Source organism: Ruegeria sp. BHSB064, assembly GCF_059613205.1.
This window is the reverse complement of the sequence record NZ_JBXWSB010000015.1, coordinates 1-54,671: the sequence shown is the minus strand read 5'-3', so window position 1 is coordinate 54,671 and position 54,671 is coordinate 1. Positions and strand designations below refer to the sequence as shown.

The 54,671-nt window shown below is 57.5% G+C and carries 59 protein-coding genes; 27 read left to right on the top strand and 32 right to left on the bottom strand.

Going from position 1 to position 54,671, the window contains the following annotated elements:
* Window positions 1-125 precede the first annotated feature (125 nt).
* Genes AC2FNU_RS05860 through AC2FNU_RS05845 form a run of 4 tightly spaced genes read left to right on the top strand, consistent with a single transcriptional unit; the run spans window position 126 to window position 4,697 of the window.
* Window positions 126-785, top strand: a complete 660-nt coding sequence (locus AC2FNU_RS05860) for an ABC transporter ATP-binding protein (RefSeq protein ID WP_480798265.1) — start codon at window positions 126-128, stop codon at window positions 783-785.
* The gene (locus AC2FNU_RS05855) at window positions 763-2,346 is read left to right on the top strand and encodes a KpsE/RkpR family capsule polysaccharide export protein (protein ID WP_496785958.1); all 1,584 of its coding nucleotides are present in this window, start codon (window positions 763-765) and stop codon (window positions 2,344-2,346) included. Before AC2FNU_RS05860 ends, AC2FNU_RS05855 begins: the two co-directional genes overlap by 23 nt.
* 5 nt (window positions 2,347-2,351) lie before the next feature.
* Entirely contained in the window at window positions 2,352-3,185 is an 834-nt protein-coding gene (gene kdsA / locus AC2FNU_RS05850; RefSeq protein WP_496785956.1) for a 3-deoxy-8-phosphooctulonate synthase, read from the top strand.
* Window positions 3,186-3,200: 15 nt separating this feature from the next.
* On the top strand, window positions 3,201-4,697 hold the full coding sequence (locus AC2FNU_RS05845) for a phosphomannomutase/phosphoglucomutase (RefSeq protein ID WP_496785951.1): 1,497 nt from the start codon (window positions 3,201-3,203) through the stop codon (window positions 4,695-4,697).
* Between the two features lie 41 nt (window positions 4,698-4,738).
* Here the strand turns inward: AC2FNU_RS05845 and AC2FNU_RS05840 are convergent, their stop codons facing one another.
* Window positions 4,739-6,694, bottom strand: a complete 1,956-nt coding sequence (locus AC2FNU_RS05840; protein ID WP_496785944.1) for an AsmA family protein — start codon at window positions 6,692-6,694, stop codon at window positions 4,739-4,741.
* A gap of 95 nt (window positions 6,695-6,789) precedes the next feature.
* On the opposite strand from AC2FNU_RS05840, the gene rimO reads away from it, so the two are divergent.
* Together rimO and AC2FNU_RS05830 are read left to right on the top strand one after the other, a co-directional pair.
* Window positions 6,790-8,178 carry a 30S ribosomal protein S12 methylthiotransferase RimO gene (gene rimO / locus AC2FNU_RS05835; protein WP_496785942.1) on the top strand — a complete coding sequence of 463 codons (1,389 nt, stop codon included), beginning with the start codon at window positions 6,790-6,792 and terminating at the stop codon, window positions 8,176-8,178.
* A 112-nt stretch (window positions 8,179-8,290) separates the two neighbouring features.
* Entirely contained in the window at window positions 8,291-8,650 is a 360-nt protein-coding gene (locus tag AC2FNU_RS05830) for a hypothetical protein (RefSeq protein ID WP_496785939.1), read from the top strand.
* Window positions 8,651-8,758: 108 nt separating this feature from the next.
* Here the strand turns inward: AC2FNU_RS05830 and AC2FNU_RS05825 are convergent, their stop codons facing one another.
* Window positions 8,759-8,947, bottom strand: coding sequence for a hypothetical protein (locus tag AC2FNU_RS05825; RefSeq protein ID WP_480479723.1), 189 nt, complete (start codon window positions 8,945-8,947; stop codon window positions 8,759-8,761).
* Window positions 8,948-9,176: 229 nt separating this feature from the next.
* On the opposite strand from AC2FNU_RS05825, the gene AC2FNU_RS05820 reads away from it, so the two are divergent.
* A complete protein-coding gene (locus tag AC2FNU_RS05820) occupies window positions 9,177-9,419 on the top strand; it encodes a CDGSH iron-sulfur domain-containing protein (RefSeq protein WP_496785935.1) in 243 nt (80 codons plus the stop codon).
* On the opposite strand, the gene AC2FNU_RS05815 is transcribed toward AC2FNU_RS05820, so the two are convergent.
* The 5 genes from AC2FNU_RS05815 to AC2FNU_RS05795 form a co-directional block, all read right to left on the bottom strand.
* The gene (locus AC2FNU_RS05815; protein WP_496785933.1) at window positions 9,420-9,680 is read right to left on the bottom strand and encodes a DUF6455 family protein; all 261 of its coding nucleotides are present in this window, start codon (window positions 9,678-9,680) and stop codon (window positions 9,420-9,422) included.
* Entirely contained in the window at window positions 9,680-9,949 is a 270-nt protein-coding gene (locus AC2FNU_RS05810; RefSeq protein WP_496785932.1) for a DUF6455 family protein, read from the bottom strand. The genes AC2FNU_RS05815 and AC2FNU_RS05810 overlap by 1 nt, the downstream gene beginning before the upstream one ends.
* A 14-nt stretch (window positions 9,950-9,963) precedes the next feature.
* Window positions 9,964-10,215: a DUF6455 family protein gene (locus AC2FNU_RS05805; protein ID WP_496785930.1), complete on the bottom strand. Its 252-nt coding sequence runs from the start codon at window positions 10,213-10,215 to the stop codon at window positions 9,964-9,966.
* Window positions 10,216-10,285: 70 nt separating this feature from the next.
* Window positions 10,286-10,654, bottom strand: coding sequence for a YigZ family protein (locus tag AC2FNU_RS05800; RefSeq protein ID WP_496785928.1), 369 nt, complete (start codon window positions 10,652-10,654; stop codon window positions 10,286-10,288).
* Window positions 10,651-11,358 carry a M48 family metalloprotease gene (locus AC2FNU_RS05795; RefSeq protein ID WP_496785926.1) on the bottom strand — a complete coding sequence of 236 codons (708 nt, stop codon included), beginning with the start codon at window positions 11,356-11,358 and terminating at the stop codon, window positions 10,651-10,653. The genes AC2FNU_RS05800 and AC2FNU_RS05795 overlap by 4 nt, the downstream gene beginning before the upstream one ends.
* Before the next feature lie 121 nt (window positions 11,359-11,479).
* Here AC2FNU_RS05795 and AC2FNU_RS05790 point away from each other — a divergent pair, with 121 nt between their 5' ends.
* A complete protein-coding gene (locus AC2FNU_RS05790) occupies window positions 11,480-11,728 on the top strand; it encodes a DUF8831 family protein (protein ID WP_496785924.1) in 249 nt (82 codons plus the stop codon).
* Here AC2FNU_RS05790 and AC2FNU_RS05785 read toward each other — a convergent pair.
* Window positions 11,716-11,991, bottom strand: coding sequence for a DUF167 domain-containing protein (locus AC2FNU_RS05785; RefSeq protein WP_496785922.1), 276 nt, complete (start codon window positions 11,989-11,991; stop codon window positions 11,716-11,718). The two genes, AC2FNU_RS05790 and AC2FNU_RS05785, sit on opposite strands and share 13 nt — an antisense overlap.
* A 135-nt stretch (window positions 11,992-12,126) precedes the next feature.
* Between AC2FNU_RS05785 and AC2FNU_RS05780 the strand changes: the two genes are divergently transcribed.
* The gene (locus tag AC2FNU_RS05780; protein WP_496785920.1) at window positions 12,127-12,705 is read left to right on the top strand and encodes a nitroreductase family protein; all 579 of its coding nucleotides are present in this window, start codon (window positions 12,127-12,129) and stop codon (window positions 12,703-12,705) included.
* Entirely contained in the window at window positions 12,702-13,400 is a 699-nt protein-coding gene (locus AC2FNU_RS05775; RefSeq protein WP_496785917.1) for an EI24 domain-containing protein, read from the top strand. Before AC2FNU_RS05780 ends, AC2FNU_RS05775 begins: the two co-directional genes overlap by 4 nt.
* 7 nt (window positions 13,401-13,407) lie before the next feature.
* Here the strand turns inward: AC2FNU_RS05775 and AC2FNU_RS05770 are convergent, their stop codons facing one another.
* Together AC2FNU_RS05770 and mce are read right to left on the bottom strand one after the other, a co-directional pair.
* Window positions 13,408-13,680 (bottom strand): DUF1467 family protein, encoded by a 273-nt coding sequence (locus AC2FNU_RS05770; protein WP_171091626.1) that lies wholly within the window; start codon window positions 13,678-13,680, stop codon window positions 13,408-13,410.
* Between the two features lie 24 nt (window positions 13,681-13,704).
* Complete coding sequence (mce, locus tag AC2FNU_RS05765) at window positions 13,705-14,109, bottom strand: methylmalonyl-CoA epimerase (protein WP_496785913.1); 405 nt, start codon at window positions 14,107-14,109, stop codon at window positions 13,705-13,707.
* Between the two features lie 136 nt (window positions 14,110-14,245).
* Between mce and AC2FNU_RS05760 the strand changes: the two genes are divergently transcribed.
* Window positions 14,246-14,965, top strand: a complete 720-nt coding sequence (locus AC2FNU_RS05760) for a response regulator (protein WP_496785910.1) — start codon at window positions 14,246-14,248, stop codon at window positions 14,963-14,965.
* A 180-nt stretch (window positions 14,966-15,145) separates the two neighbouring features.
* On the opposite strand, the gene aspS is transcribed toward AC2FNU_RS05760, so the two are convergent.
* From aspS to AC2FNU_RS05740, 4 genes are all read right to left on the bottom strand, one after another.
* Window positions 15,146-16,921, bottom strand: coding sequence for an aspartate--tRNA ligase (gene aspS / locus AC2FNU_RS05755; RefSeq protein ID WP_496785908.1), 1,776 nt, complete (start codon window positions 16,919-16,921; stop codon window positions 15,146-15,148).
* Window positions 16,922-17,000: 79 nt separating this feature from the next.
* Window positions 17,001-17,672 carry a CPBP family intramembrane glutamic endopeptidase gene (locus tag AC2FNU_RS05750; RefSeq protein WP_496785906.1) on the bottom strand — a complete coding sequence of 224 codons (672 nt, stop codon included), beginning with the start codon at window positions 17,670-17,672 and terminating at the stop codon, window positions 17,001-17,003.
* A complete protein-coding gene (locus AC2FNU_RS05745; RefSeq protein ID WP_496785902.1) occupies window positions 17,669-18,316 on the bottom strand; it encodes an aminotransferase class IV family protein in 648 nt (215 codons plus the stop codon). Before AC2FNU_RS05745 ends, AC2FNU_RS05750 begins: the two co-directional genes overlap by 4 nt.
* On the bottom strand, window positions 18,271-19,398 hold the full coding sequence (locus AC2FNU_RS05740; RefSeq protein WP_496785974.1) for an aminodeoxychorismate synthase component I: 1,128 nt from the start codon (window positions 19,396-19,398) through the stop codon (window positions 18,271-18,273). Before AC2FNU_RS05740 ends, AC2FNU_RS05745 begins: the two co-directional genes overlap by 46 nt.
* A 178-nt stretch (window positions 19,399-19,576) precedes the next feature.
* Between AC2FNU_RS05740 and carB the strand changes: the two genes are divergently transcribed.
* Entirely contained in the window at window positions 19,577-22,921 is a 3,345-nt protein-coding gene (gene carB / locus AC2FNU_RS05735) for a carbamoyl-phosphate synthase large subunit (RefSeq protein WP_496785899.1), read from the top strand.
* A 229-nt stretch (window positions 22,922-23,150) separates the two neighbouring features.
* Here the strand turns inward: carB and AC2FNU_RS05730 are convergent, their stop codons facing one another.
* From AC2FNU_RS05730 to AC2FNU_RS05720, 3 genes are read right to left on the bottom strand one after another with little or no spacing between them, the layout of a single operon-like run.
* A complete protein-coding gene (locus AC2FNU_RS05730) occupies window positions 23,151-26,192 on the bottom strand; it encodes an efflux RND transporter permease subunit (protein ID WP_496785894.1) in 3,042 nt (1,013 codons plus the stop codon).
* An 11-nt stretch (window positions 26,193-26,203) separates the two neighbouring features.
* Window positions 26,204-27,241 carry an efflux RND transporter periplasmic adaptor subunit gene (locus tag AC2FNU_RS05725; RefSeq protein WP_496785890.1) on the bottom strand — a complete coding sequence of 346 codons (1,038 nt, stop codon included), beginning with the start codon at window positions 27,239-27,241 and terminating at the stop codon, window positions 26,204-26,206.
* The gene (locus AC2FNU_RS05720; protein WP_496785888.1) at window positions 27,238-27,705 is read right to left on the bottom strand and encodes a MarR family winged helix-turn-helix transcriptional regulator; all 468 of its coding nucleotides are present in this window, start codon (window positions 27,703-27,705) and stop codon (window positions 27,238-27,240) included. Before AC2FNU_RS05720 ends, AC2FNU_RS05725 begins: the two co-directional genes overlap by 4 nt.
* A gap of 159 nt (window positions 27,706-27,864) precedes the next feature.
* Between AC2FNU_RS05720 and AC2FNU_RS05715 the strand changes: the two genes are divergently transcribed.
* Entirely contained in the window at window positions 27,865-28,989 is a 1,125-nt protein-coding gene (locus AC2FNU_RS05715; RefSeq protein WP_496785886.1) for a beta-ketoacyl-ACP synthase III, read from the top strand.
* 7 nt (window positions 28,990-28,996) lie between these two features.
* On the opposite strand, the gene AC2FNU_RS05710 is transcribed toward AC2FNU_RS05715, so the two are convergent.
* The gene (locus AC2FNU_RS05710; protein WP_496785883.1) at window positions 28,997-30,799 is read right to left on the bottom strand and encodes a hypothetical protein; all 1,803 of its coding nucleotides are present in this window, start codon (window positions 30,797-30,799) and stop codon (window positions 28,997-28,999) included.
* Window positions 30,800-30,977: 178 nt separating this feature from the next.
* Window positions 30,978-31,439, bottom strand: coding sequence for a hypothetical protein (locus AC2FNU_RS05705; protein ID WP_171091651.1), 462 nt, complete (start codon window positions 31,437-31,439; stop codon window positions 30,978-30,980).
* A 354-nt stretch (window positions 31,440-31,793) separates the two neighbouring features.
* Here AC2FNU_RS05705 and AC2FNU_RS05700 point away from each other — a divergent pair, with 354 nt between their 5' ends.
* Window positions 31,794-32,372, top strand: coding sequence for a thymidine kinase (locus AC2FNU_RS05700; protein WP_496785876.1), 579 nt, complete (start codon window positions 31,794-31,796; stop codon window positions 32,370-32,372).
* Here the strand turns inward: AC2FNU_RS05700 and AC2FNU_RS05695 are convergent.
* The 5 genes from AC2FNU_RS05695 to AC2FNU_RS05675 form a co-directional block, all read right to left on the bottom strand.
* Complete coding sequence (locus AC2FNU_RS05695) at window positions 32,369-33,319, bottom strand: 2-hydroxyacid dehydrogenase (RefSeq protein ID WP_496785872.1); 951 nt, start codon at window positions 33,317-33,319, stop codon at window positions 32,369-32,371. The genes AC2FNU_RS05700 and AC2FNU_RS05695 overlap by 4 nt on opposite strands.
* Window positions 33,319-33,657, bottom strand: a complete 339-nt coding sequence (locus AC2FNU_RS05690) for a tRNA-binding protein (protein WP_496785870.1) — start codon at window positions 33,655-33,657, stop codon at window positions 33,319-33,321. Before AC2FNU_RS05690 ends, AC2FNU_RS05695 begins: the two co-directional genes overlap by 1 nt.
* Window positions 33,650-34,465, bottom strand: coding sequence for a pyrroline-5-carboxylate reductase (gene proC / locus AC2FNU_RS05685; protein WP_496785865.1), 816 nt, complete (start codon window positions 34,463-34,465; stop codon window positions 33,650-33,652). Before proC ends, AC2FNU_RS05690 begins: the two co-directional genes overlap by 8 nt.
* A 39-nt stretch (window positions 34,466-34,504) precedes the next feature.
* Window positions 34,505-35,005, bottom strand: coding sequence for a type III secretion system chaperone family protein (locus AC2FNU_RS05680; protein WP_171091662.1), 501 nt, complete (start codon window positions 35,003-35,005; stop codon window positions 34,505-34,507).
* A gap of 321 nt (window positions 35,006-35,326) precedes the next feature.
* The gene (locus AC2FNU_RS05675) at window positions 35,327-35,575 is read right to left on the bottom strand and encodes an accessory factor UbiK family protein (RefSeq protein WP_050604795.1); all 249 of its coding nucleotides are present in this window, start codon (window positions 35,573-35,575) and stop codon (window positions 35,327-35,329) included.
* Between the two features lie 97 nt (window positions 35,576-35,672).
* Here AC2FNU_RS05675 and lgt point away from each other — a divergent pair, with 97 nt between their 5' ends.
* The 5 genes from lgt (at window position 35,673) to AC2FNU_RS05650 (ending at window position 39,895) form a co-directional block, all read left to right on the top strand.
* Window positions 35,673-36,560 carry a prolipoprotein diacylglyceryl transferase gene (gene lgt / locus AC2FNU_RS05670; RefSeq protein ID WP_496785857.1) on the top strand — a complete coding sequence of 296 codons (888 nt, stop codon included), beginning with the start codon at window positions 35,673-35,675 and terminating at the stop codon, window positions 36,558-36,560.
* Window positions 36,557-37,624, top strand: a complete 1,068-nt coding sequence (locus tag AC2FNU_RS05665; RefSeq protein ID WP_496785854.1) for a class I SAM-dependent methyltransferase — start codon at window positions 36,557-36,559, stop codon at window positions 37,622-37,624. The genes lgt and AC2FNU_RS05665 overlap by 4 nt, the downstream gene beginning before the upstream one ends.
* A complete protein-coding gene (pgeF, locus tag AC2FNU_RS05660) occupies window positions 37,621-38,379 on the top strand; it encodes a peptidoglycan editing factor PgeF (RefSeq protein WP_496785852.1) in 759 nt (252 codons plus the stop codon). Before AC2FNU_RS05665 ends, pgeF begins: the two co-directional genes overlap by 4 nt.
* Before the next feature lie 269 nt (window positions 38,380-38,648).
* The gene (locus AC2FNU_RS05655) at window positions 38,649-38,777 is read left to right on the top strand and encodes a hypothetical protein (protein ID WP_496785846.1); all 129 of its coding nucleotides are present in this window, start codon (window positions 38,649-38,651) and stop codon (window positions 38,775-38,777) included.
* A 335-nt stretch (window positions 38,778-39,112) separates the two neighbouring features.
* Window positions 39,113-39,895 (top strand): Hint domain-containing protein, encoded by a 783-nt coding sequence (locus tag AC2FNU_RS05650; RefSeq protein WP_496785841.1) that lies wholly within the window; start codon window positions 39,113-39,115, stop codon window positions 39,893-39,895.
* A 119-nt stretch (window positions 39,896-40,014) separates the two neighbouring features.
* Here AC2FNU_RS05650 and AC2FNU_RS05645 read toward each other — a convergent pair whose 3' ends face one another.
* Complete coding sequence (locus AC2FNU_RS05645; RefSeq protein ID WP_496785837.1) at window positions 40,015-40,515, bottom strand: Lrp/AsnC family transcriptional regulator; 501 nt, start codon at window positions 40,513-40,515, stop codon at window positions 40,015-40,017.
* Window positions 40,516-40,731: 216 nt separating this feature from the next.
* Here AC2FNU_RS05645 and trxB point away from each other — a divergent pair, with 216 nt between their 5' ends.
* From trxB to AC2FNU_RS05625, 4 genes are all read left to right on the top strand, one after another.
* Window positions 40,732-41,673, top strand: coding sequence for a thioredoxin-disulfide reductase (gene trxB / locus AC2FNU_RS05640; RefSeq protein WP_496785832.1), 942 nt, complete (start codon window positions 40,732-40,734; stop codon window positions 41,671-41,673).
* Between the two features lie 109 nt (window positions 41,674-41,782).
* Window positions 41,783-43,474, top strand: coding sequence for an adenylate/guanylate cyclase domain-containing protein (locus tag AC2FNU_RS05635; RefSeq protein ID WP_496785827.1), 1,692 nt, complete (start codon window positions 41,783-41,785; stop codon window positions 43,472-43,474).
* A 196-nt stretch (window positions 43,475-43,670) separates the two neighbouring features.
* Window positions 43,671-45,389 carry a bifunctional sulfate adenylyltransferase/adenylylsulfate kinase gene (locus AC2FNU_RS05630; protein ID WP_496785825.1) on the top strand — a complete coding sequence of 573 codons (1,719 nt, stop codon included), beginning with the start codon at window positions 43,671-43,673 and terminating at the stop codon, window positions 45,387-45,389.
* Between the two features lie 117 nt (window positions 45,390-45,506).
* Window positions 45,507-46,361 carry a hypothetical protein gene (locus tag AC2FNU_RS05625; RefSeq protein WP_496785822.1) on the top strand — a complete coding sequence of 285 codons (855 nt, stop codon included), beginning with the start codon at window positions 45,507-45,509 and terminating at the stop codon, window positions 46,359-46,361.
* A gap of 49 nt (window positions 46,362-46,410) precedes the next feature.
* Here AC2FNU_RS05625 and AC2FNU_RS05620 read toward each other — a convergent pair whose 3' ends face one another.
* The 3 genes from AC2FNU_RS05620 to AC2FNU_RS05610 form a co-directional block, all read right to left on the bottom strand.
* Window positions 46,411-47,298: a PhzF family phenazine biosynthesis protein gene (locus AC2FNU_RS05620; RefSeq protein WP_496785821.1), complete on the bottom strand. Its 888-nt coding sequence runs from the start codon at window positions 47,296-47,298 to the stop codon at window positions 46,411-46,413.
* A 104-nt stretch (window positions 47,299-47,402) separates the two neighbouring features.
* Window positions 47,403-47,627 carry a DUF1150 family protein gene (locus tag AC2FNU_RS05615; protein WP_496785820.1) on the bottom strand — a complete coding sequence of 75 codons (225 nt, stop codon included), beginning with the start codon at window positions 47,625-47,627 and terminating at the stop codon, window positions 47,403-47,405.
* Between the two features lie 5 nt (window positions 47,628-47,632).
* Window positions 47,633-48,046 (bottom strand): Hsp20 family protein, encoded by a 414-nt coding sequence (locus AC2FNU_RS05610; protein ID WP_058275530.1) that lies wholly within the window; start codon window positions 48,044-48,046, stop codon window positions 47,633-47,635.
* Between the two features lie 163 nt (window positions 48,047-48,209).
* On the opposite strand from AC2FNU_RS05610, the gene AC2FNU_RS05605 reads away from it, so the two are divergent.
* From AC2FNU_RS05605 to AC2FNU_RS05590, 4 genes are all read left to right on the top strand, one after another.
* On the top strand, window positions 48,210-48,434 hold the full coding sequence (locus tag AC2FNU_RS05605; RefSeq protein WP_050604880.1) for a YdcH family protein: 225 nt from the start codon (window positions 48,210-48,212) through the stop codon (window positions 48,432-48,434).
* A 76-nt stretch (window positions 48,435-48,510) separates the two neighbouring features.
* A complete protein-coding gene (gene purE / locus AC2FNU_RS05600; protein ID WP_496785819.1) occupies window positions 48,511-48,996 on the top strand; it encodes a 5-(carboxyamino)imidazole ribonucleotide mutase in 486 nt (161 codons plus the stop codon).
* Window positions 48,993-49,748: an NAD(P)-binding domain-containing protein gene (locus AC2FNU_RS05595; RefSeq protein WP_496785818.1), complete on the top strand. Its 756-nt coding sequence runs from the start codon at window positions 48,993-48,995 to the stop codon at window positions 49,746-49,748. The genes purE and AC2FNU_RS05595 overlap by 4 nt, the downstream gene beginning before the upstream one ends.
* Before the next feature lie 2 nt (window positions 49,749-49,750).
* The gene (locus AC2FNU_RS05590) at window positions 49,751-50,818 is read left to right on the top strand and encodes a 5-(carboxyamino)imidazole ribonucleotide synthase (RefSeq protein WP_496785817.1); all 1,068 of its coding nucleotides are present in this window, start codon (window positions 49,751-49,753) and stop codon (window positions 50,816-50,818) included.
* Between the two features lie 13 nt (window positions 50,819-50,831).
* Here the strand turns inward: AC2FNU_RS05590 and AC2FNU_RS05585 are convergent, their stop codons facing one another.
* From AC2FNU_RS05585 to groEL, 4 genes are all read right to left on the bottom strand, one after another.
* The gene (locus tag AC2FNU_RS05585) at window positions 50,832-51,995 is read right to left on the bottom strand and encodes an alpha-D-ribose 1-methylphosphonate 5-triphosphate diphosphatase (protein WP_496785816.1); all 1,164 of its coding nucleotides are present in this window, start codon (window positions 51,993-51,995) and stop codon (window positions 50,832-50,834) included.
* On the bottom strand, window positions 51,992-52,765 hold the full coding sequence (locus AC2FNU_RS05580) for an esterase/lipase family protein (protein WP_496785815.1): 774 nt from the start codon (window positions 52,763-52,765) through the stop codon (window positions 51,992-51,994). The genes AC2FNU_RS05585 and AC2FNU_RS05580 overlap by 4 nt, the downstream gene beginning before the upstream one ends.
* A 38-nt stretch (window positions 52,766-52,803) precedes the next feature.
* Complete coding sequence (locus AC2FNU_RS05575) at window positions 52,804-53,646, bottom strand: DMT family transporter (protein ID WP_496785814.1); 843 nt, start codon at window positions 53,644-53,646, stop codon at window positions 52,804-52,806.
* Between the two features lie 244 nt (window positions 53,647-53,890).
* Window positions 53,891-54,671, bottom strand: a 781-nt coding sequence (gene groEL, locus AC2FNU_RS05570) for a chaperonin GroEL (protein ID WP_496785813.1), incomplete at its 5' end; no start/stop codon positions are given.

Sequence of the window (54,671 nt, the reverse complement as noted above, 5' to 3'; positions counted from 1 at the left end):
CCGCAACGCATTGATCATTTGTTTCATAATTCGACATAATGTAGCCAACATGGAACGGTAAAAATAACCTTCTCCGGCCGCCTCAAAGAACGGCAACACAACGGAACACGAGCAGCAGGCCCCGAATGTTAGAGTTCGACAATGTCAGCAAGTCCTTCTGGACCGGAACCCGCCGCAAGGTGATTCTGGATCAGGTCTCGTTCCGGGTCGAGCTGGGCACGTCACTGGGGGTTCTGGCCCCGAACGGCACTGGAAAAACCACGCTAATCAATATGATGGCTGGTTTGGAAAAACCAGACGAGGGCGTGATCCGACGCGAATGCCGCGTCTCTTTCCCCATGGGGTTCACGGGTGGTGTGTCGGGAAAATTGTCAGCGCTTGAGAATGCGCGATACATCGCCAAAATCTATGGCATGGACCCGGATTATATCGAAGCCTATTGCAAGTGGCTGTGTGGTCTGGGTGAATACTTCGATCAACCGCTGGCGACCTATTCCTCGGGGATGCGTTCCCGGTTCACCTTCGCTTTGATGCTGGCGCTGGATTTCGACATGTATCTGATCGACGAAGGGATGCCCGCAACAACGGATGTCGAGTTCAATGAAAAAGCCGGCTCAATCCTGAAAGAAAGACTGCGCACCACAACTCTGGTCATCGTATCGCACAGCCCGTCCGTGTTAGAGAAATTTGCCCAACAAGCCGCCGTCCTCTTGGACGGGCAATTGTACATGTTTGAATCCTTGGAAGAGGCTAAGCAGTTATATGACTACGAATCCCAAGGTTAGAAAGTACAACTGGCGCCGCAACCAGCAGATCGACGGTTCCGCCCAAGCGCGCGCTGACGCAATTTCGCGCATTCGTAACGCAACGCAAGGCCAACCCGCTGCGGATGAGGCGCAGCCGGGAACGCAGTTGGACGATATCAAACGCGAAGGTTTGACGGGACGCCAGTTGCGTATCGCACGACGGTTGGCGCAGAAACATGGGCTGGCTGCGACCTCGGATTATGATGCGGTGCGTTTGTTGCGTCAAAAGGGCATCGACTCGTTCCAGCGCACCAATCTTCTGGATCTTGCTGCGGCCAGACCCTCGACCCAAAACGAAGAGAACAACACCAAGGACAAGGTCAGTATCAAGCTGCCGCAGGCTGTGGGTGCGAAACAACCCAATTTACCGGGACCCGAGCTGAGCCCCGCTGAACGACGCAACCTTGAGATTGGCGAAATCCAGAAAGACATTGCGCGCAGACGCAAACGCAAACTGTTTGCTTTGTTTGCGCGGCTGGCCGCGTTTGTTTTTCTGCCGACCTTTGTCGTGGGTTTCTATTTCTACCGCATCGCCACCCCGATGTATGCAAGCGATTCAGAGTTTTTGATCCTGCAGGCAGACGGTGGACCGGGCAGTGTTGGTGGTTTGCTGGCGGGAACCCAGTTTGCCACAACGCAGGACTCGATCTCCGTGCAGTCCTTTCTCGAATCGAAAGAGGCGCTGCTGTTGCTGGATCAGGATGCAGGGTTTTCGGATGTCTTCAAACAGGACTGGATCGACCCGGTTCAGAGGCTGGCCGCCGACGCGTCACTTGAGGACGCTTACAAACTGTTCAAACGCATGATCACCATCGGCTACGATCCAACCGAAGGTGTCATTCGGATGGAGGTCGCGGCCCCGGATCCACAGACCTCGACCGAATTCTCGGAACGTCTGATCTCGTACGCCGAAAACCGGGTGAACGCGCTTTCCGGTAAAAAACGCGAAGACCAGATGCGTGATGCGATTGAAAGCTTTGAGGCGGCGCAAGAGGCGCGCAAACAGGCGCAGGAAGAGCTGATTGAACTTCAGTTGCAGGGCGCTGTGCTGGATCCGGAAAACGTAATCGCAAGCCTGCGAAGTCGCATCAATGAAATCGAGATATTGGTTCAGGACAAAGAGCTTGAGCTTGCGGCTTTGCTGGACAACCTGCGCCCGAACAAAGCCAAAGTAGATGGCGTTCAGGCTGATATCGCCCGGCTGGAAAAGGTGTTGGAAGAGTTGAATGCCCAAATGCAGGACGCCTCTGCCGGCGAAAATTCGCTGGCCCGGCTAAGCGTGCGCATACAGATCGCCCAGGCTGATCTGGCGGCCCGTGACATGATGCTGCAAACAGCAATGCAGCAAATGGAAACGACCCGGTCCGAGGCCAATCGGCAGGTTCGGTATCTGACTGTTTCGGTGAACCCTATTCCCAGTCAGGAACCCAGCTATCCGCGCAAGTTTGAAAATACGATTTTGGCATTCCTGTTATTTGCTGGTATCTACCTGATGATCTCGCTTACTGCGTCGGTCCTTCGTGAACAGGTATCCTCATAAGACCCATGAAACATGTAAAAATCTCCGACCTGACGGTCGGCAACGACCTTCCGCTGACTGTCATCGCTGGCCCCTGCCAGCTGGAAACAGCAGACCATGCGCAAATGATTGCGGGCAAGATGAAAGAAGCCTGCGACGCAGCCGGTGCGCAATATGTGTTCAAGGCGTCTTATGACAAAGCGAACCGGACATCGCTGTCGGGCAAGCGTGGCATGGGAATCGATGCGGGCCTGCAGGTTCTGGATGACATTCGCAAAACGATGGGCATCCCGGTCCTGACCGATGTCCATACCGAGGCACAATGCGCCCTCGCAGCCGAAGCTGTGGATGTTCTGCAAATCCCTGCCTTTCTGTGCCGACAGACAGACATGCTGCTGGCCGCTGGCAATACCGGCAAGGCCGTCAACGTCAAGAAAGGTCAATTCCTGGCCCCTTGGGAGATGACGAATATCGTCGACAAGGTTGAAAGCACGGGAAACCAGAACATCCTGCTGACCGAACGTGGCACATCTTTTGGATACAACACTTTGGTCGCTGACATGCGCGGCCTGCCCCAAATGGCAAAAACCGGCTATCCGGTTGTTATGGATGCGACCCATTCAGTCCAACAACCCGGTGGCAAAGGTGGTTCGTCCGGCGGACAGCGCGAGTTCGCGCCCGTGATGGCCCGGGCGGCTGTTTCATTGGGAATTGGCGCAGTTTTTATTGAAACGCATCAAGAACCTGACACAGCGCCTTCTGACGGCCCGAACATGATCCCACTGGACCAAATGCCCCAACTTGTTGACACATTGATGCGTTTTGATGCGCTGGCCAAAGCGAATCCTATTCAGATTTAACGATTGAGACCTGTTATGACCAAACCCCTCCCCGAGGTGACCCCCAACACCTGGAGCTTTCTACGCGACGCGATGATCAAACCCACCGGGTTTCGCGAGTATGACGCGCGCTGGAAATACCCAGAAGAGATCAACCTGCCCGGCATGACCGCGCTTGGACTGGGTCTGGGCACCCAGATGCGCAGGCGCGGGATTGAGCCCATGATTGCCGTCGGCAACGACTATCGCGACTATTCGCTGGCAATCAAAAACGCGTTGATCCTTGGTCTGATGCAGGCCGGAATCCGCGTGAAAGATATTGGCCCCGCGCTAAGCCCGATGGCTTATTTCGCGCAGTTTCATCTGGATGTGCCCGCCGTTGCAATGGTCACGGCCAGCCACAATCCCAACGGTTGGACCGGCGTGAAAATGGGCTTTGAGCGCCCACTGACCCACGGCCCGGACGAGATGTCAGAGTTGCGTGACATCGTGCTGAACGGTGAAGGTCAACGGCACGACGGCGGATCATACGAATTCGTCGAAGGCGTGAAGGAAGCTTACATCGATGACCTCGTCGGTGATTTCAAAATGTCCCGCCCGTTGAAAGTGGTCTGTGCCACTGGCAACGGCACCGCTTCGGCCTTTGCGCCCGAGATTTTCGAGCGGATCGGGGTTGAAGTCGTGCCCAGCCACAACCGGCTGGATTATACCTTCCCCAACTACAATCCGAACCCCGAAGCGATGGAGATGTTGCATGACATGGCCGCTACGGTGAAATCCAGTGGCGCTGATCTGGCGCTTGGATTTGACGGGGACGGAGACCGCTGCGGCGTGGTCGATGACGAAGGCGAAGAGATTTTCGCCGACAAGGTGGGTGTGATCATGGCCCGCGATCTGGCCAAGCTGTATCCCGGATCAACTTTTGTCGCGGACGTAAAATCCACCGGCTTGTTTGCCAGCGATCCTGAATTGCAGGCGCTGGATGTCAAAGCGGATTACTGGAAGACCGGCCATAGCCACATGAAACGGCGCGTCAAGGAAATTGGCGCTTTGGCCGGGTTCGAAAAATCCGGACACTACTTCCTGGCCGAACCTGTCGGGCGCGGCTATGACTGCGGTATGCGCGTGGCGGTCGAGATCTGCAAACTGATGGACCGCAACCCGGACCAAAGCATGTCGGACCTGCGCAAGGCGCTGCCCAAAACCTGGTCCACACCCACAATGTCACCCTATGCCGCGGATACCGAGAAATACGATATCCTTCAGCGTTTGGTCGACAAGCTGGTCGCCAAAGGTGAGGCTGGCGAAACCTTTGCGGGCCGTCCGATCAAAGAGGTTGTCACCGTCAACGGCGCGCGTGTCATTCTGGACAACGGCAGTTGGGGGCTGGTTCGGGCTTCGTCCAACACCCCGAATTTGGTCGTCGTCTGCGAAAGCAGCGAAAGCGAGGCTGAGATGCGCGCGATCTTTGCCGATATCGACGCTGTGATCCGCACGGAGCCCGGTGTTGGCGACTACGACCAGACCATCTGACCGTAAAGGCTTGGGGCGTATCTTCGCCCCAAGCGCCGCGCTCAGTTGCCGCCGAACAGCTTGAGCAGACCTTTTTTTGCCTCGTCTTCCAGCTTTTTCTTCAGCGCGTCTTCGATTTGGTCGCTGTCAGTGATCGTCGTATCCAACTCGTTTCCGACCTTCTCAAAAACCTTTTGCTTGGCGTCGTCTTCCAGCTCCTTGACCTTCACGTCGGCCGCTGCCTCGATGACTTTGGTCAGATCCGGTTTGATTGACGGATTGCTCCACGGACCGACGATGCGCACCGGAACCGATATGCCCTCACCAGAGTTGGCCCGCAGCGCCACGGGTGTGAAAAGATAGTCAATATCGCGCGCGCCTAGCCCTACGGTTCCCGTGCCATCCGCACGGAAGTTTTCCAGCGACATGAGCAGATCATTGTTGGTCAGCACGCCCTGATCCATCGTGAAGCTGCCCGTCAGGCTGTTGAATACGGTCGTTCCACCCGATCCGGTCCCCCGACCCATCAGACGGTCCAGATCGAAACCGGAAATCACTCCTGACCCGACATCCAGATTTCCCTTGCCGCTGAGCGAGCGCATGATCTGATCCTCTGTCTGGCCAACGCCCAGAAACTCCAGACTGCCCGCAGCAGTGCCCGACAAACGTTCAACGTCAGCCAGCGTGGTCAACGCCTGTTTCAGATCGATCCCGCTGGCCGAGATTTTGCCGCCGACAGACAGGCCATTGCGATTGTTGGCGACCACCTGCCCGTTCAACTGACCTGCAAACAATGTGGCCGGATGCATTTCCAGCACCGCCCGAGAGCGATCCAGAGACAGGGTCAGATCACTTTTGCCAAATTCCATTCCCGGCACAGCGATTGAGTTCGCCGTCAGGCGGATTTTACCATTCGCCAGCGCCAGAGCAGAGGCATCAATTGGTTCTTGCGACCACCCGTCCACTGCAGAGGTACTTGGCTGAGAGGCACCGCTCGGTGCTGATGCCGTTTCAGAGATCCGCGAGAGATCCAGATCACCCGCATCCAACCTTGCTACGATGTGTGGTGGGTCCGAAATGGTGATATCCGCCTCGCCCAGGAAACGGTTGTCATCCAGTTGAGCGGTCATATCCCGCAACGAAATGCGCCCGTCCTGCGTATAGGTCATATGGGCGGCGATATTCGCCTTGCCGCCCAAACCCGGCGGGATATGCACACCGGCCTGACCAAAAGCCGCAAACATCTTTTCGCTGTCCCGAGCTTCGACCCTGGTGGTGCCGTCCATTTCACCGGCCAGATTGACCCGCCCGTCGAAACCTATCTCACCCCCCGGCGCAGTCAAAGCCAGTTCCAGCGCCGTGACGTCACCATTGGAAAAGGCAGGCAGGTCCGGGATTTTCAAGTCTACTTCAACGGCACCACCGGGCACGGCCATTGTGGCTTGCATGATCATGGGGGATGTGACCTCGGGCCAGCTTGCGGCCAATGTCACACCTGAAAAGTCCATCTGTGTGACACCGTTCTCGACGTAAATCAGCTGAGCGTTTGTCAGCTCCAGTTGGTCCAGCGTGACCTCACCCGTTGTTTCGGCAGGCACTGGGGTTCCAGACGTATCGGTAGCTGGGGCAGACGTCGGGGCACCAAACTCCCAGTTCGCCCGACCCTCTGATCGCTCCAGCCGCAATGTCGGGTTTTCAGCGAACACACGTTTGATTCGCAGATCTCCATTCCACAGCGCAGCAGCGTCCACTCCGACGGCAAGACTGTCTGCACTCAGCATTGGCTCGGACCCTGCCCAGCTTGCATTGCCGAACCGTACCGGGCCGGTTTCCATTCCCAGCACGGGCCAGAAGGACAGGCGCACATCACCGCTCAATGTCAGATCACGCCCGGTTTGCGCCTTTACCTGCTCGGCCAGGATCGCGCCCAGCTTGTCGCCCGGCATCAGCAAAAGCGCGCCGATAACCAGCCCAACCACAGCCACGACAACAAATAGGATGCGCATCAGCCACTTCATGATCTGCTCTCCGCCATTTGGCTTTTCTTTGCCATGATCATTCAAATCACACGTCACATTTGCAAGGGGAAGCGTTCCCCACTATATGCCGCGCCATGACAACAAACCCGCCAAACCTCCGCCCCGACCTGGCGCCCGCCGCCCGGATCACCGAGACGCCCCGTTCCAACCAGCCGACCATCGGCATGGTGTCGCTGGGTTGCCCCAAGGCGTTGGTCGATAGCGAACGCATCCTGACCCGGCTTCGCGCTGAAGGATACGGCATTTCGCCCGATTATGCCGGGGCCGATGCCGTCATTGTGAACACCTGCGGGTTTCTAGACAGCGCCAAGGCAGAATCGCTGGACGCAATCGGAGAGGCTTTGGTTGAAAACGGCAAGGTCATAGTAACCGGCTGCCTGGGTGCAGAACCGGATTACATCCGGGAACATCACCCGCGCATCATGGCCGTCACTGGACCGCATCAGTATGAACAGGTCTTGGATGCGGTACACGTCGCCGTCCCCCCCTCACCCGATCCGTTTGTCGATCTGCTGCCCGCCAGCAGCGTGCAATTGACCCCGCGGCACTACAGCTATCTGAAGATCTCGGAAGGCTGTAATCACAAATGCAAGTTCTGCATCATCCCGGATATGCGCGGGAAACTGGCCAGCCGACCGGCCCATGCGGTTCTGCGAGAGGCGGAAAAGCTGGTCGATAACGGCGTGCGCGAGTTACTGGTGATCTCGCAAGATACCTCGGCCTATGGGCTGGACCGGAAATATGATGTGAACCCGTGGAAAGACCGTGAGGTGCGCAGCCATATCACCGATCTGGCGCGGGAGTTAGGACAGTTGGAGGCGTGGGTGCGCCTGCACTATGTCTACCCCTACCCGCATGTGCGCGAGCTGATCCCACTGATGGCGGACGCCGGATGCAATGTGCTGCCCTATCTGGATATTCCCTTCCAGCACGCCCACCCCGACGTTTTGAAACGTATGGCCCGCCCGGCCGCTGCGGCCAAAACGCTGGACGAAATCCGGGCCTGGCGTGACATCTGCCCGGACATCACCCTGCGGTCGACCTTTATTGTCGGTTATCCGGGTGAGACCGAGGCCGAGTTCCAGACACTGCTGGACTGGATGGACGAAGCGCAACTGGATCGTGTCGGCTGCTTTCAGTACGAAAACGTGGATGGCGCGCGGTCGAACGACCTGCCCGATCACGTCCCGGCCGAGGTCAAGCAAGAGCGCTGGGATCGTTTCATGGAAAAAGCCCAAGCGATTTCCGAAGCCAAACTGGCGGCAAAGGTCGGCCAGACCTTGCTGGTCATCGTGGATGAGGTCGATGACGAAGCCGCCACCTGCCGCACCAAAGCGGACGCGCCCGAGATTGACGGCAACCTGTTCATCGATGACGGGTTCGAAGCTCTTAATCCAGGCGACATCGTTACAGTTGAGGTGGACGAAGCCGGAGAATACGATCTTTGGGGCAAGCTCGCATAACACTGTTTCGCCTGCCCATTTCACCACAAATGGGCAAAGCGTGAAGCGAGTTTATTGGTCGACCGCACAAAAAGACGCAATTTTAGACTGAAATCCATACGCGGAGGGTTTCATGTCTGGATACGTCAAACTTGGCCTGAACGGCGTGGTGTTTCTGATTGCCATGTTATGTCTTGTAGCGCCCTCTTCCGCGCAAACGGCGTCGGGCGGTCCAAACGGATTGATCTTGGTCAGCGATAAGCAGCTTGGCTTTCACAAGACTGGCCACATCAGGATCAAGCGATATTATCTTGCGCCAAAATCCAAGGCACAATCCAAACGGCCGCAGGTGCACCATAAAAAGCACCTCAATACATATCGCTTTCACCCTCCGAAACGGCGCGTGATCGGACATGTGCCTTACAGGCAGTTCAAACGGCACAAGTTCAATTCGTTCAGTTTCAAGCACAAATACGGTTTCAAGAAATACTGAACCGCTGAGCGGTGCGCACTGAGTACCAGAAAGAAAAAACCGCCTCAAAGGCGGCTGTCCATCGTGCAATGGTGCAGGCGGTCCGGTCGTGGACCGCCTGCAAAAAGCTTACTGAGTAACCGGGTTACAGACGGTCTGGCCTGCTTCGGTTGTCGCCAGTTCATAACCACCCGGGCAGCTGGGCGTGCCGGCTTTGTCATAGCTGGGCTGAACGAAAACAGGTGTTGGTTCTTCCTGCTGCGCGCAGGCAGTCAGAATAAGGGCAAATGCGCCAACGGCAGCGAGTTTCAGTTTCATGTCCGTCAATCCTCTATTACTTTTCTGATATTGCCCAACTTTTCGGGGCCGTATCCAGAATACGGGCTGAGCTTCGATCTGGCAACTGAATCGATCACGTCTTTGTGAGTCAAAGCGATTCCATGCCGGTTTTAGCTTTGGACAAGGGCATTTACAGCTTGGAAGCTACCTTTTTAGCCGCGCTGCTCTACACTGTTGTCACGACATCAGCCAAAGACGGAGAAGCCACATGTCAGACGCACCAAACATTGCCCAGAAATCACCGATTCCGGTCGAGGTTGTCGAAGGGAAAACCTATTTTTGGTGCTCATGTGGAAAATCTGCCAGACAGCCGTTTTGCGACGGGTCCCACAAAGGCAGCGCCTTTGAACCAATGAAATATACGGCAGATGCCAGTAAAAAGGTCTTTTTTTGCGCGTGCAAACACAGCGCGAAGCAACCTTTGTGCGATGGCAGCCACAATAACCTGTGATCAGGTTTTCAAACCATTCAAGGTCTCGGCATTTGCGCAGAAGTCCGGGGCCTTGTCGGCCAGCATCTGCTGTTCGGCCAGCCACAAGGCACATTGGCCGTCACAATTTGAAGCCCGACACCGCGTGACAAGTTCCGCATAGCCGTCTGGTGACAGACGACCACCCGCCATCGCCTCGGTCAATGAAATGCCCATGCATCGTGACACAGACCGCGTCAGCCAGAAGTGCTTTTCTATTTCGCCCAGCGGGATCTGTGCCATTACACGTTCTCCAACTGTTGCGCCTTAAGCGCCGCGAATCGCTCTCGATTGGGGCAGTTGCTTGGAGCCTCATCGATCTGGCCCCGCTGCTCAAGCCATTCCGGACAGTCGTGAGCCCAGGCACAACCCCGGCATTGTTGCACGATCTCGGCCCATTCTTCGTGATTCAGGTGACCCCTGCGGTATGCCCCGGCCAGATCGGTGCCGGTGGCTTGCCCCATCCGCAGCACAAGCCGCAAATGGGTCATGATGTTGCCTAGACGTGGCATGGCTGACCTTTAGGTTAAGGCATTAATCTATGGAGTAATTCCTGGTTTCGGCAATACTCAGGCGTCCGCTGTGCGGTTGCCGCCTGGCTCAACAGGGTTTGACAGTGTTGTGGGTTCGGGCAGTCAGTGCACCTTAGAACTGCCTCGGAAATCTGATCCACGGAAACCGATCCGCCAATGGCCGCTTCTTCAAGATCGATGTCCAGCATGCTGGCCATATCGTCCACCAAACCGGCGTGCAGTCGCAGGGTCTCTCGGGTGGGCATGGTGTTTTCCTTTCCCTATCGCGCTTTGGCAAAAGGGTAGCGAATTTGCACCTTCAAACATTGACACAGGTCAAGATTGGACGCCGATGTGATCCAGATAAGCGCGGGTCGCATCCTGAACACGGCGAAACCGATCACCGCCCAGTTTCTTGCCGCCATACCATCGGGTGACGATGATCACGTGGTTCTGCAATTCTGCCCGTTCAATCATGCGCAAGATCACCATACCCGCCCCGCTTTCGCCGTCATCCGCCTTAAGCGCACCGGTCGGCAGAGTCGCAGCCCACGTGTTGTGGGTCGCCTTTGCATAGCTTTTGTCCGATTTCAGATCATTCAAAACGCTGTCGATTTCGGCCCGCGAAGCAACCGTCGCCCCGGACACCGCATATTTCGAGCCGCGATCCGTCAGGATCACTCCAAGGCGCACAAGGCCGCTCACTGTGTCAGACCCAACTGTGCCGCAGTTTCAAGCACGATCTGAACGCGCTGCTCATTCGGGGGGTGCGTTCCCAAAAACTTGTCGCCGGGATCCGGGATTCGGTCAAAAAACTTCGCACCAACCAACGGGTCGTATCCGGCATTGTAGGTAATGATCGTACCCAACTGGTCTGCCTCCAGCTCGAAATCTTTCAGGTAAGCTTGAACACCTACCTTGGCCCCCAGCTTTTGCGCCTCTTCTATGGCGGCGGCATCACCGCCGCGCAACTGCTCTCGTCTCCCGAACTCTGCTGCGCTGGCGCTGGCGTTTTCGCTTTGCCGGGCAATGTGCCCCAACACGTGGTGGGCCGCTTCGTGGCCCATAACAAATGCAAGTTCATCTGCGTTTTGCGCAGACCGGATCATCGACCGCGAGAAAATGATCACCGGCTGCCCGTTTTCATCCAAAGTCTGATACGCGTTTGCCGGTGCCCGCGGGTTCAGATCAACCAGAATCCGAAACTCGCAATTCTGGCGTCTGGGTTGTTTGAGACATTGTTTTCGTGCTTCCGCCCCAACAGCCTGGCTAACCTGTTGAAAGGTTTGCACCGTCGGTTCGCCACCCGGCGCATCTTCCAGCCAATCCCCGGGCGATTGCACGCTGATGGTACCTTGTGCACAGGCCGACAACAGCAGGGACAGCATTAAAACAAAGCATCTGTGCATGATACATCCTTTGGGCCAATCGGACCGCCATTTCAACATAGTACGCCCCGTCAGCTGATGCCACTGCGCCTATGGCAAGGAACGGCTTGCATTGCGCCTCGACGACTTGCACTGTGGGCGCATGTTTTCGATTGAGCATGAATTCGACTCGACGGTCATTACACTTGTGGACGAAGGTGAAAAACCTTTGCAGGAAGATGTTGTGATCAATAATTTCGCCGAATGCGTCACGCTGGAGCAGATGGACCCACGCACTGAACAGGTTCAGAAGATCACGTTGTCACCGGAACAGGTACGGGATCTGGCCGCCGCGCTGGACCTGCCCGAGGGCGTCTATCAGATTCGCGAAACCGGACCTCAGGGGTCATAGAGAAACACCTTGTTCCGCGCAGTCTGCCCCTGTTTCAATGTCAACGTTGAGGGTGCCACACCAAGACATTTGGCGAGCAACGTCAAAACCGCCTGATTGGCCTTGCCGTTCTCGGGTGGGGCCGTCACGAACACTTTGATCTGATCTTCTTCAAAGATCACTCGATCCCGTGACGCCTTTGGTGTCACCTTCACGCTCAACACCACCCCGGCTGTTGCCAGCGCGCTGAGATCGGGCATGTCGCGAAGTTTGGCTTTGGCCATTGTCATCCCTTTTCCTTCAAAGTCTTGCATGACAAGCGTCGGAATGAAAATGATCCACGCAATGTATCGGCACACCCTTGAAACGGGCGAGTTGCCGACCAAGATACAGAGTCGTGATGTAAAGGAAGTTAACATATGTCCCTGAAAAGCCCCGCCGCTCTGGAGTTTTTGCAGTCGCGTCGGTCCCGGCCCGCCAAGACATTGATTGCACCGGCCCCGACACGGGACGAATTGATGCCTTTGCTCACCGCTGCTGCGCGCAGCCCCGATCATGGCAAATTAGAGCCTTGGCGCTTCATTGTGTTGGAAAAAGGCGCGATGCCGCGTTTGGCGGCTTTGACCGAAGCCTGTGGTCAAAAACTGGGAAAAAGCCCCGAGGACATCGCCAAAGCGCGCAGCCAATTTGATATGGGGCACTTGGCGGTAGCAGTAATCGAAGTGCAAAAACCGTCAGAAAAGATCCCCGCGATAGAGCAAACCTATTCCGCAGGTGCAGTCTGTCTTGCCCTGCTGAATGCTGCACTGGCGGCAGGTTGGGGCGCAAACTGGCTGTCAGGCTGGCAATCACATGACAGCGAGTTCTGCGCTAAAGCGTTTGGATTGGCAGACAACGAACGCCTGGCCGGTTTGATCCATATCGCGACCGAAGGATCGACCCCGCCCGAGCGGCCAAGGCCAGACGTGGCGTCGTTGACGGAATGGGTCAGCGAATGATCATCTTGAACGCCTTTTTCAGCGCACTTGGCCAGATCGGAGACCCGAAATTCCGGGGGGTTTTGCTGCGTGGCGTGGGTTTGACGATCCTGCTTCTGATCGTTGCCTGTGCCTTGGCAATCTGGTTGATCAACTGGTTGTCGGGCAGTGAGATTTCTCTGCCCTTCATCGGTGCTGTACCGTGGCTGAACGATGTTCTGAATTATTCAGGGATCGTTCTGGTCCTGATTCTACCTGTTTTCCTGATGGTTCCGGTGGCATCAGCCATCACATCGATCTTTCTGGATGAGGTCGCCCAAGCGGTTGAGGACAAACATTTTCCAACCTTGGAACCTGCGCGGCGCATACCAGTGTCCGAAGCGCTGATGGACAGTCTCAGTTTTCTGGGCGTGTTGATTGTCGCCAACTTGCTGGCGTTGATCCTCTATGCGATTTTCACCCCGCTGGCACCCTTTATCTTCTGGGCAATGAACGGTTTCCTCTTGGGCAGAGAATACTTTACCCTGGCCGCCATGCGCCGGGTAGGACGAGAAGGCGCTCGCCAATTGCGGGCCAAGCACTCAACAACGATTTGGGTCGCGGGCACCTTAATGGCGATACCGCTTTCGGTACCGTTGGTGAACCTGGTGATTCCGGTAATCGGTGCGGCCACTTTCACCCATATCTTTCACGCAGTTTCAGGCCCTCGGACCTGACATTGGGTCAGCGGGGCTCCAGTTGGTTCAACCAGTCAAAATCCCGAACCGAGATCAGTCCCGATAAAATAATACCGGCAATGATGGCCCACAAAACCACGGAAATACCGGTCGTGATCCACATCTTTTTCTTCATGTGATGCACTTCCGGGGCACCAGCATGAGTGCCCGGAACGATATCGCCCAGATCGCCTTGTGTTTTAATGCGAACGGGCAGCACGATCAGCAGCGTCAGGAACCAGATGACGGCGAACAGTACAAGTGCGGCAGTGATGGTCATTTAAAGCCCTCCGGTGCTGGGGGGTTATACCTGTTCAAGCTCGACAAGGCAGCCGTTGAAGTCCTTGGGGTGCAGGAACAAAACCGGCTTACCATGCGCCCCGATCTTGGGCTCGCCCGAACCCAAAACGCGTGCGCCGGTCTCTTGCAAGTGGTCCCGGGCAGCGATGATGTCCTCAACCTCATAGCACACGTGATGAATGCCGCCCGACGGGTTCTTTTCCAGGAAGCCGTTGATCGGACTGTCGTCACCTAACGGATACAGAAGCTCGATTTTGGTGTTGGGCAGTTCAATGAACACAACCGTGACGCCGTGATCCGGTTCGTCCTGCGGTGCGCCGACCTTGGCGCCCAACGCATTGCGATATTGCGCCGAAGCAGCTTCAAGATCCGGCACGGCAATGGCGACGTGGTTCAGACGTCCAATCATATCTCACTCCTCATGTCCTGCGTTGCATGGGTTATGGGGGCTGTTAGGCCAAAGGACAAGTGCGCCAAATCGCGCGTTAACGTCGTGTTAGCCAGAAGTTCCTAGCGTGAAGCATCTGCTGGATAGGAGAGCTGCCATGGACGATTCGGGCCTACTTGCCACCACCACCGTCACGCCCACCGCAACGCGGCCTTTGCTGGGTCAGACCATTTTGGTTGTTGAAGACAGCCGATATGCGTGCGAAGCGATCCGACTGATGTGCTTGCACAGCGGCGCACGTATTCGCCGCGCGGATTGTCTGAAGTCAGCCCGAAGACACCTGCAGATCTATCGCCCCTCGGTCATACTGGTCGATATGGGCCTGCCAGATGGGTCCGGGGCCGATCTGATTGCCGAACTGTCCGAGGCAACGCCCCGTATCAGCGTCATCATGGGCCTGTCAGGCGATGATGGTACCGAAGATCTGGCATTGGCTGCCGGGGCGGATGGATTTTTGGCCAAGCCGCTAAAATCAATGTCTTATTTTCAGAAGTCCATTCTGGAGCGTCTGCCCAAAGATCGGCGTCCCAGCGGGTTGCATTCGATCCGGGACGAGGTCATCCAGCCGGACCCTTTAGCCTATCAGGATGACATGGCCCATATTGCAGATTTCCTGACCGGACCCAACGATCAGCACACTCTGGATTATGCCGCCCAGTTCCTTCAAGGCGTCGCGCGGGAGGCAGGGGACAAACCGTTGGCCGAGGCCGCGCGCAAACTGGCTTTGTCACGCGCAAGCGGGGCACCGCTTACTGCTCAGGCGGCGCAAGTCGCTGGGATGGTGCAGAACCGACTGGAACAGCGGGAAGCGATTTGAAATGGTTACGGCTTACTTCATTACCGCGACGCTTCTGTGCGTTTGGGCTTATCGTCAGACGCGCGAGACGGCGCGCAGCATTCGCAGCAATCGAGATCATCTGGAAAACCCGCTGGACTGATACGCGGAACGTTTCCCGCCGCCAAATGAAAATCGCCCGCTTGAAGCGGGCGATTGTTCTTAGTCCTGAGGGATGATGCGCAGACCAAGCTCCATCAACTGATCCGAAGTTGGATCAGAGGGTGCATCCATCATCAGATCTTCAGCACGCTGGTTCATCGGGAACATCATGACTTCGCGGATATTGGCCTCATCCGCCAACAGCATCACGATCCGGTCGATGCCTGCGGCACAGCCCCCGTGCGGCGGTGCGCCGTAGTGGAAGGCGTTGAACAGAGCTCCGAAGCGGGATTTAACCTCATCCTCACCATAGCCCGCCAGTTCAAAGGCTTTCAGCATGATTTCCGGCTTGTGGTTCCGGATCGCGCCCGAGACCAGCTCATACCCGTTACAGGCCAAGTCATACTGATATCCGCGCACGTCCAGAGGATCGCCGTTCAGCGCATCCATCCCACCTTGCGGCATCGAGAACGGGTTATGTTCAAAATCGATCGCGCCGGTTTCTTCGTCTTGCTCATAAATCGGGAAATCCACGATCCAGGCAAAGGCAAAGCGGTCTTTTTCGGTGAGGTTGAGCTCTTCACCGATCACATCCCGCGCCTTGCCAGCGACCTTTTCAAAAGCTTTCGGTTTGCCACCCAGGAAAAACGCCGCATCGCCAACGCCCAGACCCAGTTGCTGACGGATTGCCTCGGTCCGCTCAGGCCCGATGTTCTTGGCCAGCGGACCAGCGGCTTCCATGCCTTCGCCCTGATCGCGCCAGAAAATGTAGCCCATGCCGGGCAGACCCTCTTTCTGGGCGAACGCATTCATGCGGTCACAGAATTTGCGGCTGCCGCCAGTCGGCGCTGGGATGGCGCGGATTTCTGTGCCGTCCTGCTCCAACAGTTTTGCGAAAATCGCAAAGCCAGACCCTCGGAAGTGGTCCGAGACCACTTGCATCTTGATAGGGTTCCGCAAGTCGGGTTTGTCGGTGCCGTACCACAACGCCGCGTCCTTGTAGGAAATCTGCGGCCACTCCTGATCGACCTTGCGGCCACCGCCGAATTCTTCAAACACGCCGGTCAGAACGGGCTGGATCGTGTCGAACACGTCCTGCTGCTCGACAAAGGACATCTCAAGGTCAAGCTGGTAGAAATCGGTGGGCGAGCGGTCTGCGCGCGGGTCTTCATCACGGAAGCAGGGCGCGATCTGGAAATACTTGTCGAAGCCCGACACCATGATCAGCTGCTTGAACTGCTGTGGGGCTTGCGGCAACGCGTAGAACTTGCCCGGATGCAAACGCGACGGCACCAGGAAGTCACGCGCACCTTCGGGCGACGACGCGGTGATGATCGGTGTCTGATACTCGCGGAAGCCCTGATCCCACATGCGTTTGCGCATGGATGCCACAACGTCCGACCGCAAAGTCATGTTACGCTGCATCGCCTCACGGCGCAGGTCCAGATAACGATAGCGCAGGCGGGTTTCTTCCGGGTATTCCTGATCGCCAAAGACCATCAACGGCAATTCCTCGGCGGAACCCAGCACTTCCAGCTCACGCACATAAACTTCGATCTCACCGGTTGGCAGCTTCGGGTTCACCAGTTCTGGGTCGCGCGCTTTGACGGAACCGTCGATGCGGATACACCATTCGGACCGCACTTTCTCCAACTCGGCAAAAGCAGCACTGTCGCCGTCGCACAGAACCTGCGTCACGCCGAAATGGTCGCGCAGGTCGATGAACAGCACGCCGCCATGATCTCGAACCCGATGCACCCAGCCGGACAGGCGGACAGTTTCACCGACATTGGCGGCGGTCAGAGCGGCGCAGGTGTGGCTGCGATAGGCGTGCATGGATCATATCCCTTCGGGCGCAGAATTCGTCGCGCCGATACACCCTGTCAGGCCCGGAAAGTCAAGGCAGGTCGCCCCGTCAAAACGGCCTTTGCACGTTGCCAGAGTAGAAATAGACGCCCAGCCCGACAGCAAAGATGATATTGCCCGCAATTGCGTGCAGCAGCACCGCATAAAAGAACGAGCCGCGCCGCCGGTACGCCCATGTGAACAGCAACCCGCCCGCAAAGGTCATGAGGGCGACAATCCAGCTCCAGTACATCAGATGCGCGAACGAGAATATGGCTGCGTTCAGTAAATAGGCCGCGCGCCCGTCTGGCAGGATCGCGTGATACCGGCGGAAGAACAAAGGGCGGAACAGCAGTTCTTGCGGCAGGGCAGACAAAAGCGGATAGCCGATCCAGATAAAGGCCAGCATCTCGGGTCGGTGAATAGCCAGGAAAAACGCCGCATCCGGGCGCTTGAACTGGATCAGCACAATGCAGAAAAAGGTCATTACTGCGGTGAACAGCAATACTTCTCGCAACGACCAGTTGGCCCACTCATAGCGCAGTTCAGCCCATTGAAAGCCCGGTGTCTGATGCAGCAAAACAATGCCCAGCCCGGTCAGCGCAAACAGCGCGGGAAACATCCAGTTGGGTGGAAAGAGTACGGCAATCAGCAGTGGCAGTCCGATATAGAACAGCCCGAATTCCAACCGCAGCCGCAACAGCGCAACAGGCGGGCCGATCAAAGTGCTGTCTTTGGTCACGTGTCTGTCAGCTCCACCCGGATCAACCCGCGCAATGAATTGCCCATGTACACAGTCCGCGCGTTTTGTAGATCGGTCAGGGTCAGCACGGCCTCGGTCACTGTTTCTTTATCCAGCAGCTCTTCGCGTAGAATACCCGGCAACAACCCGCAGGACAGCGCAGGCGTCAGAAACCGACCATCAGGCATTTCAACAAACAGGTTGGTGATGGTGCCTTCGCAAAGCTCTCCAAGTTCGTTTTGGAACAACAGCTCGTCTGTACCATCCGGCAGCGAGGCACGTGCCTTGTCATACAGCGCACGGTGGGTGGTCTTGTGCCGCAACCATAAGTCGTTTGACGCCAGGCTTTCTTTGGACAGGGACACGCGCCAGATCGGCGGGTTTTCAGCCAAAGCACCCGTCGTCAGTTCGAATGCGCCGCTCGCATCCAGCGTTAGCCTGCAGCGCAATGGCGCATCACCCACGGCAGCGGCCAATGCCTCAGCTGCGGCATCCAAGTTGAACGGAAGACCGAACACCCGAGCCGTGCGGGCCATACGCGCCAGATGGCGGTCCTGCCGCACAAATCCCTGATCCGGCCGGAAGGCCATTGTTTCGATCAGGCGGAAATCAGGCTCATTTGACGGGCAAAGCGGGCTTTCCATAGCGCCTCCTCGTATTCTGACGGGGCGGTACTGTCCCAAACGAGACCACCGCCCACGTTCAACGTGGCGTGATCATCCTCCAGCATCAGGGTACGAATGGCCACATTGAACTCGGACCGGCCATCCGGCGCGGCCCACCCGATAGTCCCACAATAGATGTCACGCGGCCAGGGTTCCAGTTCGGCCAGAATCTCCATCGCGCGAATCTTGGGTGCGCCCGTGATCGAGCCACAAGGGAATAGCGCCGACAAAATATCATCCAGCCCCACGTATTTGTGCAACTGAGCACGCACCAGCGAGACCATCTGGTGCACAGTGGCGTAGGTCTCGACCTTGAACAGCTCGGGCACGTGAACAGATCCGGGCAAGGCCACACGGCTGATATCGTTGCGCAACAAATCAACGATCATCAGGTTCTCGGCGCGATTCTTTTCGTCCGTGGTTAGAAAAGCCCGGCGCTGCGCGTCTTCTTCCGGGTCGTCGCTGCGCGGTTGGGTGCCCTTCATCGGGCGGGTTTCGATCTTGCCCGCCTCGTCCGTACGAAAGAACAGTTCGGGTGATCGGCTGAGCAAATCGGGCAATCCGTCCTGTTGCACCAACGCTCCGTGGCCAACCGGTTGCCCTGCAGCGAGTGATGCATAAAGCGTTTCGCTGGTGCCCGAGACTGTTAGATCAATCGGAAAGGTCAGGTTGGCCTGGTAAATGTCGCCAGCACCGATAGCATCGTGCACGGCCTGAAACGCCTGCGTATAACGCGCCTCGTCCCAACGGGGTTCAAAATTGCTGACCTCTCCTGCTGCCATTGGTAGGGCAACACGATCCGGTGCGCCGTAAACCCCAAAACACAACAAAGGCAGGCGGCGATCCTTGGGCAACAGGTTCAGCAACCGGGGTTCCAGCGCATAACCAAGCTCGTAACTCGCATACCCCGCAACCCAGGCACCGTCTGCGCGCACCTCATCCAGCGCCGCCAGAGCCTGGGGCACCTCTTCCGCAACATCCGCGCGGATGATTTGAGACGGACGTTCAAACCGGGTTCCACGCCCGGCCGGTCCCTGATCGAAACGAATACGCAATTGCATCCTCATTTGCCGTGTGGGGCGATATAGAGAATACTCTGCCAAGGGAAAGGGGGGAAAGCGGCAATTTCGCTTCTGTTTCCGATACCCCTTGAACCTTTTCGCGCGGTCCCTATAACGCACGACAATTTGGGCGCTTGGGCGGTGCCCGCGACTCATGCGAAATCGAAGGGGCCAGACCATGCCGAAGAGAACCGACATTCAGTCGATCATGATCATCGGGGCGGGTCCCATTGTTATCGGTCAGGCTTGCGAGTTCGACTATTCCGGCGCTCAAGCCTGTAAGGCGCTGCGTGAAGAAGGCTACCGGGTCATTCTGGTGAACTCGAACCCCGCCACGATCATGACGGACCCCGGTCTCGCGGATGCCACCTATATCGAGCCGATCACACCCGAAGTAGTCGCCAAGATCATCGAGAAAGAACGCCCCGACGCCCTGCTCCCCACAATGGGCGGCCAGACCGGCCTGAACACGTCGCTCGCACTGGAAGAGATGGGCGTGTTGGACAAGTTTGGTGTCGAGATGATCGGTGCCAAGCGCGACGCCATCGAAATGGCCGAAGACCGCGCCCTGTTCCGTGAGGCGATGGACCGGCTGGGACTGGAAAACCCCAAGGCGACCATCGTAACCGCGCCCAAACGTGAAGACGGTTCCACTGATCTGGATGCCGGCGTGCAGATGGCGCTGGACGAGTTGGAAGAGATTGGCCTGCCCGCCATCATCCGCCCGGCGTTCACATTGGGTGGAACAGGCGGTGGCGTGGCATATAACCGCGAGGATTACATCCACTTCTGTCGTTCGGGCATGGATGCCTCGCCGGTTAACCAAATCCTTGTCGATGAAAGCCTGCTGGGCTGGAAAGAATACGAGATGGAGGTGGTGCGCGACACTGCCGACAACGCGATCATCGTCTGTTCCATCGAAAACGTCGATCCGATGGGCGTTCACACCGGCGACTCGATCACCGTCGCCCCTGCCCTGACGCTGACCGACAAGGAATATCAGATCATGCGCAACGGCTCGATTGCCGTTCTGCGCGAAATCGGCGTCGAGACCGGTGGATCCAACGTGCAATGGGCGATCAATCCCGATGATGGCCGTATGGTCGTGATCGAGATGAACCCGCGCGTGTCGCGGTCTTCGGCACTGGCGTCCAAGGCAACCGGTTTCCCGATTGCGAAAATCGCCGCAAAGCTGGCCGTGGGCTACACGCTGGACGAGTTGGACAACGACATCACCAAGGTCACGCCTGCCAGCTTCGAGCCGACCATCGACTATGTCGTCACCAAGATCCCGAAATTCGCGTTCGAGAAATTCCCGGGGTCTGAGCCCTATCTGACCACCGCGATGAAATCGGTCGGCGAAGCCATGTCCATCGGTCGCACCATCCACGAATCGATGCAAAAAGCGCTGGCTTCGATGGAATCCGGCTTGACCGGCTTTGATGAGATCGAAATCCCCGGCCTGAACGTGGGCGTGTGGGACGAAGCCGACGACAAAGCGGCTGTGATTAAGGCGATCAGCCAGCAAACGCCGGACCGCCTGCGCACCATTGCGCAAGCGATGCGTCATGGTCTGACCGATGACGAGATTTTTGGCGTCACCAAGTTCGATCCGTGGTTCCTGGCCCGTATCCGCGAGATCATCGAGGCCGAGCGTCAGGTGCGCAAAGACGGTCTGCCGATGACCGAAGAAGGTATCCGCAAGCTGAAAATGCTGGGATTCACCGACGCGCGCTTGGGCAACTTGACCGGCCGTGACGAAGACAACGTCCGCCGCGCCCGCCGCAATCTGGGTGTTACAGCCGTGTTCAAACGCATCGACACCTGCGCCGCCGAATTCGAAGCGCAAACGCCCTATATGTACTCGACCTATGAGGCCCCGATGATGGGTGAAGTCGAATGCGAGGCACGCCCGAGCGACCGCAAAAAGGTCGTCATTCTCGGCGGTGGCCCGAACCGGATCGGTCAGGGCATCGAGTTCGACTATTGCTGCTGTCACGCCTGTTTTGCGCTGACCGAAGCGGGGTACGAGACCATCATGGTCAACTGCAACCCCGAGACGGTTTCGACCGACTATGACACCTCGGATCGCCTATATTTCGAACCGCTCACCTTCGAGCACGTCATGGAAATCCTGACGAAAGAGCAGGAAAACGGCACGCTGCACGGTGTGATCGTTCAGTTCGGCGGTCAGACCCCGCTGAAACTTGCCAACGCGCTTGAGGCAGAAGGCATTCCGATCCTCGGAACCACCCCGGACGCCATCGACCTGGCCGAAGACCGCGAACGGTTCCAGGCGCTGGTCAACGATCTGGGCCTGAAGCAGCCCAAGAACGGCATCGCGTCTACCGACGAACAGGCGCTTGAGATCGCTGAAGAAATCGGCTTCCCGCTGGTCATTCGCCCCTCCTACGTGCTGGGCGGCCGCGCAATGGAAATCGTGCGCGATATGGATCAGCTGCGGCGCTATATCAACGAGGCCGTTGTGGTCTCGGGTGACAGCCCCGTTCTGCTCGACAGCTATCTGGCCGGTGCCGTGGAACTGGACGTCGACGCGCTGTGCGATGGAACTGACGTCCACGTCGCGGGCATCATGCAGCATATCGAAGAGGCTGGCGTTCACTCGGGCGACTCCGCCTGCTCGCTGCCGCCCTATTCGCTGTCCGCAGAGATCATTGACCAGATCAAGGATCAGGCGTTCAAGCTGGCCAAAGCGTTGAACGTTGTTGGCCTGATGAACGTGCAGTTCGCGATCAAGGACGATGAGATCTATCTGATCGAAGTGAACCCCCGCGCCTCACGCACCGTGCCATTCGTGGCCAAGGCGACCGACAGCGCAATTGCATCAATCGCCGCACGCATCATGGCAGGCGAGAAACTGGCCAACTTCCCGATGCGCCCTGCCTACAAGGAAGGTCAGGACACCAAGATCGCCGACCAGATGACGCTGGCCGATCCGGATATGCCGTGGTTCTCGGTGAAAGAGGCTGTAATGCCCTTCGCTCGTTTCCCTGGCGTTGACACCATTTTGGGCCCGGAAATGCGTTCGACCGGTGAAGTCATGGGCTGGGACCGCGACTTCCCACGCGCTTTCCTCAAGGCGCAGATGGGCGCGGGGATGGTGCTGCCGTCCTCGGGCCGGGCGTTCATTTCCATCAAGGATACCGACAAAGGGAACGCCATGCTGGAAGCGGCACAGGTTCTGGTGGACCAGGGCTTTACGCTTGTGGCGACCCGCGGCACGCAAAGCTGGCTGGACGAACAAGGCGTTGCCTGTGAGGTTGTAAACAAGGTCTACGAAGGCCGCCCGGATGTGGTGGACATGCTGAAAGACGGTCAGGTGCAGTTGGTGATGAACACTACCGAAGGCGCGCAGGCGGTCGAAGACAGCAAGGCCATCCGCTCGATCGCGCTGTATGACAAAATCCCCTACTTCACCACCGCCGCCGGAGCCAACGCCGCCGCACTGGCGATCAAGGCGCAGGCCGAAGGGGATGTAGAGGTGAAGTCGCTGCAGGGGTGATCCACGTCGCCTGAGCTACAATCGGCTCATTCAAGAACATAAAGATACGCGCCCGTTGAACTGAAATCAGCGGGCGCGCATTTTTTGCAGAACTCAGGAGTACGAATAATGCGCACAATTCTGGTTCTCGCTGCACTCACAATTCTGGCCGCCTGCGATGTGCCGTTTGTTCCATTAATTTGATGCAACCGGGTCTGGGAGTTCAGCCGGACCCGGTTGCACCTTGACTTCAAGCTGCTTGCGCCTCGCGTCTTTCATCCCGCTTGAAAAACAGCAGGTAGAAGACAGGAGCTGCGACCATTGTCAGGATAGTGGCAAAGGCCAGCCCGCCCATGATGGTCACCGCCATCGAGACAAAGAACGCGTCTGTCAGCAACGGCGCCATACCCAGAATGGTCGTGATTGCCGCCAGCATCACGGGACGCAAACGAGAGACCGAAGCTTCGACAATAGACTCGCGCAGGGGTTTGCCGGTGGCACGCACAAGATCAATCTCTTCGACCAGAACAATACCGTTCTTGATCAACATACCCGACAGGCTGAGCAGACCCAGCAGCGCGGTGAACGTGAACGGCAGCCCTGTTCCCAGCAGGCCAATGACCACGCCGTTCACTGACATCGGCACCAGCAGCCAGATGATGATCGGCTGGCGGATCGCGTTGAACAGCAGGACCGAGATCAGCACCATGATCAGCAGGCTCAGCGGCAATTGCTTGCCCAAGCTTTCCTGTGCATCGCGCGAGTCCTCGAACTCTCCGCCCCATTCCATCTTGTAGCCCGGGGGCAGTTCGATGGCTTCGATGGCGTCGCGGACTTCGGCATGGACCTGCGCCGCTGTCAGATCGGGCGGAATGTCTGCTCCGACGGTGATCGTCAGAACACGGTCGCGGCGGTGAACAAGTGTATTGAGCGACTTGTACTCGAACCCATCAACCATCTGTTCAATCGGCACAAACCGCTCGGACTGATCCGAGTAAACCACCTGATCCACAATCGAATAATCGCCATCGGCCGGTCGGCGCAGGATGATCGGGATCTGACGATCACGTTCGCGCAGCACGCCACCGGTGATGCCGTCGGTCGAGAATTGCAGCGTTGCAGCTATGTCTTCACGCGTGACGCCGGCAGTTTGCGCGCGTTCGGTGGCATAGATCGGTTGCACCGCCAGCTCCTGTTCACGCCAGTCGTGATGGACAAGCAGCGCGTTCGGCGATGCGGCAGCCATGCGCTGCACGGCCTCGTCTGCAAGCTGACGCAGCACAACCGGATCACTCCCCGAGAACCGAGCCTGGATCGGATCACCGCCACCGGGACCAAAAATCAGACGTTTGGTTCCAAACTCGCCTTCGGGAAACTGAACAGATCCGAACGCCTCAAGGTCCGCCTGCAATGCCGGTATGTCCTCAAGGCTTTCGGTGCGGATAATCATGTGCCCATAGCTTGGGTTCGGCTTTTCTGCCGAATAGGTCAGCATGAATCGCGTTGCACCCTGCCCCACGAAGGTTGTGACCGAAACGACATCCTCACGTTCGGCCAGCCAGTCCTCGAACACCGCCATATCCTGCGCTGTACGTGCAATCGGCGTGCCTTGCGGCAGCTTGTAATGCACGAAGAACAAAGGCGTGTTCGAGTTGGGGAAGAACTGCTGCTTCATCAATCCAAACCCGGCGTAGCACGCAACCGTCACGCCGATGAGGCCCGCGACAACCAGCCAACGGAAACGCAGAGCAAAGCGCAAGGTCGCACCATATACGCGGAACAGGATGCCACCATAGGCGTCGATCTCACCTTCTTTGCCCTGCTTGAAGAAGTAATGGCCCAGCAACGGCGTGACGGTGATGGCCAGCACCCAGCTCAGCAGCAACGAAATACCGATCACGGCAAACAGCGAGAACAGGAACTCACCCGTTGCATCGGGGCTAAGACCGATGCCTGCAAAGGCCATGATACCGATTACGGTGGCCCCCAGCAGCGGGATCTGGGTTTTCGACGCCACATCTTCGGCGGCATCGCGCGAGGATTTGCCGCGCAACATCGCGATCTGCATCCCTTCGGCCACCACGATGGCGTTGTCCACCAACATCCCCATGGCAATAATCAGGGCCCCGAGTGAAATTCGCTCCATCTCGATCGAAAACAGCGACATGAACAAGAGCGTTCCGACCACGGTGAGCAGAAGGGTCGAGCCAACTACGATGGCGGCACGCCACCCCATGAAGATACCCAGTACGGCAACCACGATGGCCACGGACATGGCGAGGTTGACAAGAAAGTCGTTCGAGGCCTGCTCGACCACCACGTGCTGCTGGTAGATCGGTAAAATATCAACGCCAAAGGGAATGGCCGTGTTCAGGTCTTCGAATTTGGCATCGACCCGTTTGCCCACTTCAACGATGTTTTCCGTGGACAGCCCGGCGATGCCGAGTGTGAAGGCTTCGGTCCCATTATAGCGTATCATGATGTCAGGGTCGGTCTGACGGGCACGATAGACATCGGACATGTCAAACAGGTTGATCACCTGCCCCTGCGAGCCAACTGAAAGACCTGCAATAGCGGACACACTGTCCGAGCCTTCTGCGGTCAGAATAGTTGTCCGGCCGCTTTCCGAGCGTAATGAGCCCGAGGAATTGACCGAATCCGCATTGGCGATGGCTTCGTTGATCGCCTGAAGCGGAACGTTCTGGTTAACCGAGATCGCCAGATCCGGTTCGACAAAGATTGCCTCGTTCGGCAGGCCCTGCACCTCAACGTCTGCCACACCGTCTACGGTCAACAGCTCGCGCCGCAGGAATGTGGCCAGCTCATGCTTTTCAGCGTCGGAAAACCCTTCGGCCGTGACGGCGTAGAACAGGCCAAACACGTCACCAAAACCGTCATTCACGTAAGGTTGGCCAACACCGGATGGCAGGCCACGCGCGGCGTCGCGCACTTTGGCCCTGAGCCGGGTCCAGATGTCGGGCAATTCGCTTCCATCGTAAGTCGATTTGATCTCGACCTCGATCAGAGACTGTCCGGGCTGGTTGACCGAGGTGATAACGTCCACTTCACCCATCTGCTGAATGGCAGATTCCAGTGGCTCTGACACCTCAAGCGCCACCTGTTCCGCCGTAGCACCAGGGTATTGCGTTGCGATAACGGCGTTTTTGATTGTGAAGGCCGGGTCTTCCAACCGGCCCAGCGACAGGAAACCCCAGATGCCGCCAAACAGGGCAATGAGGATGATCAGCCATGTGTACAGCGGCCGATCAATTGAGCCACGAGCGATGTTCATCCGTCAGCCCCTTAATTTGCGAAACCGGTAAAGCGGCGCACCGCCTGGCCGTCGGTCAGCACTGCACCTCCGGCGACGACCACTTCGTCACCGTCGGACAGCCCCGTCAGAACCCGTACATCACCCGTTTGCGACGGTTCGATCGTCACAGGCACACGGCGAACGGAACCTTCATCCGCACCGACCGGAGAAAAAACAAAAACGCTTAGGTCTCCGGTTGCATCGGCCACGATGGCCGTTGGCGGTACGAAGATTCCGCTAAGCCCATCATTGACTTGCACGTTTACAGTAACGGACGAGCCGGGAAATATCTGCAAACCCTCAGGCGGGGTCAGGCCAAACTGGATTCGGAAGGTTTGGCCGACGCTTGAGGTTTCGGCGTCGAATTCACGAACTTCCAATGGAAAAACTTCATCACTAACGGGGAACTTGGCTGTGATGGTGATGTCTTCGTTCTGACCAGAGCGTTGGAACAGGATCTCTGGCACGTCCACTTCAATGCGCAATTCAGACATGTCATGGATGCGGACAATAGGAGCACCTGCCGAAACAGTGGTGAACGCCTCGACCGCGCGGCTGGAGACCAGCGCATCAAATGGTGCGGTCAAGGTCGCATGATCCAGTTCATATTCCGCGTCCCGGACAGCAATCGCAGCCAGCTGCGCTTCGGTTTCCGAGTCGTCGACTGCCACCTGGCTTGCCGTTGTACCCCGCAGACGCGAGAGGCGCGCAACGGTGCGGTCAGCTTGTTCCTTTTGTAACCGAGCCCGATCCAGACGCAGTTCGAATGGTTCCTGATCCAAACGTGCGATCAGACCATCTTTGGGGATCACAAAGCCTTCGTTGATCGGAAACTCGACGATCTGGCCCGATACCTGAAAGGCCAGGTCAACGGTTTGACGCGCAGCTACGCGGCCAAAGAACTGGCGGGTAAAGCCGGGCGCCGTTTCGCGCACCTGCATGAGTTTTACAGGTTTTGGAGTGTCTTGAGCGGCAATGGGGCTTGCCAGAACGGCCAGAGCAAGGCCGATAGAGGTCAGGAGTTTCATTTCTTCAATCCCTCGGGAATTCCCGTTTTCAAAACGTTGTCACGGATTTTGCGCGCCAGTCGCGCGAATTCGGCAGTTTCTTCTTTGTTCAAACCAGAGGCTCTGTGAAAAAGACCTCCGGCCTCAGTGACCAGCATGTTGCGCGCCTCTTCACCTTTTTCGGTCAGCACCAGCAACCAGGCCCGGCGGTCTTCCGGGTCGCGTTCGCGGGTCAGATAGCCCGCCTTTTCCAATGCGTCGGCAGTGGCAGTGATCGTGGACGGGACGCTGAGCATATCGGCTGCCAGCACGCCCATACGTTTCGGCTGATCCAGTTTGATCAGCATGTGGCATTCTGGATGGCTCAGATCTGTTTCGATACAGTCAAAGGTTTCTTCAAGCTTCCAGTACAGAGCATAGACCCCCATGATCGCCTGAATCTCGGGGCTGAGGCGATTAAGCCGGACACTGGTGTCATCTTGCATTGGTGGTCTCCGCGCGAGTCAGAGAGGCATATACTTCGAATTATGAACTATTCAAGATATGAAGTTAGACTTGTGAATACATTCCCTTGGGTCAACATACCTTGATCAAATCACACCGTGACTGCATTTTGGGCAGATCCGAAACATTCAGGGCTCGCCATGTATACCCCCGCCATCACCGGTACCGGTGTCTTTACGCCTCAGAACGTCATCACCAATGCCGAACTGGTCCAAGCGTTCAACGCCTATGCCGACAAACAAAACGAAAAGAACGCCGAGGCCATAGCGGCTGGTCAGATGGAGCCGATGCAGCATTCCTCGGAAGAGTTCATCGTCAAGGCGTCGGGGATCGAGAATCGTTTTGTGATGGACAAGGCTGGTGTGCTGGACCCTGACGTCATGCATCCAGCCCTGCGCCAACGTAGCGATGAAGAACCCGGGATCATGACCGAGATGGCGGTTGATGCCTGCAAGAAAGCAATGGCACAGGCCGGGCGTACGGCTGCGGATGTCGATCTGGTGATTTGCGCCGCCTCGAACCACGAGCGTGCCTATCCGGCGATTGCAATCGAAATACAGCAGGAACTGGGCATCGATGGATTCGGCTTTGACATGAATGTCGCCTGTTCTTCGGCTACATTCGGCATTCAGGCAGCTGCAGACATGGTTCGGTCAGGATCGGTGCGCGCGGCGCTGGTGGTCAATCCCGAGATCTGTTCGGGCCATCTGGAGTGGCGGGACAGGGACTGTCACTTCATCTTTGGCGATGTGGCGACGGCAACCCTGATCGAACGGATCGAAGAAGCCAATGGCCCGCATTTCGAAATCCTGTCAACGCGTTGCGCGACTGCGTTTTCGAACAATATCCGCAACAACAACGGATTCCTGCGCCGCTCGCGCCCGGATGGGATGATTGATCGGCGCGACATGCAATTCATGCAGAACGGGCGAAAAGTGTTCAAAGAAGTGTTGCCGATGGTCAGCAAACACATCAGTGACCACATGGAATCCGAAGGAGTGGCCAATACCGACCTGAAACGCCTTTGGTTGCATCAGGCGAATAAAACCATGAATGATTTCATTGGCAAAAAAGTTCTGGGCCGCACGCCAGAGGCCGGCGAACAACCCAACATCCTTCAGGATTATGCCAACACCTCATCTGCTGGTTCGATCATCGCGTTTTCTAAATATTCGGATGATTTGCAAGAGGGCGATCTGGGTTTGATCTGTTCTTTCGGGGCCGGGTATTCGGTGGGCTCGGTGATTGTAAAGCGCCACGCCTGAACAACGCCTAATTTTCGGCCGTCACCTTGAAAATCTGGAACGCGTCACTGTGCGTGCCCTGAATACTGCTAAGGTAGTCCGGCACCTCGCCTTCGACCAGCCGAGTTTGCAGGCCACGCCCTTCCGACGCCCATGCCCAGAATTCAGCCCTTGGTGCTGACGTGCAGAGCATAACGTAGTCTACGCCCAGCGCAGCCAGGCGCGGTGCTGCTTTGGAGGCTTCGATCCGGAACAGGTCAATTTGCGCCAGAATTCCGGCCTGATTCCGATGGTAGTTTCCACCCAGAACCGAATGGTCCGTGTATCGCAACACATGTGCGGCAAAGTCGAAATCAACCAGAACCATGCCGCTGGGTAGACTTTGCAATGCCGCGTAAGCTTGCGGCGTACGGCATGGCACCCCTTTTTCTGACGCATCCTGTCCAACAGCGGCAGCCGAAGCGGCGAATGAGGGTTGAGAAAGTGCACCGATCTGTTTTTCCAAACTGATGCCGACCTTTGGCGAAGCACAGATTACAAACGCAACCATCGCCAGTCCGGCCACCATTCGACGATCCCGCGTGTAAGACAGATAAAGCACGCGAAGAATCTGCGCCTGAACCGCCACGAGCGAAACGCTCAGGAAGGTCATCATCCGGGTCTGGTAGAGGAAAACGACGAATCCGGCAGCAATCAAGGCCAGAAACAAGGTGTATTCCAATCTGGCCTGCGATCTTACGGCGAAGGCAAGTGCCGCTCCCATTGTGAGAATGGACATGGCGATCAAAGCCACGGCCTCACCCCTGTGTCGCTCAAGCACGACGGAAATGTTTTGAGCCTCTGCCACCTGGCTTAACCAGTAGTCCCGCATGTCTTGGGGCAGAGCGTCGATCGGATTGCTGAGACAGTGAGGGGCAATCGTAAGTGCGATGGCCAGTGTCACCACCGCAAGCGCCATGCAGGCCCCGAACCGACCCGAAACAGACCAGCCCGAACCGATCCAGGCCGCAGTCAAAAGTCCAAGAGCGGCAATGCTTGCGGGCAAGGCCACGCTCAGGGTCAGGGCATCGCAACTGGGGTAGAAAAACCCATCTCGACCTGTTGTGGCAAAGCTGGTCAGCGCAAGTGTAACTGTCAACGCAGTCGCGAAGGCCATTGTGCGCTGACGGGAAGACGCACCATTGGCAATCCAATCAATGGCGCAAAACACCGCAATAAGGGCGACCTGAAGGATCGATTCAGTGCCGACGGACACTGAAAGGGCCAGACAAACGCCCAGCAGCCATGCAGCATAGGACCTGTCTTTTCGCAGTACAAAAAAAGCAAGCCCCGCTGCAAAGAGAAGGATTTGAAGATTGTGATGATCGAACGAGAAATAATCGAACTTTCGGGAGTGTTCGAGTGTCAGAACCCCGATAACCAAAGCCGAGATAGCGCCCTCGCGCCCCCCCAACACACCGCCTGTCACTGCAAAAGCCCATAGGGTTAGCGCGGCCAACAGCGCTGGCCATGCAAAGGCCGTGATCTGAAAGGCAATGTCCGGTGCCACGACCGTGCCCAACACACTATAGACCCCTGCAATCGGAGCATCCACCAAACGCGACCAATGCATCAGGGTGCCACCATCAGGGCCCAGCCGATGCTGATAGGGGTCGAACCAACCCTGCCCGGCAAGAAGGTCGCGCACACCAACCCAGCGCATCACATCGTCAGACCCTTCATAGTGGCCGCTGAGCGTCATCAGGACCACAAGCATCGCAAAGGCGCACAGGAAAGCCCACCGAACCACCGGGTCGGCGTGACCGCTATAACGCTTTTGCGATGTCTGCATGTCTTTGTGCCCTCGACAGCATAGTCTGCGCCAAGTGTCTAACGCATGGACGTGACTGAATTGAGGCACGCTGCACCGTGTGGGACCATGTTTTGACCGTAAATCAGTGTCACGCCATGAGGCCAAAGCAACCGGCGGTTTTCAGCCTGCGCGCGAGTATTCACCTGCGACGGTAGGCTCAGCTGACGCTTTCTTCTTCCAGATGCAGCTTCATCTCGATCAGGACCTGTTGCAGCAGACTGGTTTCTTTCAGCAGTCGCTTGGCCTCGTTGACGGTGATGATGCCATCTTCGATGGCAGCCTGATATTCTGTCATCAGCATCGCAAACCGCTGGCTGAGCGCGATCACATCCGAATTTACACCACCTGTGCGCGGTTCATCCGAGTTGCGATCACCATATGAAAGAGTGATGTTTTTCAGATCAGCCAAAGCGGATGTCACATGCGGATAAGACGCTGCATTTTCAAGGCGAGCCACTGCATCGACTGGCATAAACCTGTCCGCATGTTCGGCGTTGTCGGAATAATACCGCCCTAATGTGGCCTTGGATTTCCCGGTAATTTCACATGCGGCCTCGATTCCGACGTCCTTGACCAATGCTTCAGTATGCTTCTTCAGATAGGCCCCGATATCTGCCATTTTTTTACCTTTGTTACCTGCAAACGCCCGCCCGATGTCCAAACGGGGGAAAGCGTCGGGAAATTTCCCATAACTGAGTCATAATTGAAATGTCATACATTGACTATCCCTCAGATAAGCGGGGGATTTTGTGAGTGAGTGGCGGCAGTTCAAGCCGGTAACGAGTGATTGCGAGGTGGTATTGTTTGGCCTCGCTGCGTTTTGGCCACATGTTGGCCGACGGCGTCGCTGTTGCAGATGTGGGGGTTCCATCCCCTAGAGCGTAGCTCGGCCTCTGCAGAAACAACGGCGACGTCGCTCCACCAAAATGATTGCTGTCTTGTTCCTTTCCGCCAAGCGATTTAGACCCGCGACATGGCAAAGCTGTATTTCAATTATTCCACAATGAACGCGGGCAAATCGACTGTGTTGCTGCAAGCCTCGCATAACTATCGCGAGCGAGGGATGCAGACCTATCTGATGACCGCTGCCATTGACGGGCGCGCGGGCGCCGGGCGCATTGCCTCACGAATCGGAATTTCGGAACAGGCTGATACGTTCCGGCCCGATGACGATGTGTTCGCCATGATCCAAAACCGCCTAAGCCAAGGCCGGGTGGCTTGTGTGTTCATCGACGAAGCTCAGTTCTTGTCGGATGATCAGGTCTGGCAATTGGCGCGTGCTGTGGATGATCTGGATGTGCCGGTATTGGCCTATGGGTTGCGGGTGGACTTTCGCGGCAAACTTTTCCCCGGATCAGCCGCCTTGCTGGCCCTTGCAGACGAGATGCGCGAGGTGCGCACCATCTGCAAATGTGGGCGCAAGGCCACTATGGTGATTCGTCAGGACGAGAACGGCAGGGCCATCACTGAGGGCGCTCAGGTACAGATCGGCGGCAACGAGACCTATGTCTCGCTCTGCCGCAAGCACTGGCGTGAGGCGATGGGCGACTAAACCGGATTGGGCAGTGCCCTGCCTGCGACAAAGGCCGCGACGTTGTCCAGCGCCATGTGCCCCATGCTGCTGCGTACTTCTTCGGTGGCCGTACCCAGATGGGGCAGCAAGGTGACGTTTTCCATTTCGCAAAGGGCCTGTGGAACTTTGGGTTCGAACTCATAAACATCCAGCCCTACCCCTGCGATCTGACCGGACTGAAGCGCCGAGATCAGGGCGGTTTCGTCCACAACCTCACCCCGCGCAATGTTGACCAGAATGGCCGAAGCGCGCATCGCCTCAAGGACCTGAGCGTTGATCAGATGGCGAGTGTCGGCGCCGCCAGGAACTGCCAGCACAAGGAAATCGACCGAAGCGGCCAGAGCCTGCAAATCGGGGATGAACTCTGCCGGGAAGTCCAAGTCTTTTGCGCTGCGGGACTGGTAAGACACCTGCATTCCGAACCCGAAATGACAACGCCGGGCAATGGCCTGCCCGATGCGACCCATTCCAACAATGCCGACACGCTTGCCTGTCACGTGATGGCCCAGCATCTGTGTCGGGTGCCAGCCCTGCCAATAACCCGATCGGACCAGCCGCTCGCCCTCGCCTGCGCGACGCGCCGTGGTCAGCAGCAGGGTCATCGCGATGTCTGCGGTTGCATCTGTGACAGCACCAGGCGTGTTGGTCACCTCAACCCCTGCTGCGCGTGCGGATTCGACGTCGATATGATTGTAGCCAACGCCGAAATTGGCTAGCAGTTTGCAGCGTACTGTACCGGCATCGGCAAAGACCTGCGCCGAGAACAAATCACCCAACGTCGGTACAACAATGTCGAATCCTGTCAAAGCGGACAGCATTTCCTGATGCGACATGGGGAGTGTGCTCTCACGTATCTCCACGTCGAACTCGGTACGGGCGCGGGCCTCGACCGCCGGTGTCATCGGGCGCGTGATCAACAGTTTCATCAGTGCATCCGTCCACCAGTTGGAACTTTGCCATCCGGTCCGATCAGAACGATCTCGCCGTTTTCATCGGGCAGCCCCAGCACCAGAACTTCGGACATGAACTTGCCGATCTGGCGCGGTGGGAAATTGACAACGGCCATGACTTGCTTACCCACCAGAGCCGACGGATCGTAATGCGCCGTGATCTGAGCCGAGGTTTTGCGCTCGCCGATTTCGTCACCAAAGTCGATCCACATCTTGATCGCAGGCTTGCGGGCCTCGGGATAGGGTTCGGCGCGGACCACCTCGCCTACTCGGATGTCGACTTTTAGAAAGTCGTCGAAAGAAATCTCACTCACGCGACAGCTCCTTGGATCGGTCGGTTGCTGCCTTAACGGCACGGTGCAGCAGGTCAGGGAACCCCTGTTCATCATGCATCAGCACTTCAAGCGCAGCTTGTGTTGTTCCGTTCGGGGAAGTCACATTAACGCGCAGTTGCGTCGGGTCATCCTCGGCCGCCATGGCCAATGCTCCGGCCCCCGCGACCGTGGACTTGGCCAGTTTCATCGCCAGTTCTGCAGGCAAACCTTGCGCCTCACCCGCTGCGGCCAGAGTTTCGATCAGGTGGAAGACATAAGCCGGGCCAGAGCCGCTGAGGCCGGTCACGGCGTCCATCTGAGCCTCATCCTCCAGACGCACTGTTTCACCCACTGCAGACAGCAGATTTTCGGCCAAATTCAGATCGTCACCAGAGGCGTGGCTGTTTCCGATCAGCGCTGTGATCCCCTGGCGGATGGCCGCAGGCGTGTTCGGCATTGCGCGAATGATGGGCGTGTCGACTCCCAGAACGGCTTCAAACGTGGCAATCGATGTGCCTGCTGCCACCGAAACAAACAGGCTTCTACCACCGCCCAGCGCCTGAATGGCTGGCAATGCCTCGCCCATCATTTGCGGTTTAACGGCCACAAGTACCACGGCAGGGGCTTCGGGCAGGGGGGTGTTGATGTTGACGCCCTGCCCTTTCAACCAGTCGGACGGGTACGGATCGATCACCCAAACGGACGCTGGCGGAAGGCCGTGTTCCAGCCATCCCGCCAGCATTGCGGACCCCATCTTTCCGCACCCCAGAAGCACAAGCCCCAGTTCGGCAACACGTGTCATATCCATTTGCCCCTCCCGCGTTACATATCGGTTTGGGGCAAAGCTTTACGCCCGGCCGTAGGCCTCTGCAATGGCCACTTGCATGGCTTCTTCTGGCTCTCGATTGCCCCAGGTCACCAGTTGGATCGCCGGATAATACCGCTCGGCGCTCATGACGGCGGCGGTGATCATCGTGTTGATCTGATCCGCGCTGGCCGTCTGTCCGCCTGCAAGGACCAGACCATAGCGGTAGACCATCAGTTTCTGGTTCGCCCAATAGGTAAAGGCACCTGCCCAGCACTGGTCATTCATCTTGTTGAGCAACTCATAGAGCTGCATTTCACGCTCGGCCGGCGGCTCCATTTCGAACGAGCACACCATGCGCAGCGTTTCGTCATAGTTTGACCAGGCCAGAGTGATTGAATAGGTCCGCCACTGGCCTTCGACGGCCATGGCAATCTGATCGTCCCCAATACGATCAAAATCCCAGTCGTGATGTTCGGCCAGATGTTCAACAATGTCGATCGGATGAATGTCTTCTTCGAGATACTGCTCGGAAAGGGCCATAATGCCACCTCACTAATCTCTAGCATTTCGGGGCTGGCAGCGCCCCAGCGCTAGTTGCCTGCTCTACAAGCCGGGCTTCCCCCGTAGGCCTGTACTAAATATGGTGCGATGTGGCGTGGGTTCTGGCAACCCTATTTCTTGGGGATAACAGCAATAAGTTGTGGACAGTCAGCAACGCAGGTCAAAATATTGGCACTTGGGCCAGCTTTGTCTTGATTAAATTCCGCAAAGCGTGAAAATACACGTCACCGCACAATCCGAGCTGGATTGCGCGGTTTCAAATGTTGCACAAAAAATTTTGAAACATGAAACGCCGAGGCGTTATTTGTCCAGTTTTGCCTCAAGCGCGGCGATACGCGCCTCAAGTGCTGCGTTTTCTTCGCGGGCCTTCTGGGCCATGGCGCGGACGGCGTCAAATTCTTCGCGTGTTACGAAATCGCGGTCGGCCAGCCAGCGGTCGATCATCGACTTCATCGCGTTTTCGGCCTCTTCCCGCGCGCCCTGCGCCACGCCCATGGCATTGGTCATCAGTTGGGAAACATCGTCCAGGATCTTGTTGCGGGTTTGCATGTGTTCACTCCGGTCTCACGGTTTATCTGTATATGGGCAAAGAATGGCGCGGGCTCAAGGTTGACTTGCCCTGCAAACCCCGGGCAATGAGACGCACATGCAGGCTGTTCTGAATTTCCCCGATCTGTCGCCCGAACTGTTCTCGATCTCGCTGTTCGGGATGGAGTTCGCGTTAAGGTGGTACGCGCTGGCCTATATCGCGGGCATTCTGATCGCCTGGCGGCTTGCGGTCATGGCGCTGCGCCGCCCGGCGCTGTGGCCCGCAGATGGCCCTCCGATGAAGCCCGAACAACTGGAGGATCTTGTCACCTGGATCATTCTGGGTGTGATTCTGGGCGGACGGCTGGGCTTTGTACTGTTTTACCAGCCCGCCTATTATCTGTCGCATCCGTTGGAGATCCTAAAGGTTTGGCAAGGCGGTATGGCCTTTCATGGGGGCCTGCTGGGCGTCATCCTTGCGTCCTACCTGTTTGCCCGTCGTCATCAGATCCCCACTCTGTCGCTGGGTGATCTGGTTGCCTACACCGTTCCACCCGGCCTGTTGCTGGGGCGGCTGGCCAATTTCGTCAATGCAGAGCTGTGGGGCCGCCCGAGCGAACTGCCCTGGGCCGTGATCTTTCCCGGCTTTGCTGCGCAGGACTGTCCGGGCGTGGTCGCAGGAATGTGCGCCCGGCACCCGTCGCAGCTGTATGAAGCCGCGCTTGAGGGCCTGTTGTTGGGCGCGCTCCTTCTGTGGCTGGTCTATCGCAGAGGGGCCTTTAAAAAACCCGGCATGATCATGGGCCTGTTTCTGGCCGGCTACGGCGCGTCTCGTTTTATTGTCGAGTTCTTCCGCCAACCAGATGCGCAATTCGTGTCGCCCGGCAATCCGCTGGGTTTGGCGTGGCATATCGGCGGCTATGGTTTGACCATGGGGCAGATCCTGTCACTACCGATGATTGCAATTGGGCTGTGGTTTGCCCTGCGTGCGCGGCGGGTGGCATGAACCTGACCGATCACCTGATCGCCCGCATCCGGCAGGATGGCCCGATGAGCGTTGCCGATTACATGGCCGAATGCCTGTTGCATCCAACGCTGGGCTATTACACGACGCGTGATCCTCTTGGGACCAAGGGGGACTTCACCACCGCGCCTGAGATCAGTCAGATGTTTGGAGAACTGATCGGACTGTCTCTGGCGCAAAGCTGGATGGATCAGGGGCGACCCGCGTCTTTCTCTCTATGCGAGTTGGGGCCTGGGCGTGGCACGCTGATGGCCGATATTCTACGCGCGACGCGGGGTGTACCCGGGTTTCACGATGCCGCACGAGTGGTGCTGGTCGAGGTCTCACCGGTGTTGAAACAGGTGCAGGCCGAGACCCTGAAAGATTACACCCCAAGCTGGATCAACAGTGTTTCCGACCTGCCGGATCAGCCCCTGTTGTTGGTTGCGAATGAGTTCTTTGACGCCCTACCCATTCGCCAGTTTTTGCGCGACGGCGACGGGTGGAGCGAACGTTTGGTGGGCGAGCGGGACGGCACGCTGCTGTTTGGGCGGGGTCCAATCGGACCACAAGTGGCGCTGAATGACAGGCTGTCAGATACCGGGGACGGTGATTTGGTCGAGCTGTGTGCAGCCGCGATTCCCATTCTGACTGTGATTGCCAGCCGGATTGCCAGCCATGGCGGCGCCGCGCTGATCGTGGATTATGGCGACTGGCGCTCGATGGGCGACACACTACAGGCCCTGCAAAGCCACAAACGCGCCGATCCTCTGGCAGCGCCCGGTCAGGCCGATCTGACGGCACATGTGGATTTTGAGCCTTTGGCCGAAGCAACCCGCACCTGTGGGTGCCGCCATACGCGCGTCACACCTCAGGGTGTTTTTCTGGAACGGCTGGGCATCACGGCGCGTGCGCAGGCTTTGTCCAAGGCGCTCAGCGGTTCTGAGCTGGACGCATTGATTGCCGCGCATCGCCGGTTGACGCATCCGGATGAAATGGGAAATCTGTTCAAAGTGATGGGCCTTTTCCCGGCCTATGCCGCCCCACCGCCAGGATTAGAGCCATGACATTGGAAATTCTGACCTCAGACTTGCTATCGCCATTGTGTCATGGGTTCTTCACCCGTCGCGGCGGGGCTTCGTCCGGCATCTTTGGCGGATTGAATTGCGGCTATGGCTCGTCTGACCAGACAGAGGTTGTGGCGTTGAACCGCAAGCGGGTGGCGGATGCTATGGGTGTTACGCCTGAGGCGATGATCGGTGTGCATCAGGTCCATTCACCCACGGTTCTGACCGCCGAAGGCCCGATCGATGGCGACAGACCCAAGGCCGATGCCATCGTCACTGCGACCCCCGGCCTCGCGTTGACGATTCTCACTGCGGATTGTCAGCCGGTTCTGTTTGCGGACCCAAAGGCTCAGGTGATTGGTGCGGCCCACGCGGGCTGGCGCGGGGCGTTGGACGGCGTGCTGGAAGCCACACTGGATGCCATGGAAGCGCTTGGTGCCAGTCGCAACGACATCAGCGCCGTCATCGGCCCCAGCATTTCGCAACGCGCTTATGAAGTGGGCCCCGAGTTTCTGGACGCTTTCATCGCCGATTCTTCAGATAACACCCGATTCTTTGCAAACGGGCAGGATGACCGACTGCAATTCGACCTGCCCTCTTTTGGCCTTCACAGGCTGCGGCAGGCTGGCGTTGGACAGGCAGAGTGGACCCGGCACTGTACTTATTCAGACCCGGATCGGTTCTATTCCTATCGTCGTGCAACGCACAGAAACGAAGCCGATTACGGCAGGCTGATCTCGGTCATAAGATTGTGATTCAGGCCCAGATTTAGGCGCCTTGCCACTTTTCCGCCACATTTGTTGTGTTTACCAGAAATAAGAATCGTAACGAGTTTTGCCAGCTATCAGATGAGTATCTGACGTTCGTGTTTTGAACGCTGGTGTGTTGAGTGAAAGGACTGTGCATCTTCACATTTCGTCTGCAAAACATCCCGGATAAGCCTTATCTGCGCCGCAAATCCGCGTCACAAAGGGTTCATACAGGATGTGGGAACAATCTTCCCGCGCAATGCAGGACCAGAAATATGAAACCCAAATCCCGCTTTCTCAAAGCCATGGTTGCCGCCACTCGGGACCAGAAGCTGGAAATGCCGTGGAAACGGGTATCAAGCCATTCTGCCAGGGTTGCCAGCCGTATTGCGGCCCGGCGCTGAAGCAGGAGAGCCCCAGGACCAAGCTGCCGGTCTGAATTTGGGGTAAACGCGCAACGGGCACACTCCGGCCCGATGTCGCTTAGGTCACAGGCAAAGATTTGTGACTTTTATCAGGAGTTTGTGTGTGTGCGGGCAATTGCCGCCCGTGAAGTACGAGTTTGTCTGGGGGGTCAATGTGTTGACCATTGGAACGCGAGATTTTGTCGCCATACGGGGCCGGAACGGTCACCGTCCAAGGGTTTTCCATTCGTTTCAAGACAAAGAACCTGTTCGTCAGGTGGGCCTGTACGGGGGTACGCCAGGCCTGTTCGGACATTTGAGGGGACGGAATATTTATGACTATTCCTAATTCACTGGCCCGTGCGGCCAGAAATGCCATCGAAACGTCGGCCATGCTGCGGGAAGCACCGCGGCCGGTCGCAAAACCCAAGGCGCAACTGCGCCGCTATGAAGTCAGCAGCCTGTTGCCAAACGGAGACGTGGCTCAAACCCGTCACATCGCACCCGCTCTGCCGATGTTTGAAGACGCCTTTTGCGCTTTTTCGCGCGGCTCGCTGGTTGAAACAGAACACGGACCGGTTGCGATTGAGGACCTGATGCCTGGCGACACAGTTCTGACGCAGGATGGAAGCTCGCAAACCGTGTTGTGGAAGGGATCTGTCACTCTGATCCCGGGGCGTGAGGATTCACGTGGGCGGACCCGCCCGCTGACTCGGATCATGGCAGACACGTTTGGGATGCAAAAGCCGATGTCGGGCGTAATCGCCGGACCCGCGGCGCGAATCGTCGGGTCTCCGGGGCATTTGCGGCACCTGCATGGCGGTGAACCGATTCTGACGCCGGTCGCCGAGTTTCAGGATGGGATGGGTGTGATTGAAACAATGCCGCCTACGCCTGTCGAACTGTTTCACATTTGCCTCAAACGGCATTCCGTTATTCGCGTAGATGGTTTACAGTTCGAGACATATCACCCAGGTGTGAACGCGGTTCGCATGATCAGCCATTCGTTGCGGTCGATTTATCTGAACCTGTTCGCTCACATCGAGTCGCTCAACGATTTTGGTCCGCTGCTGATGCCGCGCGCCGGAGATGGAGAGATCGACGCGATGTCAGCCTGAGCGTGATAAAAGGTACTGCATTATGGGGGGCATCATGCAGCTGGTACTAAGTTGGGTTCTATCCCTTGCGGTGGCTGCGATGCTGCCGCCAAACACAGCACATCCGAAACGTGTCGGCGTCACGCCATCCGGTTCATACGTTCTTCCAGAACGTCGAACGGCACGCCTGGCTCGTCTTTTGCGCCGCGGATAACAAGCGAAGTCTTGACGCTGGCCACGTTAGGCGTGGTCAGCAGTTCACCGGTCAAAAACTGCTGGAAACTGCTGAGATCTGGGGCGACGCATTTCAGGATGAAGTCGACCTCGCCATTCAGCATGTGGCATTCCCGAACCAGCGGCCATTCGCGGCAGCGGTCTTCGAACGCGCGCAATTCGGTTTCGGCCTGGCTGTCCAGCCCGACCATGGCAAACACCTGTACTTCGAAACCAAGTTCGCGTGAATTGACCTCGGCATGATAGCCGGTGATATAGCCGGATTCTTCCAGTGTGCGCACCCGGCGTAGACAGGGCGGTGCCGAGATTCCAACCCTTTTGGCCAGCTCAACATTGGTCATCCGACCGTCTGCCTGCAATTCCGCCAGAATTTTTCGATCAATATCATCCAGCCGAGTCGTGACCATAAAATGCTCCTGATTTTTCGGTTCTTATATCAGCCCCCCACACGCGCGCAATAATGTTTCGCACATGCGCAATTTTCTTTGTTTTCAAATCGCTCGTTTCCTGCGGATACAGCGCAAGGGGTCACAATCAGGATGGGGGTTTAAGCCGGGTCGGTCGGTCGCTATATCGGGGCGACGGGCTAACGGCCCATTTCAGGCAATTCGAGCGGGGTTAGCATGGCCGACACACGACACACCAAGGTTCTGATCATCGGGTCAGGGCCCGCAGGATACACCGCAGGGGTTTATGCCAGCCGCGCCATGCTGGAGCCCATTCTGGTTCAGGGGATCGAGCCCGGCGGCCAGTTGACCACGACAACCGAAGTCGAGAACTGGCCCGGTGATACCGAAGTTCAGGGACCGGACCTGATGGTGCGCATGCAGGACCATGCAAAGGCGATGGGTTGCGAAGTGATCGGCGACATCATCAGCGATCTGGACCTCAGCCATCGCCCCTTCACCGCCAAAGGCGACAGTGGCACAACTTACACCGCAGATGCGGTAATCCTGGCCACGGGCGCGCGCGCCAAATGGCTTGGTCTGCCGTCTGAAGAGAAGTTCAAGGGCTTTGGCGTCTCGGCCTGCGCGACTTGTGACGGGTTCTTCTATCGCGGACAGGAAATTGTGGTGATCGGCGGCGGCAACACTGCCGTGGAAGAGGCCCTGTTCCTGACCAACTTCGCCAGCAAGGTCACTTTGATCCACCGTCGCGATGAGCTGCGGGCGGAAAAGATCCTGCAAGACCGGCTGATGAAGAATGAAAAGATTGAACCGCTGTGGTTCCACGAGTTGGACGAAGTGATCGGCACTGACGCGCCATTGGGCGTGGAAGGCGTTCGCGTCAAACATGTCAAAACCGGCGAGATCACGGAAATCCCGTGCAAAGGTGTTTTTGTTGCCATTGGTCACGCCCCGGCGAACGAGCTGGTCAAGGACACGCTTGAGACACATATGGGCGGCTATGTCGTCACCAAGCCAGGGACAACTGAAACTTCGGTTCCCGGTGTGTTTGCGGCAGGTGATCTGACAGACCACGTTTACCGGCAGGCCGTCACAAGCGCCGGTATGGGCTGCATGGCCGCGCTGGATGCCGAACGCTTTCTGGCGGAAAACGAATAGTAGCAGTCTCTGGTCCCCGACACGGGTCGGGGAACACGCCCCGCCGCCTTGACCCTTCCGCAGTGCCGTATCAGGATTGTCACCAGACAGGCGAAAAACGGGTGAGCTTTTGAACAACGCTCTATGGCGCGGCGGGTGGGCAACCCGACTTCGGATCGGCAGCGGCCTGATCCTGTTCGTCTTTGCGTTTTTTCACTTCATTAACATCGGCCTGGGCCTGTTTCACACCGATTACCTGCACGGTATGCAGGATGGCCGGAAAGAGGTGACGCGCCACGACGGCATGAGCGTACTTCTCTATGCGGCGCTGTTCGTGCATGCCGGTCTGGCCCTGATATCGATCGCGCAGCGCAGGACATTGCGCATGCCATTCAGCACGGCGCTTCAGGTGGTTTTGGGCCTGCTGATCCCTTTGCAGCTGATCTCGCACATTGTTCACACGCGGGTCGCGCATGAGGTCTATGACGTCAATGACGAGATGGGGTACATCATCATATTGATGTGGCCCAGCGTTGCCGTCTGGATGCAAAGCGCGCTGCTTCTGATTGTCTGGGTGCATGGGTGCATCGGGCTGCATATGTGGCTACGACTTACCAGATGGTGGTCACAGGCGGTGCCTTATCTGATCGGCATCGCGGTCTTTGTTCCGCTTTTTGCGCTGGCCGGACTGCTGACCGAAGGTCGCCGCATCTGGGCCGATTTTGCTGACGAATTTCTGCGTGAACAGTATATTGAGCATTACAACTGGCCGTCCTCCGAAGCCTTTCAGACGCTGTTCAGCGTTAAAGACAACGCCCTGATCGCCTTTTGGATGGCTTTGGGCATAACGGGCCTTGTGTTCATTGGGCGTAAACTATGGCGACGTAGGCACTCCGTGCGCATCTCTTATGCCAAAGGGCCTGATGTCGTTGCGGAAAAAGGTATGACTTTGCTTGAGATTTCGCAGGCCAATGGCGTACCTCATGCCGCTTTATGCGGGGGCAAGGGACGCTGCACAACATGCCGCGTCATTGTTGAGGACGGCGGTGACGCACTGCCAGCACCTAGTGAGGTCGAGGCGCGCAGTCTGGCTGCAGTTGGCGCTTCGCCCCAGACACGACTGGCCTGCCAGATCCGCCCCACTGAGCCGACCACTGTTTTCCGTGTTTTCCGTCCAGATGGTGGGCGGATTCGGGGGCATGCCAGTCAGGGACAGGAACGCAAGCTGGCCGTTCTGTTTCTGGACATGCGAGGCTTTACCGCCCGCACAACGGGACAGTTGCCCTATGACATCGTGTTTCTGCTGAACCGGTTCTTTGATGCGGTTGTGCCCGCCATAACGGCTGAAGGCGGCATTGTGGACAAGTATATGGGCGACGGGCTGCTGGCGGTGTTCGAAAAACGCAATGCTGTGGCCTCTGCCCGTGCGGGGTTAAATGCGGCGATAGCGATCAGCCGGGCGCTGGATCTGTTCAACCAACAGCTTGAGGCAGAAGGAAGTCCCGGGATTCGCATAGGCATGGGATTGCATCTTGGCGATCTGGTCGTGGGCGAAATCGGCGCGCAAGGCCACGCCGCGAAAACGATCATCGGTGATGCGGTCAATGTGGCCAGCCGCTTGGAGAGCGAAACCAAAGCTCTGGGAGCCGAATTGCTGGTTTCTGACGAACTACTGCGCGCCGCGGGTGTGGATGTAGCACAAGCGGAGATCCGCGCTTTCGAGCTACGCGGCGTCTCAGAGCCGATTCCCGCGATGCCAGTGGTGCGAGCCTCGCAACTGGCTCCAAACGGACAAAAACAGGAACAGTCATACTCTGTGTAGGGGAATTCTTTCCGTTCTGAGGAACCATGTCACACAACTTTCTTCCGAATTAGAAATTCCTTCCAATTCTAGAAAAATCAGCGCATATCCTCCTTTGTTTCATTGACGCCGGTGGACTTCGCCCATCAGTCGGTGCAAATGCCCCGAAAACGCCTGATACCCACTGGCTAATCAACACTGCGATAAGAGTTTTCCAATGACGATGTTAAGCAATCTGGCCCCGATCCCCGAACTGTATGTGTCCTATGACTCGGCGCAGAAACTGAAGGTTGAGGCGGCGGATCTGACCAGCCATGACCTGAGCCCGCGCCAGATCTGCGATCTGGAATTGCTGATGAATGGCGGTTTCAACCCTCTGAAAGGTTTCCTGACCGAGGCCGATTATGACGGCGTAGTCGAGAATATGCGTCTGGCCGATGGCACGCTCTGGCCGATGCCGATCACGCTGGATGTCAGCGAGGACTTCGCTGAAAGCATCGAGCTGGGTCAGGACATCGCCCTGCGCGATCAGGAAGGCGTGATTCTTGCCACCATGACTGTGACCGACCGCTGGACGCCGGACAAAGCGCGCGAGGCCGAAAAGGTGTTTGGCGCCGATGACGACGCGCACCCGGCGGTGAACTACCTGCATAACGTGGCTGGCAAGGTCTATCTGGGCGGTCCGGTGACGGGCATTCAGCAACCCGTTCACTACGACTTCCGTGCCCGCCGCGACACACCAAACGAACTGCGCGCGTATTTCCGCAAGGTAGGATGGCGCCGCATCGTGGCGTTCCAGACTCGCAACCCGCTGCACCGTGCGCATCAGGAACTGACCTTCCGCGCCGCCAAAGAGGCACAGGCCAACCTGCTGATCCACCCTGTGGTCGGCATGACCAAGCCGGGCGACGTGGACCACTTCACCCGTGTGCGCTGTTACGAGGCGGTTCTGGACAAGTACCCGGCCTCGACCACCTCGATGTCGCTGCTGAACCTGGCCATGCGCATGGCTGGCCCGCGCGAGGCGGTCTGGCACGGTCTGATCCGCGCCAACCACGGCTGCACGCACTTTATCGTGGGTCGCGACCACGCCGGGCCGGGTAAAAACTCGGCCGGTGAAGACTTCTATGGCCCCTATGACGCGCAGGACTTGTTCCGTCAGTACCAGGATGAAATTGGCGTCGAGATGGTCGACTTCAAGCACATGGTTTATGTGCAGGAACGTGCGCAATACGAGCCGAATGACGAGATTCTCGACAAGGATGATGTCACCATCCTGAACATTTCGGGCACCGAACTGCGCCGCCGTCTGGCCGAAGGTCTGGAGATTCCCGAATGGTTCAGTTTCCCTGAGGTTGTGGCCGAATTGCGCAAGACCAAACCGCCACGCAGCCAACAGGGCTTTACCGTGTTCTTCACCGGTTTCTCGGGCTCGGGCAAGTCGACCATCGCCAACGCGCTGATGGTCAAGCTGATGGAAATGGGTGGGCGTCCTGTGACGCTGCTGGATGGCGACATCGTGCGTAAGAACCTCAGCTCAGAACTGGGCTTCTCGAAGGAACACCGCGACCTGAACATTCGCCGCATCGGCTACGTGGCCTCCGAGATCACCAAGAATGGCGGTATCGCCATTTGTGCCCCGATCGCCCCTTATGCCACCACCCGCCGGGCGGTTCGGGAAGAGATCGAACAATTCGGTGCCTTCTGTGAAGTGCATGTTGCGACCTCGATTGAGGAATGCGAACGCCGTGACCGCAAGGGCCTGTACAAGCTGGCCCGCGAAGGCAAGATCAAAGAGTTCACAGGCATCTCTGACCCCTATGATGTGCCACAAAATCCAGAGTTGTCCGTTGAGACAGAGAATGTCGACGTCGACAACTGTGCCCATCAGGTGCTGTTGAAACTGGAAAGCATGGGCCTAATCGCCGCAGGCTGACACCAGCGCACCACGACTTTTCGGCCTCCGGTTTCCGGGGGCCGTTTTTGTTTGTCCTGATTGACAAGCGCTGCACGGGTTGATGCTGTGTGGCGGGATGCCGGATAGACACATGCCATGAGTCGAACTTTGCCAACCATTGCCAGTTTCTGGTTCGGATCCGATCTGACCTGGCTGGAGCAGATCTGTATTCAGTCCTTTCTGGACCAAGGGCATGCGTTTGTTCTGTATCTCCCGCACGAGACTCAAGGCATCCCCGAAGGTGTCCAGACGCGCCCTGCCGGCGACGTTTTCTGGCCTCCACCCTATCCCCTGCAACCCGGCGACCGACAGGGCGTAGCTGTATTCTCTGACATCTTCAGATTGCATCTGATTCAGCAAAGCGAGGTTATCTGGGTCGATCTCGACGCATATTGCGTGAAAGCCTTCGACTTTTCCTCTGATTGGGTGTTCGCGCGTTCCAAAGCCGACGACTTTCCCACCGGGGTTCTGCGCTTACCCAATCACTCACAAACGCTTGCACTGATGCTGGACTTCGTGATGTCAGCAAACCCGACCCAACCATGGCGGGGTCGGCGTGCAAGACGGCATAATCTTGAGCGTATCGCTAAGGGCGAAAACTGGGGCATAGAAAGCCTGCCATGGGGCAGTTCTGGTCCCAAAGCCTTTGGGCATTTCTTGCGCCAAACCGGTGAAGACAAGTACGCGATGGCGGCCGAAACTCTTTACCCGCTGGCACCTGCCGAGCTTTGGAAACTGCATGACCCGAACGTGGCGTTGGACGACATCGAATGCGAAGTTACGCATTCGGTCCATGTCTACGGGCATCAGAAAAAGCTGTTGGCAACCCAGTTGGCCGGACTACCGGTTCCGGGATCATATCTCGATACGCTTTGCGCCCGACACGGGATCGACCCTCGGTCCGCGCCAATCACGCCACTGGACTGGATGCGACCTGCGCCAAGGGCCTAAGGGCAGAATGCTATTTCGATTTCCGACTGGGGTCGCCATGACCGGCCACTTAACGCACATCCGTCGGCAGATCGACCTGCCCGCGCATCAATACATGCCCACGTCCGGCGACCTTGATCCCGGTCATTCCATCTGTCGGACCGACGCGCGTGACGGTGGCCTGTCCAGGACGTCCCATGTCGTGGCCCTGTTCCGCGATGAAACTGTCTTTGGGCATCAATCCATATTTCCAAAGATACGCCGCCATTGCCCCAGTAGCAGACCCGGTGAAGGGGTCTTCGGGCGGGCTGGGTGGTGCCAGCAAAAGGCGCGAGAATGTATCACCTACATCGGTGGCTCCTTCGAGCGTCACCAGAAAGGGTTCAGCCATGTCCGAGCCCGAAAATCCCGCAGCCTCGGCCACTTTTCTCAACGGACCCTCGACCAGTTGAGCCGCCCGCAAGGCCTCATGATCGCGCAGAACGGTGATGCAGAAAGGCAGACCGGTTGAAACAAACTGAGGCGGAGAGATTATAGCGCTTTCAGGAAGGCCGATGGTCGAAGCCACCAGATCCGCCGGAACATGTGCACCAAATTGCGGTGCAACCTGGGTCATTTCGATCTCATCACCTGTCAACCGGATCGAAACGACACCTGCCCCGGTTTCCAGCGTCAGGCTCTCGCCCTCAATCATCCCACGTGACCGCATGGCAGCGACGGTTGCTATGGTGGGATGCCCGGCAAAGGGAATTTCCCGGCTGGCCAGAAAGTACCGCACGCGGATATCGGCCACATCCGATGGGCCAGTAAAGGTGCATTCGACCAAAGAGGTTTCGCGCACATAGGCCATGCACACCTGTTCGGACAAATGTGCACCGTCATGAACCACGGCACATCCATTGCCACCAAAGGCGCGGTCACTAAAGGCGTCTACCCAATCGAATTCGAACCAGCTCATGCGAAAAGCTCCCGGGAACAGGTCAAAGCGGTACAGTCCGCCAGTTCGTATGTGTCGCGTGTGTTGCGGGAATTGTCACGCCCCAATAAGCGCGGAGAGGCCGTTCAGTGAACGGCCACCGGGGACAGGTCATGCTGGCGGGCCAACACAAAAGCCAGCTTGCGGTCGGCTACCAGCGCCAGCTGCTGGCCATCGGAATCATGTACAGCATAAAGCTGGTTCAGATCCCCCGCCTGATCGCGCAGATCACGCGGCAGATCGGCAACCTCGACCGTTTTGACATAAACAATACGGTCGCCTTCGGTGTTGAGTTCTATCGGTGTATTCATTGCTCTTACCCCTTCCGTATGTTGATCGTTTGCACCACGGTTTCCGGCACAGCGCGGGTCAGATCCACATGCAGCAGACCATTTTCCATGATCGCCTCGCCCACTTCGACACCGTCAGCCAGCACGAACATGCGCTGAAACTGGCGCGCCGCAATGCCACGATGCAGGAATATACGCCCCTCGCTGTCATCGCGTTGACGGCCCCGGATCACCAGTTGGCGATCTTCGATGGTAATCGACAGATCCTCTTCGGCGAACCCAGCTACCGCAAGAGTGATGCGATAGGAAAAGTCCGAAGTCTGTTCGATGTTATAGGGCGGGTATCCTTCGTTGCCAGCCTTTGCAGACCGTTCCAGAAGGCGTTCCAGTTGCTCGAACCCCAAAAGATGCGGGTATGAGCCAAGAGTAAGTTTCGACACGTATTTTCGTCCTTTATTGTCAAAGCGACGTGGTGTGCGGCCCCGTTCTGGCAACCGCCTGTAATAGAATATGGGAAGAAACCAGGATGTCCACAAGGTCTGGCGCGATAACGTCTGACACACTATCTTGTTGGGTAAGCACCACAACAACCCCGAGTCGCCAATGAACGCGCCCACCGATCTTTCCATGAAAACTGATGAAGTTCTGCGGGTTGAGCTGGAAGTTTTCCGCCGTCAGCACCGCGATCTGGATGAAGCGATTGAAGCGCTACATGACCGGGGAACTGCGGATCAGTTGACGTTACGACGGCTGAAAAAAGAGAAACTGCGTCTGAAAGACATCATCCGCATCATCGAAGACCGCCTGACCCCCGATATCATTGCCTGAACGCTCTGTAGCGCATTGCCAGAGAACCGGATTTGGCTATAGTGCGCGCTCTTTCTGAGCGCAGGGACAAAAGCGGATGAGCGAAGTGAAAGTCGGGATCATCATGGGCAGTCAGTCGGATTGGCCCACGATGAAAGAAGCCGCAGATATTCTGGACGAACTGGGCATCGCTTATGAAGCGCGCATCGTGTCGGCCCACCGCACACCAGACCGGCTATGGGAGTATGGCAATACTGCCGTATCTCGTGGATTGCACGTGATCATCGCGGGCGCGGGCGGCGCTGCGCACCTGCCTGGCATGATGGCATCGAAAACGCGAGTGCCGGTGATCGGTGTACCGGTTCAAACGCGCGCCCTGTCAGGCGTGGATTCGCTGTATTCCATCGTGCAAATGCCCAAGGGCTTCCCCGTGGCCACCATGGCGATCGGGTCCGCCGGAGGGACCAACGCCGGCCTGATGGCTGCCGGTATTCTGGCTCTGCAAGACGAGGCTCTGGCCGAACGGCTGGACAACTGGCGCGAGGCGTTGTCGGCCTCAATCCCTGAGGAACCGCAGGGATGAGCCGGATCGGCCTCATCGGCACAGGTCACATCGCCGCCCCTATCGCGCGGTTGATGGCTACCAAAGGGCATGAAATCTGCGTGACCGAGCGCAATACCAAAGTTTCATCCGCTTTGAAAGCCGAGTTGGGCGTGACGGTCGCTGCCCCCCAGGAGGTGATTGATGCCTCGGACGTCGTGTTCCTGTGCCTGCGCCCGCATGTTGCAGCTGAAGTTCTGACCCCTCTATCCTTTCGCGCGGATCAACAGATCGTTTCGGTCATGGCGGCTGTTTCGGCCGAACACCTTGCCGAGTTGTGTGCGCCTGCATCGGATTTCGTGCAGACGATTCCACTGGGATTTCTGGAAACTGGCGGTTGCCCGATGGCCGCATTTGGCAATGATCAGCTGCTCGCCAGCTTGTTTGAGCCTGAGAATCCGGTGGTCAAAGTCGCCGATGAAGCTGCGCTGAACGCACATTTCGCCATTTGTGCCATGGTGCCCGGCATTCTCGATCTGATGGCCACCGGAGCCAAATGGCTGGGCGGTGTGACCGGTGATGCAGACAAGGCTGAGTTCTATACGACCCAGTTGATGTCAGGTTTCCTGGCCACGATGGAAAAAGGCACCGCAGGTCGGCTGGCGCAGGAACGTGACGCACTCGCGACAGAGGGCACATTAAGCTTGCAGATGACAGACACCCTGAAGGATCAGGGCGCGCATGACGCGCTGCATTCGGCGTTGAGTGCAATTGGCAAACGTTTGGAGAGTTGAAGATGGCAGAAATGCTTGCCCAAGGCGCGGTGATCGGAATTCTGGGGGGTGGTCAACTGGGCCGGATGCTGTCCGTGGCGGCGTCAAGGCTCGGCTTTGTCACACATATCTATGAACCGGGCGCGAACCCGCCTGCCGGGCAGGTCGCGGATCGTGTCACGACGGCACCTTACGACGACATCGATGCCCTGAAAGCCTTCGCCGATGCGGTGGATGTCATCACCTATGAGTTCGAAAACATCCCGACCGAGGCACTGGACATTCTGGAATCTCACCGCCCGATCCGCCCGGGACGCGAAGCGTTGCGGGTCAGTCAGGACCGTTTGACCGAGAAGAATTTTCTGCAAGACCTGGGCCTGAAAACGGCCCCGTTTGCGGATGTTTCCAATCTGGACAGCCTGAATTCGGCAATCGAACAAATCGGGACACCTGCCATCCTGAAAACCCGCCGCTTTGGTTATGACGGCAAGGGGCAGGCTCGGTTGCGCAGCCCCGAGGACGCCGAGGCTGCTTTGGCCGACATGGCGGGCGCGCCTGCTATTCTGGAAGGGTTCGTGGACTTCTCACACGAGGTGTCGATCATTGCAGCACGAGGGCTGGACGGCCAGGTGGCCTGTTTCGATCCGGGCGAGAACGTACATCGCGACGGTATCCTGCACACCACCACGATCCCTGCCCGTCTGTCACCTGCCCAGCGCACGGATGCAATCCTGCTGGCGGCCAACATTCTGAATGCGTTGGAATATGTGGGGGTCATGGGGGTTGAACTGTTTGTTACCCCTGGTGGTCTGATCGTGAACGAGATTGCGCCGCGCGTGCACAACTCGGGCCACTGGACGCAGAACGGCTGTGCCGTGGATCAGTTCGAACAGCATATCCGCGCGGTGGCGGGCTGGCCTCTGGGCGACGGGCAGCGCCATTCGGATGTGGTGATGGAGAACCTGATCGGAAACGACATGGATCGCGTGCCCGAGCTGGCCCGAGAACGGGACGTTGCACTTCATCTATACGGCAAAGCCGAGGTCAAAGCCGGACGCAAGATGGGCCATTTCAACAGGATCAAGCGTTAAAGTAATACTTTGCCTACGGCATCGTTGCGTTCAGAAAGCGTGCCGCAATGTCCCCTGACATGTGGCTGACACGCCCACCGGCCATGGTCGCTGCGACCCGGTGGGTGGCCGTGTCGAGAATGACCAAATCACCCCGTTTGCCGGGGGCAAGTGTGCCCCGGTCCGGCAGATCAAGCACTTTTGCGGGGCCCACAGAAATCAGGCTCCACGCACCTTCGAAATCAAGCAGACCGGTTTTGAACAGCATCAATGCGGCCCGGCGTGGGCTTGGGTAATGATAGTCAGAAGCCAGCGCATCGCAGAGACCCATAGCGATCAGTTCGACCGCACTGGCATTGCCTTTATGCGATCCACCCCGCACCACGTTGGGTGAGCCTAGGATGATATGATCCCCGGCAGAACGCGCGGCCTCGGCAGCGTCAAGCGTTTCCGGGAATTCGGCAATGCGGACACCTCGGTCGCGCCACCATGCCCTTGCTTCAGCGGTGGCGTCATCATGGCTGCCTAGACGTGTGCCCATATCTTTAAGGTCAGCACACAGTGCCTCGACCGCCGCTGGCACCTCGTTGCGACGCGCATGCATGCTGAGCAACATCTCAAAATGCGCCTCGGGATTGCGACCGGCCTTCAGCGCCTGCCCAGTCAGGCGCGGAGGCTTTTTGCCCTGCGCCAAGCGATCATGCGGCAGATGATCATTGAACACCACATAAGGCACCTGCCAATCAGCGATGCGGCGGGCCAATCCGGCATAGTCCTCAAGCATATTGGTCTCAAACCGCAATTGCGGGATCAGATCGGTGACGGTGCTGTCTTTCACGGCGGCAATGGCCCGAAACACCTGCGCCGCAAAGTCCGGTCCCCGCACGCCGCCTTCCCAGCTGTAAAACTGAGCCAGCACTGCTGTGGTAATACCGTTCGCAGCTAACTCGGCCTCGACCGAAAAAATACCTTCATTCATCTGCTTCATCGCTCCGCGTCGCGGGGCGATATGGCGTTCGAACCCGTCCCCGTGCAGATCGATGATACCGGGCAGGACAAGATAGCCGCTCAGATCAACCCTTCGCCCGGTGGGTTCTGCCTGTATCACGCCTTCTGCCAGGGTCAGGTCCGCGCGCGACAAACCCTGACCCGGCAACAGAACCTCTGCGCCGGTCAATGTCAGGTTCAATGCAGTCATCGTGAGGGCTCCGAGGCCGGGTTTGAGCAGTCTTGCCCGATACAGATCTCGTCTATTATGTCCATCACGCCATCGAGCCAAGTGATCTGCGGATCGAACCGTCCGAATTCGATGAAATGCAGTGCCTGGGCCATGACGCGCGGATTGTTCATCATGAAAGTGTGAGTCACCGGCAGAACAAGATGATCGGTCATGCCTTCGACTTTGGTGCTTTCAATCGAAACCTTGCCATCGTCGGGCCCATCGATGATCGAAGAAAATACAAGGTTCAGAGATTCATTTCCCGCAATGACACCCAGTTCGAAATCCACCGCGGGCAGACGACGAGGGATGCCTTCGGGCCCTGTGCTCAGCTGCAGACCAGCAGGACCGTTCAGATACCCGAACACCTCCCACGCGCTAAGCTCGTCGACCAGCTGACTGCCTTGGTTCGGCGGGCCCAGCATGACCGCTCGGCCCATGTTGGCGGGGTGATGATCCTTGAGCCAATACCGCAGCAGGATGCCGCCCATGGAATGCGCGACAACATTGACTTTATCTTCCCCGCAAGCGGCAAAAGCATCGGGCAGGGTCCGTTCAGCAAGTTCCGGAATGCCAATTTCGGTCGATGGGTATCCGGGGCGCACGACCTTATAGCCGTGTGCTTCGAACAACTCCTCCATCACGGCAAACGAAGCCTCGGTCCGCGCCAGCCCATGCAAAAGGATCACGCATTTCGCGCTGGCTGCGGCAGGGAAAATGAAAAACAGCAGGGCAATCAATAGTCTCATACGCGCCAGATAAAGCCTATGAGACGCCGATGAAAGCCCTAGCTCCGCTGACGTTGCAGCACGGCCAGCGCAATACCGCCCAGAACCACAGCTGCGCCAAAGACCAGCCGGGCGCTGGCAGTTTCACCCAGCAGCACAACACCCCCCAGGATCGCGATCACAGGCACGCTGAGTTGCACCACGGCAGCCACTGTTGGCGCAAGTTTCGGCAACACGCGATACCACAAAGCGTATCCCAACCCTGACGTAATACCCCCGGACACAGCTGCCAGCACATAGCCCATACCAGTCATGTGCCATTCTGCCCCGGTGACAAGCAGGGTTAATCCGGTGACAGGCAGAGCGATAAGGAAATTTGCCGCTGTGCCCTGCAAAGCATCTGGTTCAGATCGCCCTGCCAAAGAATAGGCGGCCCATCCGACACCAGCGGCAATCATCAGGGCGGTGCCCGCCGGGTCAACCCGCACCGTGCCCGATGGCCAAAGGACATAGGCCAAACCCGCCAAAGCCATGGCCGCGCCCGCCAACTGTTGCCGGGTCGGCAGCGTACCCTTGGCGGCCGTGAAAGCAAACATCGTGATTTGAACAACGGCAAACAAAACCAACGCACCAAGACCAGCATCCAGTGTCAGGTACGCCAGGGAAAACCCGATCATGTACAGAGACAATGAACCCGCTCCAATGACCCGCCGACGGTTGTGCAAAGGCAAATGCCCGCCACGTGCCAGAACCAGCGCGGTCAAAACCAGCGCGCCAGCCAGCACTCGCACAACCGCGAAACCGGCCGGATCGCTGGCGCCGCTGTCGATAGCCAACCGGTTCAGGATGGAATTTGCCGCAAAGGCGCACATCGTCAGGGCGGTCAGAACAAATAGTCTCATGGAACCCGCATATCCGGTTGCAAGCGATATGGACACTCACAATCCTTGGACATGCTGCCCGTTCTTCATCTTTTCCAAAATACTCCCGCCGGAGGCATAGCCGCAAAGCGGCTATCGGCAACAAAACGGGGCCGCCCGAAGGCGACCCCGAAAACTAGTACTGTGTCACCCCTCTCGGTAGCTTGGCCATTCAGCCAATCACCTGTCGGGACCGTCAGAATTCGCCGCGGCGAATTCGACGTGGTTACATCATGCCGCCCATGCCGCCCATGTCGGGCATGCCGCCTGCAGCAGGTGCGTCTTTCTGCGGCTTGTCGGCAACCATAGCTTCGGTGGTGACCAGCAGGCCAGCAACCGATGCCGCATCTTCCAGAGCGGTACGGACAACTTTGGCCGGGTCGATGACACCGAACGAGAACATGTCGCCATATTCTTCGGTCTGCGCGTTGAAGCCGAATGCTGCGTCCGAAGACTCACGGACTTTGCCCGCAACAACCGCACCATCGACACCTGCGTTTTCAGCGATCTGGCGCAGCGGCGCTTCGATGGCTTTGCGAACGATGTTGATGCCTGCGTTCTGATCCGCGTTTGCACCTTCCAGAGCGTCCAGTGCTTTACCGGCCTGAACCAGAGCAACACCACCACCCACAACAACGCCTTCCTGAACGGCGGCGCGGGTTGCGTTCAGAGCATCGTCCACACGGTCCTTACGCTCTTTCACTTCAACTTCGGTCATGCCGCCGACGCGGATAACAGCAACACCGCCTGCCAGTTTGGCAACACGCTCTTGCAGCTTCTCACGGTCGTAGTCGCTGGTGGTTTCTTCGATCTGAGTGCGGATCTGGCCAACACGGGCTTCGATCTCGGCTTTCTCGCCAGCACCGTCGACGATGGTGGTTTCGTCTTTGGTGATTTCGATCTTCTTGGCGGTGCCCAGCATGTCCATGGTGACGGACTCGAGCTTCATGCCCAGATCTTCGCTGATGACCTGACCGCCGGTCAGGATTGCGATGTCCTGCAGCATG

What these genes read in the sequence shown, in the direction of transcription:
- AC2FNU_RS05860 (WP_480798265.1), top strand. Translation starts at nt 126, where the DNA reads ATGTTAGAGTTCGACAATGTCAGCAAGTCCTTCTGGACCGGAACCCGC.
- AC2FNU_RS05855 (WP_496785958.1), top strand. Translation starts at nt 763, where the DNA reads ATGACTACGAATCCCAAGGTTAGAAAGTACAACTGGCGCCGCAACCAG.
- kdsA (WP_496785956.1), top strand. Translation starts at nt 2,352, where the DNA reads ATGAAACATGTAAAAATCTCCGACCTGACGGTCGGCAACGACCTTCCG.
- AC2FNU_RS05845 (WP_496785951.1), top strand. Translation starts at nt 3,201, where the DNA reads ATGACCAAACCCCTCCCCGAGGTGACCCCCAACACCTGGAGCTTTCTA.
- AC2FNU_RS05840 (WP_496785944.1), bottom strand. Translation starts at nt 6,694, where the DNA reads ATGAAGTGGCTGATGCGCATCCTATTTGTTGTCGTGGCTGTGGTTGGG.
- rimO (WP_496785942.1), top strand. Translation starts at nt 6,790, where the DNA reads ATGACAACAAACCCGCCAAACCTCCGCCCCGACCTGGCGCCCGCCGCC.
- AC2FNU_RS05830 (WP_496785939.1), top strand. Translation starts at nt 8,291, where the DNA reads ATGTCTGGATACGTCAAACTTGGCCTGAACGGCGTGGTGTTTCTGATT.
- AC2FNU_RS05825 (WP_480479723.1), bottom strand. Translation starts at nt 8,947, where the DNA reads ATGAAACTGAAACTCGCTGCCGTTGGCGCATTTGCCCTTATTCTGACT.
- AC2FNU_RS05820 (WP_496785935.1), top strand. Translation starts at nt 9,177, where the DNA reads ATGTCAGACGCACCAAACATTGCCCAGAAATCACCGATTCCGGTCGAG.
- AC2FNU_RS05815 (WP_496785933.1), bottom strand. Translation starts at nt 9,680, where the DNA reads ATGGCACAGATCCCGCTGGGCGAAATAGAAAAGCACTTCTGGCTGACG.
- AC2FNU_RS05810 (WP_496785932.1), bottom strand. Translation starts at nt 9,949, where the DNA reads ATGCCACGTCTAGGCAACATCATGACCCATTTGCGGCTTGTGCTGCGG.
- AC2FNU_RS05805 (WP_496785930.1), bottom strand. Translation starts at nt 10,215, where the DNA reads ATGCCCACCCGAGAGACCCTGCGACTGCACGCCGGTTTGGTGGACGAT.
- AC2FNU_RS05795 (WP_496785926.1), bottom strand. Translation starts at nt 11,358, where the DNA reads ATGCACAGATGCTTTGTTTTAATGCTGTCCCTGCTGTTGTCGGCCTGT.
- AC2FNU_RS05790 (WP_496785924.1), top strand. Translation starts at nt 11,480, where the DNA reads ATGTTTTCGATTGAGCATGAATTCGACTCGACGGTCATTACACTTGTG.
- AC2FNU_RS05785 (WP_496785922.1), bottom strand. Translation starts at nt 11,991, where the DNA reads ATGGCCAAAGCCAAACTTCGCGACATGCCCGATCTCAGCGCGCTGGCA.
- AC2FNU_RS05780 (WP_496785920.1), top strand. Translation starts at nt 12,127, where the DNA reads ATGTCCCTGAAAAGCCCCGCCGCTCTGGAGTTTTTGCAGTCGCGTCGG.
- AC2FNU_RS05775 (WP_496785917.1), top strand. Translation starts at nt 12,702, where the DNA reads ATGATCATCTTGAACGCCTTTTTCAGCGCACTTGGCCAGATCGGAGAC.
- AC2FNU_RS05770 (WP_171091626.1), bottom strand. Translation starts at nt 13,680, where the DNA reads ATGACCATCACTGCCGCACTTGTACTGTTCGCCGTCATCTGGTTCCTG.
- mce (WP_496785913.1), bottom strand. Translation starts at nt 14,109, where the DNA reads ATGATTGGACGTCTGAACCACGTCGCCATTGCCGTGCCGGATCTTGAA.
- AC2FNU_RS05760 (WP_496785910.1), top strand. Translation starts at nt 14,246, where the DNA reads ATGGACGATTCGGGCCTACTTGCCACCACCACCGTCACGCCCACCGCA.
- aspS (WP_496785908.1), bottom strand. Translation starts at nt 16,921, where the DNA reads ATGCACGCCTATCGCAGCCACACCTGCGCCGCTCTGACCGCCGCCAAT.
- AC2FNU_RS05745 (WP_496785902.1), bottom strand. Translation starts at nt 18,316, where the DNA reads ATGGAAAGCCCGCTTTGCCCGTCAAATGAGCCTGATTTCCGCCTGATC.
- AC2FNU_RS05740 (WP_496785974.1), bottom strand. Translation starts at nt 19,398, where the DNA reads ATGCAATTGCGTATTCGTTTCGATCAGGGACCGGCCGGGCGTGGAACC.
- carB (WP_496785899.1), top strand. Translation starts at nt 19,577, where the DNA reads ATGCCGAAGAGAACCGACATTCAGTCGATCATGATCATCGGGGCGGGT.
- AC2FNU_RS05730 (WP_496785894.1), bottom strand. Translation starts at nt 26,192, where the DNA reads ATGAACATCGCTCGTGGCTCAATTGATCGGCCGCTGTACACATGGCTG.
- AC2FNU_RS05725 (WP_496785890.1), bottom strand. Translation starts at nt 27,241, where the DNA reads ATGAAACTCCTGACCTCTATCGGCCTTGCTCTGGCCGTTCTGGCAAGC.
- AC2FNU_RS05720 (WP_496785888.1), bottom strand. Translation starts at nt 27,705, where the DNA reads ATGCAAGATGACACCAGTGTCCGGCTTAATCGCCTCAGCCCCGAGATT.
- AC2FNU_RS05715 (WP_496785886.1), top strand. Translation starts at nt 27,865, where the DNA reads ATGTATACCCCCGCCATCACCGGTACCGGTGTCTTTACGCCTCAGAAC.
- AC2FNU_RS05710 (WP_496785883.1), bottom strand. Translation starts at nt 30,799, where the DNA reads ATGCAGACATCGCAAAAGCGTTATAGCGGTCACGCCGACCCGGTGGTT.
- AC2FNU_RS05705 (WP_171091651.1), bottom strand. Translation starts at nt 31,439, where the DNA reads ATGGCAGATATCGGGGCCTATCTGAAGAAGCATACTGAAGCATTGGTC.
- AC2FNU_RS05700 (WP_496785876.1), top strand. Translation starts at nt 31,794, where the DNA reads ATGGCAAAGCTGTATTTCAATTATTCCACAATGAACGCGGGCAAATCG.
- AC2FNU_RS05695 (WP_496785872.1), bottom strand. Translation starts at nt 33,319, where the DNA reads ATGAAACTGTTGATCACGCGCCCGATGACACCGGCGGTCGAGGCCCGC.
- proC (WP_496785865.1), bottom strand. Translation starts at nt 34,465, where the DNA reads ATGGATATGACACGTGTTGCCGAACTGGGGCTTGTGCTTCTGGGGTGC.
- AC2FNU_RS05680 (WP_171091662.1), bottom strand. Translation starts at nt 35,005, where the DNA reads ATGGCCCTTTCCGAGCAGTATCTCGAAGAAGACATTCATCCGATCGAC.
- AC2FNU_RS05675 (WP_050604795.1), bottom strand. Translation starts at nt 35,575, where the DNA reads ATGCAAACCCGCAACAAGATCCTGGACGATGTTTCCCAACTGATGACC.
- lgt (WP_496785857.1), top strand. Translation starts at nt 35,673, where the DNA reads ATGCAGGCTGTTCTGAATTTCCCCGATCTGTCGCCCGAACTGTTCTCG.
- AC2FNU_RS05665 (WP_496785854.1), top strand. Translation starts at nt 36,557, where the DNA reads ATGAACCTGACCGATCACCTGATCGCCCGCATCCGGCAGGATGGCCCG.
- pgeF (WP_496785852.1), top strand. Translation starts at nt 37,621, where the DNA reads ATGACATTGGAAATTCTGACCTCAGACTTGCTATCGCCATTGTGTCAT.
- AC2FNU_RS05655 (WP_496785846.1), top strand. Translation starts at nt 38,649, where the DNA reads ATGAAACCCAAATCCCGCTTTCTCAAAGCCATGGTTGCCGCCACTCGG.
- AC2FNU_RS05650 (WP_496785841.1), top strand. Translation starts at nt 39,113, where the DNA reads ATGACTATTCCTAATTCACTGGCCCGTGCGGCCAGAAATGCCATCGAA.
- AC2FNU_RS05645 (WP_496785837.1), bottom strand. Translation starts at nt 40,515, where the DNA reads ATGGTCACGACTCGGCTGGATGATATTGATCGAAAAATTCTGGCGGAA.
- trxB (WP_496785832.1), top strand. Translation starts at nt 40,732, where the DNA reads ATGGCCGACACACGACACACCAAGGTTCTGATCATCGGGTCAGGGCCC.
- AC2FNU_RS05630 (WP_496785825.1), top strand. Translation starts at nt 43,671, where the DNA reads ATGACGATGTTAAGCAATCTGGCCCCGATCCCCGAACTGTATGTGTCC.
- AC2FNU_RS05625 (WP_496785822.1), top strand. Translation starts at nt 45,507, where the DNA reads ATGAGTCGAACTTTGCCAACCATTGCCAGTTTCTGGTTCGGATCCGAT.
- AC2FNU_RS05620 (WP_496785821.1), bottom strand. Translation starts at nt 47,298, where the DNA reads ATGAGCTGGTTCGAATTCGATTGGGTAGACGCCTTTAGTGACCGCGCC.
- AC2FNU_RS05615 (WP_496785820.1), bottom strand. Translation starts at nt 47,627, where the DNA reads ATGAATACACCGATAGAACTCAACACCGAAGGCGACCGTATTGTTTAT.
- AC2FNU_RS05605 (WP_050604880.1), top strand. Translation starts at nt 48,210, where the DNA reads ATGAACGCGCCCACCGATCTTTCCATGAAAACTGATGAAGTTCTGCGG.
- purE (WP_496785819.1), top strand. Translation starts at nt 48,511, where the DNA reads ATGAGCGAAGTGAAAGTCGGGATCATCATGGGCAGTCAGTCGGATTGG.
- AC2FNU_RS05595 (WP_496785818.1), top strand. Translation starts at nt 48,993, where the DNA reads ATGAGCCGGATCGGCCTCATCGGCACAGGTCACATCGCCGCCCCTATC.
- AC2FNU_RS05590 (WP_496785817.1), top strand. Translation starts at nt 49,751, where the DNA reads ATGGCAGAAATGCTTGCCCAAGGCGCGGTGATCGGAATTCTGGGGGGT.
- AC2FNU_RS05585 (WP_496785816.1), bottom strand. Translation starts at nt 51,995, where the DNA reads ATGACTGCATTGAACCTGACATTGACCGGCGCAGAGGTTCTGTTGCCG.
- AC2FNU_RS05580 (WP_496785815.1), bottom strand. Translation starts at nt 52,765, where the DNA reads ATGAGACTATTGATTGCCCTGCTGTTTTTCATTTTCCCTGCCGCAGCC.
- AC2FNU_RS05575 (WP_496785814.1), bottom strand. Translation starts at nt 53,646, where the DNA reads ATGAGACTATTTGTTCTGACCGCCCTGACGATGTGCGCCTTTGCGGCA.